45 protein-coding genes (1 of these 45 cut by a window edge) are annotated in these 44,883 nt (G+C 44.7%); 25 read left to right on the forward strand and 20 right to left on the reverse strand.

Features of this window, described 5'->3' with window-relative positions; translation table 11 throughout:
- Positions 1-251: the 3' portion of a DUF1080 domain-containing protein gene (locus AAC033_RS00500; RefSeq protein WP_339734218.1), read on the forward strand. Its footprint begins 541 nt before the window's first position; only the last 251 of its 792 coding nucleotides appear in the window; its start codon lies beyond the left edge, outside the window; it ends in the stop codon at positions 249-251.
- 61 nt (positions 252-312) lie between these two features.
- Here AAC033_RS00500 and AAC033_RS00505 read toward each other — a convergent pair whose 3' ends face one another.
- A complete protein-coding gene (locus AAC033_RS00505; protein WP_339734220.1) occupies positions 313-2,058 on the reverse strand; it encodes a DEAD/DEAH box helicase in 1,746 nt (581 codons plus the stop codon).
- 269 nt (positions 2,059-2,327) lie between these two features.
- Here AAC033_RS00505 and AAC033_RS00510 point away from each other — a divergent pair, with 269 nt between their 5' ends.
- From AAC033_RS00510 to AAC033_RS00530, 5 genes are all read left to right on the forward strand, one after another.
- Positions 2,328-2,741, forward strand: coding sequence for a hypothetical protein (locus AAC033_RS00510; RefSeq protein WP_339734222.1), 414 nt, complete (start codon positions 2,328-2,330; stop codon positions 2,739-2,741).
- 35 nt (positions 2,742-2,776) lie between these two features.
- On the forward strand, positions 2,777-3,025 hold the full coding sequence (locus AAC033_RS00515; RefSeq protein WP_339734224.1) for a hypothetical protein: 249 nt from the start codon (positions 2,777-2,779) through the stop codon (positions 3,023-3,025).
- Positions 3,026-3,040: 15 nt separating this feature from the next.
- On the forward strand, positions 3,041-3,427 hold the full coding sequence (locus tag AAC033_RS00520) for a DUF202 domain-containing protein (protein WP_339734226.1): 387 nt from the start codon (positions 3,041-3,043) through the stop codon (positions 3,425-3,427).
- A gap of 97 nt (positions 3,428-3,524) precedes the next feature.
- Positions 3,525-4,382 carry a DUF4861 family protein gene (locus AAC033_RS00525; protein WP_339734228.1) on the forward strand — a complete coding sequence of 286 codons (858 nt, stop codon included), beginning with the start codon at positions 3,525-3,527 and terminating at the stop codon, positions 4,380-4,382.
- A gap of 65 nt (positions 4,383-4,447) precedes the next feature.
- On the forward strand, positions 4,448-5,164 hold the full coding sequence (locus AAC033_RS00530; RefSeq protein ID WP_339734230.1) for a type 1 glutamine amidotransferase: 717 nt from the start codon (positions 4,448-4,450) through the stop codon (positions 5,162-5,164).
- 42 nt (positions 5,165-5,206) lie between these two features.
- Here AAC033_RS00530 and sucD read toward each other — a convergent pair whose 3' ends face one another.
- The gene (sucD, locus tag AAC033_RS00535) at positions 5,207-6,088 is read right to left on the reverse strand and encodes a succinate--CoA ligase subunit alpha (RefSeq protein WP_339734232.1); all 882 of its coding nucleotides are present in this window, start codon (positions 6,086-6,088) and stop codon (positions 5,207-5,209) included.
- 12 nt (positions 6,089-6,100) lie between these two features.
- The gene (gene sucC, locus AAC033_RS00540; protein ID WP_339734234.1) at positions 6,101-7,243 is read right to left on the reverse strand and encodes an ADP-forming succinate--CoA ligase subunit beta; all 1,143 of its coding nucleotides are present in this window, start codon (positions 7,241-7,243) and stop codon (positions 6,101-6,103) included.
- 417 nt (positions 7,244-7,660) lie between these two features.
- Between sucC and AAC033_RS00545 the strand changes: the two genes are divergently transcribed.
- Together AAC033_RS00545 and AAC033_RS00550 are read left to right on the forward strand one after the other, a co-directional pair.
- On the forward strand, positions 7,661-8,281 hold the full coding sequence (locus AAC033_RS00545) for an SIS domain-containing protein (protein ID WP_339734236.1): 621 nt from the start codon (positions 7,661-7,663) through the stop codon (positions 8,279-8,281).
- 3 nt (positions 8,282-8,284) lie between these two features.
- Positions 8,285-8,827 (forward strand): isochorismatase family protein, encoded by a 543-nt coding sequence (locus tag AAC033_RS00550; RefSeq protein ID WP_339734238.1) that lies wholly within the window; start codon positions 8,285-8,287, stop codon positions 8,825-8,827.
- 94 nt (positions 8,828-8,921) lie between these two features.
- Here the strand turns inward: AAC033_RS00550 and serS are convergent, their stop codons facing one another.
- From serS to rplU, 3 genes are all read right to left on the reverse strand, one after another.
- On the reverse strand, positions 8,922-10,196 hold the full coding sequence (serS, locus tag AAC033_RS00555) for a serine--tRNA ligase (RefSeq protein ID WP_339734240.1): 1,275 nt from the start codon (positions 10,194-10,196) through the stop codon (positions 8,922-8,924).
- Between the two features lie 99 nt (positions 10,197-10,295).
- Entirely contained in the window at positions 10,296-10,565 is a 270-nt protein-coding gene (gene rpmA / locus AAC033_RS00560) for a 50S ribosomal protein L27 (protein WP_339734242.1), read from the reverse strand.
- Positions 10,566-10,583: 18 nt separating this feature from the next.
- Positions 10,584-10,895, reverse strand: coding sequence for a 50S ribosomal protein L21 (gene rplU / locus AAC033_RS00565; RefSeq protein ID WP_339734244.1), 312 nt, complete (start codon positions 10,893-10,895; stop codon positions 10,584-10,586).
- A gap of 266 nt (positions 10,896-11,161) precedes the next feature.
- Between rplU and AAC033_RS00570 the strand changes: the two genes are divergently transcribed.
- From AAC033_RS00570 to AAC033_RS00590, 5 genes are all read left to right on the forward strand, one after another.
- Positions 11,162-11,746, forward strand: coding sequence for a bifunctional nuclease family protein (locus AAC033_RS00570; protein WP_339734246.1), 585 nt, complete (start codon positions 11,162-11,164; stop codon positions 11,744-11,746).
- Between the two features lie 14 nt (positions 11,747-11,760).
- Positions 11,761-13,218, forward strand: a complete 1,458-nt coding sequence (locus AAC033_RS00575) for a nucleoside transporter C-terminal domain-containing protein (protein ID WP_339734248.1) — start codon at positions 11,761-11,763, stop codon at positions 13,216-13,218.
- Between the two features lie 234 nt (positions 13,219-13,452).
- Positions 13,453-14,448, forward strand: coding sequence for a substrate-binding domain-containing protein (locus tag AAC033_RS00580; RefSeq protein WP_339734250.1), 996 nt, complete (start codon positions 13,453-13,455; stop codon positions 14,446-14,448).
- Positions 14,449-14,615: 167 nt separating this feature from the next.
- Complete coding sequence (locus tag AAC033_RS00585; RefSeq protein ID WP_339734252.1) at positions 14,616-15,410, forward strand: thymidylate synthase; 795 nt, start codon at positions 14,616-14,618, stop codon at positions 15,408-15,410.
- Positions 15,411-15,469: 59 nt separating this feature from the next.
- Positions 15,470-15,976 (forward strand): dihydrofolate reductase, encoded by a 507-nt coding sequence (locus AAC033_RS00590; protein WP_339734254.1) that lies wholly within the window; start codon positions 15,470-15,472, stop codon positions 15,974-15,976.
- A gap of 140 nt (positions 15,977-16,116) precedes the next feature.
- Here AAC033_RS00590 and AAC033_RS00595 read toward each other — a convergent pair whose 3' ends face one another.
- Positions 16,117-16,782 carry an inorganic pyrophosphatase gene (locus AAC033_RS00595; protein ID WP_339734256.1) on the reverse strand — a complete coding sequence of 222 codons (666 nt, stop codon included), beginning with the start codon at positions 16,780-16,782 and terminating at the stop codon, positions 16,117-16,119.
- Positions 16,783-16,924: 142 nt separating this feature from the next.
- Positions 16,925-18,421, reverse strand: coding sequence for an aldo/keto reductase (locus AAC033_RS00600; protein WP_339734258.1), 1,497 nt, complete (start codon positions 18,419-18,421; stop codon positions 16,925-16,927).
- Positions 18,422-18,686: 265 nt separating this feature from the next.
- Between AAC033_RS00600 and AAC033_RS00605 the strand changes: the two genes are divergently transcribed.
- Positions 18,687-19,352, forward strand: a complete 666-nt coding sequence (locus tag AAC033_RS00605) for a hypothetical protein (RefSeq protein ID WP_339734260.1) — start codon at positions 18,687-18,689, stop codon at positions 19,350-19,352.
- A gap of 6 nt (positions 19,353-19,358) precedes the next feature.
- On the opposite strand, the gene AAC033_RS00610 is transcribed toward AAC033_RS00605, so the two are convergent.
- Positions 19,359-19,715 carry a hypothetical protein gene (locus AAC033_RS00610; RefSeq protein WP_339734262.1) on the reverse strand — a complete coding sequence of 119 codons (357 nt, stop codon included), beginning with the start codon at positions 19,713-19,715 and terminating at the stop codon, positions 19,359-19,361.
- Between the two features lie 163 nt (positions 19,716-19,878).
- Entirely contained in the window at positions 19,879-20,028 is a 150-nt protein-coding gene (locus tag AAC033_RS00615; protein WP_339734264.1) for an ATP-binding protein, read from the reverse strand.
- 124 nt (positions 20,029-20,152) lie between these two features.
- Between AAC033_RS00615 and AAC033_RS00620 the strand changes: the two genes are divergently transcribed.
- The 7 genes from AAC033_RS00620 to AAC033_RS00650 all read left to right on the forward strand — a co-directional run bounded on the left by AAC033_RS00620 (position 20,153) and on the right by AAC033_RS00650 (position 26,062).
- Positions 20,153-20,950: an ion transporter gene (locus AAC033_RS00620; RefSeq protein WP_339734266.1), complete on the forward strand. Its 798-nt coding sequence runs from the start codon at positions 20,153-20,155 to the stop codon at positions 20,948-20,950.
- A gap of 111 nt (positions 20,951-21,061) precedes the next feature.
- Positions 21,062-21,358, forward strand: coding sequence for a hypothetical protein (locus AAC033_RS00625; protein ID WP_339734268.1), 297 nt, complete (start codon positions 21,062-21,064; stop codon positions 21,356-21,358).
- 9 nt (positions 21,359-21,367) lie between these two features.
- Positions 21,368-23,215 carry a DNA mismatch repair endonuclease MutL gene (gene mutL, locus AAC033_RS00630; protein WP_339734270.1) on the forward strand — a complete coding sequence of 616 codons (1,848 nt, stop codon included), beginning with the start codon at positions 21,368-21,370 and terminating at the stop codon, positions 23,213-23,215.
- Positions 23,216-23,297: 82 nt separating this feature from the next.
- Positions 23,298-24,038: a rhomboid family intramembrane serine protease gene (locus tag AAC033_RS00635; protein WP_339734272.1), complete on the forward strand. Its 741-nt coding sequence runs from the start codon at positions 23,298-23,300 to the stop codon at positions 24,036-24,038.
- Between the two features lie 9 nt (positions 24,039-24,047).
- A complete protein-coding gene (locus AAC033_RS00640; RefSeq protein WP_339734274.1) occupies positions 24,048-24,920 on the forward strand; it encodes a rhomboid family intramembrane serine protease in 873 nt (290 codons plus the stop codon).
- A gap of 8 nt (positions 24,921-24,928) precedes the next feature.
- Positions 24,929-25,345 carry an alternative ribosome rescue aminoacyl-tRNA hydrolase ArfB gene (gene arfB / locus AAC033_RS00645; protein ID WP_339734276.1) on the forward strand — a complete coding sequence of 139 codons (417 nt, stop codon included), beginning with the start codon at positions 24,929-24,931 and terminating at the stop codon, positions 25,343-25,345.
- Positions 25,346-25,396: 51 nt separating this feature from the next.
- Positions 25,397-26,062 (forward strand): YiiX/YebB-like N1pC/P60 family cysteine hydrolase, encoded by a 666-nt coding sequence (locus AAC033_RS00650; protein ID WP_339734278.1) that lies wholly within the window; start codon positions 25,397-25,399, stop codon positions 26,060-26,062.
- Between the two features lie 79 nt (positions 26,063-26,141).
- Here AAC033_RS00650 and AAC033_RS00655 read toward each other — a convergent pair whose 3' ends face one another.
- Both AAC033_RS00655 and rlmH read right to left on the reverse strand, forming a co-directional pair.
- Entirely contained in the window at positions 26,142-29,804 is a 3,663-nt protein-coding gene (locus AAC033_RS00655; protein ID WP_339734280.1) for an ATP-binding protein, read from the reverse strand.
- A gap of 18 nt (positions 29,805-29,822) precedes the next feature.
- On the reverse strand, positions 29,823-30,296 hold the full coding sequence (rlmH, locus tag AAC033_RS00660) for a 23S rRNA (pseudouridine(1915)-N(3))-methyltransferase RlmH (protein WP_339734282.1): 474 nt from the start codon (positions 30,294-30,296) through the stop codon (positions 29,823-29,825).
- Positions 30,297-30,541: 245 nt separating this feature from the next.
- Here rlmH and AAC033_RS00665 point away from each other — a divergent pair, with 245 nt between their 5' ends.
- The 4 genes from AAC033_RS00665 to AAC033_RS00680 all read left to right on the forward strand — a co-directional run bounded on the left by AAC033_RS00665 (position 30,542) and on the right by AAC033_RS00680 (position 34,451).
- Complete coding sequence (locus tag AAC033_RS00665; RefSeq protein WP_339734284.1) at positions 30,542-30,934, forward strand: DUF4783 domain-containing protein; 393 nt, start codon at positions 30,542-30,544, stop codon at positions 30,932-30,934.
- Positions 30,935-30,939: 5 nt separating this feature from the next.
- The gene (locus tag AAC033_RS00670; RefSeq protein WP_339734286.1) at positions 30,940-31,869 is read left to right on the forward strand and encodes a YihY/virulence factor BrkB family protein; all 930 of its coding nucleotides are present in this window, start codon (positions 30,940-30,942) and stop codon (positions 31,867-31,869) included.
- Between the two features lie 97 nt (positions 31,870-31,966).
- Positions 31,967-32,734, forward strand: a complete 768-nt coding sequence (locus AAC033_RS00675; RefSeq protein ID WP_339734288.1) for a TIGR00266 family protein — start codon at positions 31,967-31,969, stop codon at positions 32,732-32,734.
- Positions 32,735-32,753: 19 nt separating this feature from the next.
- Positions 32,754-34,451, forward strand: coding sequence for a PNGase F N-terminal domain-containing protein (locus AAC033_RS00680; protein ID WP_339734290.1), 1,698 nt, complete (start codon positions 32,754-32,756; stop codon positions 34,449-34,451).
- 180 nt (positions 34,452-34,631) lie between these two features.
- Here the strand turns inward: AAC033_RS00680 and der are convergent, their stop codons facing one another.
- From der to AAC033_RS00720, 8 genes are all read right to left on the reverse strand, one after another.
- Positions 34,632-35,939: a ribosome biogenesis GTPase Der gene (der, locus tag AAC033_RS00685; RefSeq protein ID WP_339734292.1), complete on the reverse strand. Its 1,308-nt coding sequence runs from the start codon at positions 35,937-35,939 to the stop codon at positions 34,632-34,634.
- A 107-nt stretch (positions 35,940-36,046) separates the two neighbouring features.
- Positions 36,047-36,931 (reverse strand): GTPase Era, encoded by an 885-nt coding sequence (gene era / locus AAC033_RS00690; RefSeq protein WP_339734294.1) that lies wholly within the window; start codon positions 36,929-36,931, stop codon positions 36,047-36,049.
- A 304-nt stretch (positions 36,932-37,235) separates the two neighbouring features.
- Complete coding sequence (locus AAC033_RS00695; protein WP_339734296.1) at positions 37,236-39,671, reverse strand: DUF5686 family protein; 2,436 nt, start codon at positions 39,669-39,671, stop codon at positions 37,236-37,238.
- Entirely contained in the window at positions 39,658-40,341 is a 684-nt protein-coding gene (locus AAC033_RS00700) for a hypothetical protein (protein WP_339734298.1), read from the reverse strand. Before AAC033_RS00700 ends, AAC033_RS00695 begins: the two co-directional genes overlap by 14 nt.
- A gap of 10 nt (positions 40,342-40,351) precedes the next feature.
- A complete protein-coding gene (locus AAC033_RS00705; RefSeq protein WP_339734300.1) occupies positions 40,352-40,834 on the reverse strand; it encodes a sigma-70 family RNA polymerase sigma factor in 483 nt (160 codons plus the stop codon).
- A gap of 38 nt (positions 40,835-40,872) precedes the next feature.
- Positions 40,873-41,691, reverse strand: a complete 819-nt coding sequence (locus AAC033_RS00710) for a pseudouridine synthase (protein ID WP_339734301.1) — start codon at positions 41,689-41,691, stop codon at positions 40,873-40,875.
- Positions 41,692-42,213: 522 nt separating this feature from the next.
- The gene (locus AAC033_RS00715) at positions 42,214-42,969 is read right to left on the reverse strand and encodes a carboxypeptidase-like regulatory domain-containing protein (protein WP_339734303.1); all 756 of its coding nucleotides are present in this window, start codon (positions 42,967-42,969) and stop codon (positions 42,214-42,216) included.
- A 400-nt stretch (positions 42,970-43,369) separates the two neighbouring features.
- A complete protein-coding gene (locus tag AAC033_RS00720) occupies positions 43,370-44,599 on the reverse strand; it encodes an LL-diaminopimelate aminotransferase (RefSeq protein WP_339734305.1) in 1,230 nt (409 codons plus the stop codon).
- Between the last annotated feature and the right edge of the window lie 284 nt (positions 44,600-44,883).

Below are 44,883 nucleotides of genomic sequence, written 5' to 3' on the forward strand. Positions count from 1 at the left end.
CCCGCAAAAGCTCCAACCAGGAAAAAGCGCTTGGCGAATGGAACATCGTCGACCTCTATTGTGTGGGACAAAAAGCCATTCATGTGATTAATGGCGTGAAAGTGATGGAATGCCTGAACACTGGGATGCTGGTTGATGGACAGGTTCAACCCCTCAGCAAAGGAAAAATTCAAATCCAATCGGAAGGATCTGAATTGTTGATTCGCAAAGCCGAACTCACCCCAATCAAAACACTTCCTGAGAATTATTAATCCCCGCTAACCATGCCTAATGAAAAAGCGGTGTGAACTTGAATTTCACACCGCTTTTGTTTTATCTTTTGGTCCGCTTGCGTTTAGCTCGCGGCTGATCCATTTGGCTCTTTTTCTTTTTTATCTTCGGAACCGAAACGTGTTCCTCACCGGTTACCCGGTCAACCTCCAGCGAATGCCCATCAAGCGAAGAGCTGTTCATGGATTGAATCAATTCTTTCTCAAAGCGACTGTCAATTTCAAAAAAGGAGAATTTACGCTGAATATCAATCTTGCCGATTTCAACATTCTTCCGTTTTGAATGCTCATTAATCAAGCCTAAAAGTCGCGAAGCATTCAAGTTTTGCTTTTTACCTGCATTAATAAACAAACGGCTAAAACTCATACCGTCATTTCCATAATCGTTTCCTCGATCTCCTCGATCTCCCCGATCACTGCCTCTGCCGCCGCGTTGCTTATCGTAGGTTTTCCGTTCCTGTCCGCGTACATTCAAGTCGGGGGCATTTTTATAATAGGCTAAAAAACGGTTAAACTCGGCCGATACAAAGCGCTTCAGAATTTCCTCGCTGGTTAGTCCTTCAAATTTCTCCATAATGGCAGGCATGTAGGGATCGATTTTCGAATCGTTGACCTCTACTTGCGCCACTTTATCAACCAAGTGCATCAACTGCACCTCGCAAATTTCTTCTCCACCTGGCACATCTTTGCGCTCAAAACGTTTATTCAGAAGTTTTTCAATATGACGCAGCTTCCCAGTTTCGCGCATGTGCAAAATCGAAACTGAAATCCCGCTTTTTCCGGCTCTCCCAGTCCGTCCACTTCGGTGGATGTATGCTTCCGGGTCATCCGGCAAGCTATAGTTAATTACGTGGCTCAGGCTATTTACATCCAATCCGCGGGCAGCTACATCGGTTGCCACCAACATCTGAAGTTGCCCCGTGCGAAAACGGCCCATCACATAGTCGCGTTGCGATTGCGATAAATCACCGTGCAAGGCATCGGCATTGTAACCATCTTCCATGAGCTTTTCAGCTACATCACGCGTTTCCATACGCGTGCGGCAAAAAACAATCGCATAGCAATTCGGGTAATTGTCAGCAACCCGTTTTAGGGTCGCATATTTGTCTCTGGCCTGAACCACATAATAATGATGCTCCACATTTGCAGCACCCTCATTTTTGCGTCCAACCGAAATTTCTTCGGGCGAATGCAAATATTTGTTGGCCAGGTTGGCTATTTCGCGCGGCATGGTAGCCGAAAACAAAAGGGTCTGTTTAATGGCCGGAGTTTCAGCTAAAATAGCGTCCAGTTCTTCCTTGAAACCCATATTCAGCATTTCGTCCGCTTCATCCAATACCATCCAGCGAATTTGGCTTACATTTAGTACTTTCCGCCTGATCAGGTCATGAACCCGCCCCGGAGTCCCGACAACTACCTGTCCACCACTCCGCAGCTCACGGATTTGCTTGCTAATATCGGCACCACCGTAAACGGCAATATTCTTAAACCCTTTCAGGTTTTTTGAAAACGCATCCAGGTCGCGGCTAATTTGGAGACATAACTCGCGGGTTGGACACAAAATCAGCGACTGAATATCTTTTTTACTCACATCACAGTTATGCAAAATCGGTAACCCGAAAGCCGCTGTTTTTCCAGTTCCTGTTTGCGCCAGGGCAATCAAGTCGTGTTTGTTATTTAAAAGATGTGGAATTGTTTTCTCCTGAATAGGAGTAGGTTGCTCAAAGCCCATTTCTGAAATGGCGCTAAGCAGTTCGGGTTTGATGCCCGTCTGTTCAAATGTCATCATTGTATTTATTTTTATCGAAGAACAACAAGTTCTCCGTACCCAATAAGCACTGATGACAATAAAATTTACTTTTCAATACACCCCTATGCCACCGATGCAAAAAATTGAGCTGCAAAGATAGATTTATTTTTCACACCTGATGCTTAGCTGTTTCTCATGTAAACTTCGTGTTAAGCCAATGCCCAACAACAGCCATTAAACTACTGAATAACAATGGATCCAATCAATACATTTCGTAACTTGTCATTCGAAAACAAAACTTTCACTCAATGGGATACTCCTACTTGTTTACCTGCCGAAAATGCAACCACAGCCAACAACTGTACGAAGGCTGGCGCTTTATGGAGCATGACCAAACGCCTGAGTCAATCATGAATTCAAACCAAATAAAACTACATTACAAAACCCGGCAAAAGATTAAAGCATTGGCCCAGTCGCACGAACAACTCCAACTAAAAACTGAATATAAAATTTACCGCTGCCATCGATGTCTTCAACTGTCCGATAAGCTGGTTGTTGCCGTTTGGAATGGCGACCATCTGCTTCATCAAACCCAATTTAAATGTGCCAACTGTAACACGCGGCTAAAACACACCAATATTCACCGGGTGAAATTCGCCATCTGCCCCAAGTGCAAAAGCAAGCTGTTTGAAAAATCCAAAGCGTTGATGCTTTGGAATTAAGTTTATATGATTAGTTTTACGCCAAAGTTTTACAGATGACTGTTGTACTCGTTGCCCTCCTTGTTTTTTTTATCAACATTCCCTTTGGTTACCTGCGATCAAAACACAAAAAGTTTAGTCTGATGTGGTGGGTTTACATTCATATTCCGGTCCCCTTCGTTATTATGCTCCGAATTTACAGTGATATTGGCTTCGCTTTTTACACCTATCCCATTTTGGTTGGGGCTTTTTTCGCCGGGCAATTGGTCGGGCGGGTTTACCTTCCGAGCAAATGCGGGAATTAAGCTAAGGGCAATAGAATGACCGATCTTAAAGAAAATACCACAAACGACAAATCCAGGGAATTTCAAGCCAATGAACGGACCTTTTTGGCCTGGATTAGAACCAGTATCGCACTGATGGGATTTGGTTTTGTCATTGCCAAGTTTAATCTTTTTCTCAAACAGCTTTCATTTGTTCTTGAAGCGGAAGATTTCTCAGAAAAACCCCACGGAACAATAGTCGGTATGATCATGGTTGCAATCGGGCTCGTCATGGCTATCTTCGCCTACATTCAGTTTAAAAAGAATGCCAATCAACTTGCTTCCAATGCGTATGCTCCTTCATCCAAATTACCATTGTTGCTTACGCTAATTATTGCCGTCGGCGGAGCTTTTCTGATCGTTTATTTTCTTACCAATCGTTAATTTAAATGACTGCAAATTCGCTATCTGCGAATGCAGCCGCAATTTCATCACCGATATTTTTATCTTTGTTATTCGAATCAATAATCAGCAATACTTTATGAAAGCACTATTCGTCTTATTTTTTGTCGCAATAATTGGACTACAGGTAGCAGCACAAAACAAAACAGCTGTGAGTTTATTCTGGAAAGATAGTCCGGAGCAAGTGAATATCATTGAGTCTGAGACTGGTGATCTGTATCAAAAAGTTGGGCATCACGGGCCGGCAGTAGAAAATGAGTGGCTGGGGTTACGACTTTATTTTGACCACAAAGTAGCCATCGACGTGTACAATAAAACCAAACCTCAGCTCGAACTGGAAGTGGCCAAATGGTATCCAACCCCCGGGCAGCAAGAAGAAGGCTGGGGAGCCGACCAGTATAAGGCCGGCCAAACGGTTGGACTCGGAGGCGTCCGACTGTGGGATGGCGAGCAAGTTGTTTTACTCAATCCGGTAAGTAAAAGGACTGCCCGTGTAAAAAAAGAAGCTAACCAATCGTATATGGAAATGCTTTCAGAAAACGTCCCTTACAAGGGCGACAATATTGATGTGCTTATCCGGGTGACCGTTTACTCCGGAATACGCGAAGCCAAAGTAGAAGCTTTTGCTTTTAGTTCTGAACCCGTTCAGTTTACCACCGGAATTAATTATCATGAGGGAACCTCCACTAAAGAAGGCGATGGATATCTTGCCACCTGGGGCTTGCACCCCGAAGATGTCGCTGCCTTTCAGCTCAACATTGGCGCTGCAATCCTATATGATCCAAATGATTTTACACAAACTCAGAAAACCGACACCGAATACGTATTGATTTCCAAACCAACAAACTACTTGTCGACTTGGATTACCTCGGCTTGCGAAAAAGAAAAGGATTTTGACGACCTGAAAGATTTCGTTGAATACCTCGAAAAATTGTAGCTTTCAAAATCCTGCTTCGTGCATGATTTTTTTCACATACCGCAACCACAAACCCCATAGATTGGATGAGAACACAACGGATTCACTGTCTTCAGCATGTCCCGTTTGAAGGACTGGGCGCGATTAAAAGCTGGATTGAAGATCGGGAACACCATTTGACCTATACTCGCTTTTACGAAGATCACTATCAATTGCCTGATCTCAACCAATTCGATTGGCTAATTGTGCTGGGAGGTCCCATGGGAGTTTACGACGATGAACTGTACCCCTGGCTCAAAGCCGAAAGGAATTTTCTGAAGGAAGCAATTTTCGCTCACAAAACCATTCTTGGAATTTGTTTGGGTTCACAACTTATTGCCAGCGCCCTGGGAGCCAGAATCTTCAGCAACAAAGAAAAGGAAATTGGCTGGTTTGATGTACAACTCACCCAGCAGGGAAAGCAGCATTTCCTTTTTCACGGGGTGCCAGAAACGTTCAAAGTCTTTCATTGGCATGGCGACACCTTCAAGCTACCGGAGAGTGCTACGCACCTGGCTCGATCTGTTGCTTGCGTCCAACAGGCATTCAGCTATTCAGATAAAGTTTTGGGCGTGCAATTTCATTTAGAAATGACCCCCGAATCTTTGCAAGAGATACTGAAAGCTTGCGACAATGAATTGATAAAAGACACCTACGTTCAAACGGAACAAGAAATTCTGTCCAACCAAGATGCCATGACAAACAATAACCAGCTGCTCCTCGCACTGCTCAACAAACTCGAAGAACGCTCGCTAACAAAATAGTGAAAACGAAAAAATCCCGCCTCCAGCGGGATTTTCTTTGTTCTATGCATTGACTTTCGCCAACTTTTCTTTGAGCAATCCTGGAATCTCGGAAGGCTCTTTAGCTACTGGCACATTGGCTTTGGCAAAGGCCTTAATTTTCTCTTCTGCTGTTCCTGAACCGCTGGAAATTATGGCTCCGGCGTGTCCCATTCTTTTCCCGGGAGGGGCTGTCTGCCCGGCAATGAAGGATACCACCGGCTTGGTCATGTGATTGGCAATGTATTCGGCCGCCTGCTCCTCCGCATCACCGCCAATTTCACCAATTAACACCACTGCATCGGTTTCCGGATCGTTTTCATACATTTCAAGTAAATCAATGTAGTACAATCCAGCTACGGGATCACCACCAATACCGACAACAGTGCTCTGCCCCATACCATTCATGGTCAACATATTCACCACTTCGTAAGTCAACGTGCCGCTCCGCGACATCAACCCAACATTTCCCTTCTTGAAAATCATACCTGGCAAAATGCCAACAAGTGCTTCATCGGGTGTAATCAACCCCGGACAGTTTGGCCCAATCAATTTGGTGCCGTTTCGCTTAATAATGGAGGTCACCCGAATCATGTCCTGAATGGGCACACCTTCGGAAATAGCAACTACCAACTCAATTCCGGCGTACGATGCTTCCAAAATGGCATCAGCCGCAAAGGCTGCCGGCACAAAAATGATCGAGGTATTGGCGCCTGTCTTCTTCACGGCTTCAGAAACGGTGTCAAACACCGGAATTCCTTCAACCTCCTGTCCGCCTTTCCCCGGCGAAGTTCCGGCTACGATATTGGTTCCATATGCTTTCATCCGACCGGCATGAAATTGTCCGTCACGCCCTGTAATTCCCTGCACCAGCAGTTTTGTATCTTTATTTACGAGAATACTCATTTTTTTTGATTTTTATGATTCCTGAACTCGACTTAACTCAATCGCTTTTTGAGCGGCTTCGCTCATGGTTTGCACGGTCGGCAATCCCTTCTCCTTCAACAAGGCTAAGCCTTCCTCTGCGTTAGTTCCCGACAAGCGCACCACAATGGGCATATCCGACTTGATGGTATCCAGCGCTTCGATTAAGCCACGGGCCACATCATCGCAACGGGTGATTCCACCAAAAATATTGATCATCACCGCATTCACATTCTTATCCGAAATCAGTATATTCATGGCGTCCACCACCTTTTGAGGATTGGAACTTCCGCCTATATCCAAAAAATTAGCCGGTTCGCCACCATACAGCTTAATCATGTCCATGGTGGCCATTGCCAGCCCCGCGCCATTAACCATGCAACCGATATTTCCATCCAACTTCACATAAGACAAGCCTTTCTCGTGAGCTTCAATCTCTTTGCGTTCATCTTCATCAGCCTCACGCATCGCTTCAATCTCGGGCTGCCGATACAGCGCACTATCGTCAAAGTTCATCTTGCCATCAATCGCCCATATCTTATGATCAGGCGTCAAAACCAACGGATTGATTTCTGCAATGGTTGCATCGGTTTCCACAAAGAGAGTGTACAGCTTTTGCAGAATGTCAGCGGCTTGTCGCGCCAACTTCACATCGCCAAACAGTTGCATTCCAATTTCACGAGCCTGAAAGTCGAGCAAGCCTGTCAGCGGATCGATCGGGAACTTATGTATAAGCTCAGGCGTGTTTTTCGCCACTTCCTCAATCTCCACTCCTCCTTCAGCACTGGCCATCAGAGTAACCGATTTGGTGTTTCTGTCGTTAATCAATCCGACATAAAACTCCTTCTCAATATCGACCGCGTCCGCCAGCAAAATTTTCTCGACTGTTAGCCCTTTAATGTCCATGCCTAAAATTTGGCCGGCTGCATCAATGGCTTCCTGCTTGGTTTTGGCTAATTTTACTCCACCGGCTTTTCCCCGTCCTCCAACGAGCACCTGTGCTTTTACGACGACCATACCGTCTTTCTTTGCCATTGCTTTTTCTACTTCCTCAACCGATTGGCAAAGCACATCGTTCGGTACCGGAAGGCCGTATTTCTTGAAGATTTCCTTGGCTTGATATTCGTGTATCTTCATAAATTATTTATTAAAAAAGGTTAGAAAATTCTAGTTCGGTATAAATGTATCAAAATATCTATAGGTCTGGAAGTATTTCAGACTACGCCCCACCCTATTTTATAACATATGAACAGCCGTTTTAATGAATTGTTTGTCCAAATATTCTATTTTATTGCAATCGATTGCATTTTCAGGACAGTGCCGTCTGATCGGCGTTAGAAAAACAAATATTTTCCTTCTGATTGCGCCTCGATGTGAATTCGCCTAATCTGGTTTATCCGGAAATAAAATCCAGGCTTTCCGCTTAAAAATGCGGACTTCATTGGCTAAAGCTAAAAATAACCGTAATTTTGGCCGCGAATATTTCACTTCAAACGACAATATGAAGTTTACATGATCGCTGAATTTTACCTTTTCAGAATAATTAAATAACCGATGAAAGAAGAAGTTATTCAACTCATTAAACAGGAAGCAGAAGCCGTTGCCAATATTCCTGTAACAGACCAGTACGAAGCAGCCATCCGGGTGATTGAAGAGCGGGTTCACCAGAACAAAGGCAAACTGGTGGCAAGTGGAATGGGCAAGGCGGGACAAATTGCGCTAAATATTGCTACTACTTTTAGCTCAACGGGCACCCCGGCGGTTTTTCTGCACCCGAGCGATGCACAACATGGCGATTTGGGCGTGATTCAGCCCAACGATGTCTTACTGCTGATTTCAAATTCTGGTAAAACCCGTGAAATTCTGGAACTGGTAAACCTGGCTGACAACCTGTACGAAAACCTTCCCATTATTGTGATTACTGGAAACCCAGACAGTGATCTGGCCAAGTTGGCTGATGCCGTTCTGTTTACCGGCAATCCGGATGAGGTTTGCACGCTCGGCCTCACCCCCAGCACTTCTACAACCACGATGACGGTTATTGGCGATGTGTTGGTGGTACTGATGATGAAGAAAATTGGATTTACAAACGAAGACTATGCCAAGCGTCACCACGGTGGCTATTTGGGTGATAAATCACGAACCCAGGCGAGACTGCTTCAAACAAAAAAATAAACCATGCGCATTACCCGAGAAAATACCGTAGGATTGGTGATTGATATGCAGGAACGATTAGTTCCTGCTATGGCCGAAAACGAAACCTTGGTCCATAACTGCAAAATTTTGACCGAAGGATTAAGTACGCTCAACATTCCCTTGTTGGTCACGCAACAATACACCAAAGGTTTAGGTGAAACGATTACCGAAATCGGTTCTCTTATCACCAATTTTAGTCCGATTGAAAAACGAGATTTCAGCTGTTGCGACGAAACATCGGTTCGTGAACAACTAAAAATCAATGGTGCTCAAAACATCATTATTTGCGGAATTGAAAGTCACGTGTGTGTTTTACAAACGGCCATCGACCTGAAAGAAGCGGGATATAGCCCCGTAGTGGTCATGGATTGTGTGTCGTCGCGCTCACTGGACAATGTGGATTTGGCTGCGGAGCGTTTTCGTCACGAAGGGATCATGATGACCTCCTACGAATCTATTTTATTTGAGCTAACCCGCTCGTCGGCAGCCGACGAATTTCGGGCAATTTCGAAGCTGGTTAAATAATTTCCAAGAAAAAAATACAAAAAAGAAGGCCGGGAAAAATCTCTAATTTTTCCCGGCCTTCTTTTTTTCGTTATTAGAATGGCTAGTTTCTTGACTAGTTTATCATGTCAAATCCACAATAAGGCACCAATACTTCAGGCACTTTAATGCCATCGGGGGTTTGATTATTCTCCAGTAAGGCAGCAACAATTCGTGGCAAAGCCAGGGCGCTTCCGTTCAGTGTGTGTGCAATCTGTGGCCTCTTCTGCCCGTCCTCGCGGAAACGCAACTTAAGACGATTAGCCTGGAACGACTCAAAATTCGAAACAGAACTGACTTCGAGCCATTGCTCCTGCCCGGCTGAAAATACTTCAAAATCATACGTCAACGCTGAGGTAAAACTCATGTCGCCACCACACAAACGAAGGATGCGATAGGGTAACCCAAGCTTCTGAACCAAGCCCTCCACATAGGCAACCATCTCATCCAGCACTTCGTAACTTTTATCGGGATGTGCGACCTGTACCACTTCCACTTTGTCAAATTGGTGCAATCGGTTCAGCCCACGCACATCTTTTCCGTACGAACCGGCCTCACGGCGGAAACAAGCACTGTAAGCGGTATTCTTAACGGGCAATTGTTTGGCTTCCAGAATCACATCGCGATACAAATTAGTAACCGGCACTTCAGCGGTTGGAATCAAGTACAAATTATCTTCTGTAACATGGTACATTTGCCCTTCCTTGTCGGGCAACTGACCAGTGCCAAAACCGCTGTCTTCGTTGACCATCAGGGGCGGCTGAATCTCGAGGTAACCCGCCTTTTGGGCTTCATCTAAAAAGAAGTTGATGAGTGCCCGCTGAAACCGTGAACCTTTTCCTTTGTAAACCGGAAATCCGGCGCCAGTCAGTTTTACTCCCAACTCGAAATCAATCAAATCGTATTTATCAGCCAACTCCCAGTGCGGTAATTTATCCGCACCCAAAGCTGGTTGTTCTCCTCCAGTTTTCACCACTTCATTGTCTTGCGGTGTTTTGCCGGCCGAAACCAGGTCGGCTGGCAAGTTGGGAAGCTGTACCTGCAACTCATAAACCTGCTCATCAATTTTAGCAAAATCCTCATCCAGTTGTTTGATGTTCTCCTTCAGTTCCGAAGTTCGTTCTTTTGCCTGATTGGCTTCCGTTTGTTTTCCGTCGCGAAACAGTTGCCCAATCTCGCGCGATAGCTGGTTCATTTCAGCCTTGAACTGATCGGCTTTCACCTGAATTTCATTCTTGGCTTTGTATAAATCACTAATCTGTTCAACGATGGCTGACGCATCAAAATTCTTCTTCTTCAACTTTTCAACAACCAACTCCGGGTTTTCCTGGATAAAACGTAAATTGAGCATTTCTGAACGGGTTTAAATTTTGTCGGGCAAAGTTATAAAATAAAAAATCTCCTGCCTTAGCAAAGACAGGAGATTCTCCTAAACATATCTTAAAATCGTTTAGTTTTCTGCCGCCACAATTGGTTCAACAGAGATATACGATTTGTTGTCTCTTTTCTTTCTGAAAACAACAGTTCCATCAACTAATGCAAATAATGTATGATCTTTTCCCATACCAACATTATTATCAGGATGATGAGAAGTTCCACGCTGGCGAACAATAATGTTTCCAGCTTTGCAAACCTGACCGCCGTAAATTTTCACACCAAGTCGTTTACTTTCCGATTCGCGTCCGTTTTTCGAACTACCGACACCTTTCTTATGAGCCATGGTCTAATGTTTTTAGGGTTATCCAATAATATCTTCAATCTGAATCTGAGTCAAATACTGACGGTGACCATTTTTCTTCTTGTAACCTTTTCTTCTTTTCTTTTTGAAGACAATTACTTTGTCACCTTTCATGTGTTCCAGTACTTTGGCACTCACTTTTACACCTTCTACTTTTGGTGTTCCGACTTTTACACCGGATTCATCTTCAACTAAAAGTACATTTTCAAACTCAACACTTGAACCTGCTTCTTCCTGAAGACGATGAACAAAAATCTTTTTGTCCTTTTCTACTTTAAATTGCTGTCCTGCAATTTCTACAATAGCGTACATGTTGTATCTTTTAAAATTCCCTCCGGCAGGCGGAAACATGGTAGTATTCCTCTTTTTAGAGCCTGCTCGAAAACTTCGGACTGCAAAAGTAGATATTTTTTACTGACAAGCAAAGATTCCTTGATCTTTTTTACTGAGTCTAACTGAATTACAATTGTGATGGGTAATTTCAATTAAATGAGGATTTAAGAAACAGGCTCGAATTTTAATGAAACACTAAAACTATTGTTATATTTGCTTGCAAACATTGCTGATGTTCTATTTTTATGCAGAAAAAAAAGCTAAATATTCTTGGACTCTCAGTTAGTCAAACACAATCAGGAGCTTACGCCTTGGTTTTAGCCGAAGAAAATGGCGACCGTCGAATTCCCATAATCATTGGACCAGTTGAAGCCCAGTCGATTGCCATTCAGCTGGAAGGTTTGAAACCACCACGACCATTAACGCACGATTTATTTAAAAACCTGGCATTTGCTTTCGATATTAACGTTTCAGAAGTCGTTATTTACAAGCTGGAAGAAGGTATCTTTTATTCTGAACTGGTTTGTACGTTGGATGAAGAAGAAGTCCGCATTGACTCGCGAACTTCTGATGCCGTTGCGTTAGCGCTTCGATTTAAATGTCCGATTTACACCAACGAAGATATTCTGGAAAAAGCCGGCATTGTTATGGACACCGAAGGAGAAAATCCGGTTGAATTTGAAGATCGCTCCAGCGAGTCTGGTTCAAGAAGCGAGTTTGAGAGTTATACTGAAAATGAGTTGAAAGAAATGTTGAATGAAGCAGTCAGCAATGAAAATTATGAGCGTGCTTCCAAAATCAGAGATGAGCTAAACCGTCGCAAGAAATAAATATCTGTCGGAAAATGAACAAATTTTTATTCCTCATCCTGGCAACATGCTGTTTGTTGACCACCCTCTCCTTCTCAGCTTATTCAAACACTCAAACAACCAGCAAAGACAACCTTATTGTGCAGGAAGATTCCGGCAGGAACTCGAATATTTTAATTGATCGATCCGCAGAACAGGCTTTTAGCCTCACCACAATTTTTCGCGGATTAATGGGCATGCTGGTGCTGGTTGGCCTCGGCGCATTGCTCTCCAAAGACCGAAGAAATATTCCGTGGAAGACCGTTGGCATCGGATTGATTTTCCAGATTGTGCTCGCACTAGGTGTTCTTTATGTTCCTTTCATACGTGCAGGCTTCGATTTTTTTGGGCAAATTTTCGTCAAAGTACTTGATTTTACCAAGGCAGGCAGCGAGTTTTTGTTTGGCACCCTGGTCGATTTCGATCAGTTTGGAATGATCTTCGCCTTTCAAATTTTGCCAACAATCATTTTCTTTTCGGCACTGACCAGCCTATTATTTTACTGGGGAATTATTCAGAAAATCGTGTGGGCCCTGGCTTGGGTTTTTACAAAACTCATGAAACTCTCTGGGGCTGAAGCGCTTTCAGTAGCTGGAAATATTTTCCTGGGGCAAACCGAATCGCCGCTGATGATCAAAGCTTATCTGCCAAAAATGAACAACTCGGAAATCATGCTGGTGATGACCGGAGGAATGGCGACCTTGGCTGGAGCCGTATTAGCTGCCTACATTGGCATGCTCGGTGGAAACGATCCGTTGCTGCGGCTCGAATTTGCCAAGCACCTGCTAACTGCTTCGGTAATGGCAGCACCCGGCGCGGTTATTTTTTCCAAAATCATGGTGCCCAACCCCGACACCGTAAATAAAGACATTGAAGTTAGCAAAGACCGTATTGGCAGCAACGTGCTTGATGCCATCACCAACGGAACGTCGGAAGGACTCAAGCTGGCGGTAAATGTAGGCGCCATGCTGTTGGCTTTCCTTGCTTTAATTGCCATGCTCAACTTCACCTTTGGCAAAATTGGCGACTGGACCGGATTGAACACACTGATAGCCCAGGGAACAGATGGCCGCTTCAACGAACTATCGCTTCAATTTTTAATGGGGTACTTGTTTGCGCCAATCATGTGGCTCATTGGCGTTGGCCAGCAAGATATTCTTTTGGTTGGACGACTGCTGGGCGAAAAGCTTATTCTGACTGAATTTATTGGGTACATCAGCCTTTCAGAGCTGAAATCAGCCGGACAATTTGCTGAGTACAAATCCGTCATCATGGCTACCTACATCCTTTGTGGATTTGCCAACTTCGCTTCCATTGGGATCCAAATCGGAGGCATTGGAGCGCTGGCCCCAAACAAGCGGGTCACCCTCTCGAAATACGGCATGCCAGCCTTAATCGCCGGCACACTGGCCTCGTTGATGTCGGCCACCATTATTGGGATGATTTTAGGGTAGAATAGAATTACCCTGTTATCTTAAGTTACACACGAGCATCAAAGTCGCTCAAAAACCTCATTTTTAAGTATATAGACCATCATGCGCGATGCCACTCCGTTTGGCCATGAGTATCAAATACCCCCTCCAAATTGCGATTCAAAGGTTACATCCGGCTTCATGTTTTTTAATACCTAACAATCAGTGTTTTATTAACGTAAGACTTGATATAAAAATCATTCAAAACTTTCTGTTATGAAAAACATCAACTTAATATTCGGATTTTTCATGTTGATCTTTCTTGTCTCCGGTTGTAACAACAAGCCCGTAATTGGACTACTGATGGATACAATTGAAAGAGAAAGATGGGCAAAAGACCGGGATCTCTTTGTCGAGAAAGTCGAGGAACTCGGAGGTTCTGTAATCGTTAAAGTTGCTGATTCAGATGCTTCAGTCCAGTTTCAGCAAGCACTCGAATTATTCAATGAAGGTATTGACGCATTGGTGATTATTCCGGTTGACAAAACAGTGGCTGCCGGCATTGTGAAAACAGCCAAAAAAACCCAGATTCCGGTATTGGCCTACGACCGGCTAATTTGGGATTGCGACCTGGATTTCTACATTTCAACAGACAACATTCAAATCGGAGAAAAACAAGCTGAATATCTGGCAAAAGCAAAGCCCGAAGGCAACTACGTGCTTATTGGCGGGCCAACCAAAGATAACAACTCAGTGCAACTCTACCTGGGCTGGATGAATGTCCTGCAGCCATTGATTGATAAAGGTGATATTGAGATCACATCCAACAGTTTTGTGGAAGAATGGGAGCCGGAACAAGGCTACGAGATCGTCAAAAACCTGTTGGAGGCCGGAGAACAAATTGATGCCATTATAGCCGGAAACGATGCATTAGCAAGTGGAGCGATTCAGGCTCTGCACGAATACGATATGGATGGAGAAGTCCTCATTGCCGGACAAGATGCCGACATCAACGCCATTCGAAATATTGTCTTTGGAAACCAAACCATTACGGTATATAAGCCCCTGGAGTCCATGGCTTTTAATGCGGCGGCCGCGGCAGTCAAGCTAGCAAAAGGCAAAGATCCAACAGACAACATGAGCTTCACGGTTAACAACGGACACCGTTTGGTTCCTGCCATCCTGCTGGAAGGACAGGTGGTGAATAAACAAAACGTAAGAATGACCGTCATTTCTGAAGGTTTTGTTGCCGAGCAGGAAGTATTTGAATGATATCGTACCGGTCATTTAACGAAAGAGCGTGAGCATTTTTGCTTGCGCTCTTTTTATGTTCGCCCGCCAATTGTTTATAAGTTTGCCTTTCCCTGTTCAACCAAAAAGCTTAACTTCCCCATTTCAAAAATTGACAGGCAGAATACGAACCCCTTGGAGGAACAATCATGAAGCAATATCTTGATTTACTGGATCATGTAACCAAGCATGGTATTAAGAAAGAAGACCGCACCGGCACCGGAACGATCAGCGTATTTGGATACCAAATGCGGTTTAACCTGGAAGAAGGCTTTCCGGTATTGACAACCAAAAAACTTCATCTAAAATCCATCATCCACGAATTACTGTGGTTTTTGGATGGCGACACCAATAACAATACACTGAAAGAAAAAGGCGTTCGGATATGGAATGAATGGGCCGACGAAGATGGCAACCTGGGTCACATTTACGGATACCAGTGGCGCTCGTGGCCAACGCCCGACGGCAAGCACATTGACCAGATTTCGGAAGTGGTGCAGTCCATCAAAAACAATCCCAACTCGCGCCGGCTAATTGTCAGCGCCTGGAACGTGGGCGAGCTTGACCAAATGAACCTGCCCCCCTGCCACTTGCTGTTTCAGTTTTATGTGGCCGATGGCAAACTGAGCTGCCAGCTCTACCAACGGAGCTGCGATGTGTTTCTGGGAGTGCCTTTCAACGTTGCATCCTATGCTTTATTAACCATGATGATGGCCCAGGTTACGGGTTTACAACCTGGCGAATTTATTTGGACCGGTGGCGATGTGCACATTTACCAGAACCATTTGGATCAGGTAAAACTACAGCTAACCCGTGTCCCGAAGAAACTGCCACAAATGAAAATCAATCCGGATGTTCAGTCGATTTTTGATTTTAAGTTCGAAGATTTTGAATTGACCAACTACGAAGCTCATCCACACATTCCGGGCAAAGTTTCGGTTTAATACATACGAACATTCGGGGTTTCACTTCAAGTGAAGCCTTCAATTAATCAATAGAACCCATGATTCACGAAAATATTTCCATTATAGTAGCCATTGCCCAAAATTTTGCGATTGGCAAAAACAACGATTTACTGTTTCACCTGCCCAACGATTTAAAACACTTCAAGGAAATCACTTCGGGGCATACCATTATTATGGGCCGCAACACCTTGCTGTCGCTACCCAAATGGCCTTTACCCAATCGTCGCCACATTGTGATCAGTGACCAGATAGACGACTGTTTTGACGGATGTGAAGTCGTTTCGTCGATTGAAGAAGCAATTGAAAAAGTAAAAGATGAAGCCGAAGCATTTATCATTGGCGGGGGCATGATTTACCGGCAATTTTATCCGCTGGCCGGAAAACTTTACCTAACCCTTGTACACCAGGATTTCGATGCTGATGTTTACTTCCCTGAAATTAACTACGACGAATGGGAACAGGTTAGCCGGGAAAACTTTCATGATGAGAAAAATGGGTTTGACTATTCCTACATCAATTTGAAGAGAAAATTAACCCAAGTTTAGCCAGCTAGAAAAGTCACACGTAACTTTGAATGAAATCACGTGTGACTCTGGTAAAAGTCACAGTTGACTCTCGATGGTATCACACGTGACTTTTACAAATGGCGAATTTTCCACTAATGGCCGGAAATAAATAGTACCAATTAATACATTAATTTCCCCAAGTTGTCGAAGCGTTTTTGGTAGTCGGAAATGGCGTGCATCATTACTTCGCAGGCTTCATCAGCGCCATAGGTATGGGTAATTTCCGTTTCGTTGTCTTTTCCCGGCATATCCTTGTATGTCAAAAAGTAGTGTTTCAAACGTTCAACCACAATCGGGGGAAGATCCTGAACATCCTTATAGCCTTCATAGACAACATCGTTGTTGAGTATGGCGATGATTTTATCATCAGCCTCATTGCCATCAATCATTCGGAAACCACCAATGGGCCTGACATCAACCAAAATATCACCGTGCGTAATGTCTTTTTCAGTCAGTACACATACATCAATCGGGTCACCGTCGCCCTTGATACCAGTTTTCCCTGTCTTCTGCATGCAGTATTCGCCTACTTCATCGCCACAAAATGTTTGTGGAATAAAACCGTATAAAGCAGGCACCACGTTCGAATACTTTTGAGGACGATCCAGTCGCAAATAACCGCTGTCTTTATCAATTTCGTATTTGACTGTATCGGTTGGAACCACTTCAATAAAAGCGGTTACCTTCTCGGGGGCATCTTTCCCAATGTACACACCGTGCCATGGATGTGATTTATAACGAAGCCCCATGAGCCGGCCAATAGGATCAGACATTTTATCAACCATATGATTTTCTTTATCAGTTTAGAAATTAAAACCTCGAGGAATCCAAAATGTTTCGAGGATTTCACATTTTATGCAAAATTAAAAAAGCCTGTTTGTTATTGAATGATAACAGACAGGCTTTTCGTTTTATTTAACGAATGTTTTATGTTTTTAGAAACTCCGACACGGCCCTTCTTCCAATTCGATCCACCGCGACGACCTGAAATTGATCGTCGGGCTGGCTATCAGAAATGCGAAAGATCATCTTTTCTTTGGTAACCAATGGTTCATGCTCCAACACAGAAACTTTTTGTCCATTCTTCAAAACTTCGTAATGGCTAAGTGGCTCGTCACCTGCAAACGCCATTCGCCAGGAAACTTCCACATCCATTCCTGCCTTTTCGATACTCACATCATTCGGCGCGCTCAACTCATGCCTTTCAATCTGAAAATAATTGGCTTTTCCGTCTTTTGCCTTCAATCCCAAATCCTCAAGCTCACGCCGTTCCAGTTCCGACAATTCATTCGGTCCAATTTGCGCGGCATAAAAGTTCTGAACCAACTGGCATTTCATCGGATCATCATCAATTTGACCAATGCCAATAATCGCAGTATGCACGCCGGGTGTCGTCAACGAATACTCAACCAACGGTCTGCTGGGAATCGCTTTGGTTCCCACCCGCCGGACAACATCAGCCGGAACATTCGACCACTTGGCTTCTTTATCGTACATAGCCCCATCGGCAAATACCTTCATCGCAATCACACCCATATTTTTTGCTTTGGCCAGCGGAATGGCGTTATACTGCATGTTGAACATCCGCCGGTCGTTTACATTGATAGCAATCAGCATGGCATCCAGCAGATCGAAACGATCGCGTTGAATCATCTCCATCATGACCGGGGCGCTGTAGTGGCCTGAAAAGCCAATGTGCTTGACCAGCTTTTCATGCTTGGGATTGAGTCCGGTCAAGTTGGTTCCGTCACGATAATCCCGCAGAGCAACAAAAGCGCCAAACTCCCCATCCGGATCAAGCGGTGTTTCCAAGCCTTTGTATAAAACGTCCACTTCTTCCATGAAATTCAGGTTGTGGGCCAGAATCATATCCACATAGGCGCCTTCGGGATAGTTGCCTTTGCCATCGCCAAACAGTTGCGACAGCGAACGCTTCAAATCTCCAATGGCTCCCATACCATGATCTCCGTTGGTCCAATTGCGAACGGTATCCGAATCTGAAGGGAAATTATTATTCCCCCAACGGATGTGTGTTTTGGTCGTCAGAAAAATCGACTTCCTCAGGTTCTCATCGTAATTTTCGTCTCCTGGAATAAGATTCAACTTGCGGAATGCTTTGCCAAAATTGGTTTGGCTGGGGCCATACAAGTTGGAGGTGTCGTAGTAATTAATCCCCATTTGAAACGCCTTCAAAATAATGGGAACAGGATCAACATCGTCCGGTGTCCATTGGATGGAAGCCTGACCTCCCAAGCCAAGCGTTGTGACTTCAAAATCGATTTTACCAAATTTCCGCTTCATCGGAGTGGGGAGCTTGCCCAAAGCAAAATTATCGAGCGGAAGTAAGGTTGCTCCCGCTGTAGTTGCTGCCGACAAGCGAATAAAATTTCGACGATTTAGTTTGTAAGGTTCATCTTGCTTCATGATTCTTAAATTTTACGACTAAAGGTACGTTGAAAAATTGAATTTGTTTGTCGGGCAACTTTTGTTTGAAAACTAAAACCACACTGAAAGAATCATTGAACAAACCGTCAAGCTGGTCCCGCCGCTAAGCCCAATGACAAGTGGCGCACAGTCTCTTTTTTCCAAAAACATAGGTTCATTTCCCTTCATTTTCATTAAAAATCAACACAATACAACAACACCTGACATTTGGAACTCAAACTGAAATTCATTAGTTTCGCCCCATATGAAATATTTATTGACCCTGCTTTTTGGTTTCTTTTTCATCCAGTCATGGGCCATATTGCCTGATCCCATTCAAATTTTCTACAGCGATTCGTTCAACATTCACCGGGCACAATTGCATGATAACGACTATGAACACCGAGCGCTTGCAGAAAGTTACCAGGAGCAGGCGCAAATTGCTATGAGCTACTACCCTGAGCTGAAAGGAATCGATATTGAATTTGTACGGAAAGACATTAAAACAACCATGGCCGCCCGTCCGGCAATGGATTTCATTTTCAGAAAGAAGGAAAACCGGAAATACAAAATTTTCATCGACACCAGTGTCAAAAACGAAAAAGGCCTGCTTTTGAGCGACGTTCCATTCAATGCGCAAGTAGGCATCATCGGGCATGAATTGGCTCACGTGGTGGATTATGAAGAAAAAAGCGCTGTGGGAGTTGTGTTCACCGGCATCGGCTACCTGTTTCACCCCTACCGGAAAAAGCTGGAACGAAAAGTTGATGAAATCACCATTGCACATGGATTGGGGCACCAAGTCATGGAGTTTTCTTCTTATGTTTTGAATGAATCCAACGTTTCAGAAAAATACAAAAAGTACAAACGCAAAATCTACTACAAACCGAAACAGCTCAATACCTTGATGTCGGGCTATTCGATTTATTGAATTGAATCAATTTCCCCAGTTCTCCCTGTCCAAACTCCGATGTTGAATGGCTTCGGAAATGTGATGCGCTTCAACCTGATCAGTCGCTTCTAGATCGGCAATGGTTCGGGCAACGCGTGAAATCCGGTCGTAAGCCCGGACTGAGAGCCCTAGTTCTTCCATTGCATTTTTCAGCAGAATATTACTGGCATCATCCAGCTCCACGTAGTCGTGAATTTGGCGGGACGACATTTGTGCGTTATAAAAAATACCATCCATTCCCTTGTATCGCTTCGATTGGACTTTGCGGGCACGAATCATCCGTTCGCGGATCACTTCGCTATTTTCCGTCTCCGCCAGCCCCGTTATTTCTTTGAAGGGCAACCGGCACTACTTCCAGATGCATATCAATCCGATTGAGCAGTGGACTCGAAATTTTGCTTAGGTACTTGGGAACCATCCCCCGGAGCGCACACGCATTCTTTGGTTGTGTGATTGTAATAACCTCAGGGGCCGGGATTCATCGAAGCCACCAACATCAGGGAATTCATCCCAAAAAAAGCACTCCATTGTGGACCAGCAAGATTTCGTCCGGCTGTGGATAAGTGCCGCCACCAACACGAGCTACGTCGGTTTCAACACTTATCGTCGCGGCATCAATACCATGAACTGCTGCAGCAAAGGTTTTGATCATCATAGAAGTGGAATTTAAGTCTAACCTCCAGACAAAACATAAATTCAAAACCATTGAGACTGAATTGCAGATTTTCAATCTGTTGTTCATTTTTTCTATCTTTAATCTCGAATCTAATCAAAAAAGTATGCCCCTGAAACAGAAACTTTACGAGATTATTTTTGAAGCCGACACCCCAAAAGGGAAGCTTTTTGACGTTGTCTTGCTGGTCATTATTTTAATCAGCATCCTTTTGGTTTTGCTCGAAAGCGTTCCCTCCATCAATGCCCGGCACCTCGATTTGCTAAGAATTCTGGAATGGGTGATTACAGGCATTTTCACCGTAGAATACGTTGTTCGGATTTTCGTCGTCAAACGTCCGTTCCGATATGTGACCAGCTTCTACGGAATCATCGATTTTCTAGCCGTTGTGCCCACTTATCTGAGCCTGATTTTCATAGGCAGTCAAAGCTTGGCGGTGATTCGTGCCATCCGGTTGTTGCGGATCTTCCGGATTTTCAAACTGAACCGTTACACCATGGCCGGAAAAAATCTCAGCCTGGCCATGAAAGCCAGCCGCGAAAAGATATTTGTATTCCTTTTCTTCGTAATTAATGTCGTGCTGATCGTTGGCACCCTAATGTACCTGATTGAAGGACCGGAGAATGGATTTACCAGCATTCCAACCGGTATTTACTGGGCCATTGTGACCATGACGACTGTGGGGTATGGCGATATATCACCGCAAACCCCAACCGGACAGCTACTGGCCAGTGTCTTAATGATCGCAGGCTATGCTATTATCGCCGTCCCTACTGGTATTGTGACTGCCGAGATGATCCGTTCAACAGACCACCCAAACACCCAGGTTTGCCCACATTGTCTGCACGACAAGCATGAGAGCGACGCCTTGTTTTGTAAAAAGTGTGGAGAGAAACTGAATTAACCGGTTATCGCATTTGTGGCTTGAATTTGCATCGCATATCTTTTTGCCTTCGCTCTTTCATCGTCTGGCTTGATTTTTGTAATTTTGCAAGTCAATCAATAATTTAAAATCATGATCGGTAATTTTTTTCACTTACCCAACCACCGTCGTTTCAGCATTCCTTTCCGCTATTACGATCCGGAAAAAGAGGAAATGCAAAACCGTGAGGACCGGATTAAAAAAGAGTTGGGTATTCATGAAAAAAAGGCATTTGACAAAAACTACCGACCCAATATTCGGGGGCAGTTTCGTCAGGCCATGGGCAATTCGTCTAAAACAGCCTCGGATGCCAGACGCCGTTCCAACACCCGGTTGATTACGCTGATTGTTGTTTTATCGATTGCTGCTTACCTGTTTTTAAAATTTTAAAACTCTTCTGTGTCAGATATCATTCAACTACTTCCTGATTCGGTTGCCAACCAAATTGCTGCAGGAGAAGTTATTCAACGACCTGCATCCGTTGTCAAAGAATTGGTCGAAAATGCCATTGATGCCGGAGCATCACATATCAAAATAAATTTGAAAGATGCCGGGCGAACACTCATCCAGGTGAGCGACAATGGCTGCGGCATGTCGGACACCGATGCACGCATGGCCTTTGAACGGCACGCCACGTCGAAAATCAAGGCTGCCAGAGACTTGTTTGCCATTCGCACCATGGGTTTTCGTGGCGAAGCACTGGCATCCATCGCTGCCATTGCTGATGTGGAACTGCACACCAAGCAACATGATCAGGAAATTGGCACCATGATCCACATTAGCGGGTCAAACGTGCTGAAGCAGGAAGCTACCAGCTGTGCCGACGGCACCAATTTTCTGGTTAAAAATCTATTCTTCAACGTTCCTGCCCGGCGTAAGTTTTTGAAATCGAATGCCGCCGAATTAAAACACATCATCAACGAAATCCAGCGCGTGGCTCTGGCGAATCCGGATATTGCCTTTTCATTGATTCACAACCAACAAACGGTTTATGAACTGGGACAGGACAACATTCGCAAGCGGATTTTCGCCCTGTTTGGAAAGAACAGCACACAAAATCTGATTCCGGTAAATACCGATACCAGTCTGGTGAAAATAAGCGGCTACATTGGGCAACCCAAGCATGCCCGAAAAACATTTGGCGAACAATTTTTTTTCGTCAACAAGCGGTTCATGCGGCACCCGTTTTTCCACAAGGCAGTGATGCAGGCTTATGAAAAGATTTTACCGCCCGATAGCATTCCCTCCTACTTTTTGTTTTTCGAAGTGAATCCAGAGAATATCGACATCAACATTCACCCCACAAAAACAGAAATCAAGTTTGAAAATGAATCGGCCATCTGGCAGATGATAAAAGCTACCGTTCGCGAATCGCTGGGGAAACACAATGTAGTTCCCTCCATTGATTTTGACCAGGCGGGCAGCCTTGACATTCCGGTAGCACCCAAAAATACGGGTGACATTCGCCCGCCACAAATCAAGATCGATCCCACTTATAACCCGTTTGATTCGGAGAAGAAACAATCCGGGAGCAGCTCTTATCCTTCATCGCTAAAGAATCAATCTCAAACCCAGTACTGGGAAAAACTGTACCAGGATTTTGAAAAAGACCAACCATCTGACGAGTCTGAGGTTTCGCAATTGGAAGAAACATCGGGGGAAATTCGGCACGAAGAACCATTCTCCGGAAAAACCTTCATCCAGTTTAAAAACAAATACATCCTCACTCCGGTAAAATCGGGACTGATGGTGATTGATCAAAAGCGGGCCCACGAACGCATTCTCTTTGAAAACTTCATGGCTGTCATCGAAAGCAACGAAACGGTCAGCCAGCAACAGTTGTTTCCGCACACCTTCGATTTGAATGCGGCCGATGCTGAGTTGCTACGCTCGGTTTTGGACGATTTGAAAGCGCTGGGTTTCGACATTCGTGATTTTGGCAACAACAGTTTCATCATCAATGGCACCCCGGGTATGCTGGACAATTCGTCGCCCTTATCCGTTATCGAAACCCTGCTGGAGGACATGAAAAGCTCAGCCTCAGACCTGAAGGAGAAAGCGCGCGAAAAAGTGGCTGCTTCGCTTGCCCGGGCTTCGGCTATTTCGTATGGCTACAACTTGAAGCAGGAGGAAATCAATCAATTGATTGACCAGTTATTTGCCTGCTCAACACCAAACTTTTCGCCCACGGGCAAGCAAGTGTTAACAATTGTTCCTATTGCGCATTTCGAAAAACTTTTGAAGTGACAAATTGTCTATAGAATTGTTTACTTTGTATTGAAAACAACTTTTGGCGTGGCTCTTGCAGCCAGCATCTAAATTTTCAACTATGCAGAATTTCAGACCCAACTTAAGCTCAATACCTCCGGTTGTCAAAAACCTGATCATTATTAACGTGCTGATGCTTTTAGCGACTTACATCATGAGCATGCAAGGCATTGAGCTAAGCCGGATTCTTGGCCTTCATTACATTGCGTCGCCAAAATTCGAGCCCTACCAGATTGTTTCGCACATGTTTATGCACGGCGGCTTTACGCATCTTCTGTTCAACATGTTTGCCCTGTGGATGTTTGGCCGGATTTTGGAAAGTGTTTGGGGCCCGCGGCGGTTCTTTATTTATTACTTTGCCACCGGTTTGGGAGCTGCAGTCTTACACACTTTTGTCAATTGGATCGAATACCAGTCGGTTACATCACAAATGTCGCCCGAGCAAATTGATTTAGTTTTGCAGAATGGTGCCAATATTTGGATGCAGGGAAAAAACTACACCGACCCTTTAATGGGTAAATTGAACCTCTTACTGAATGTGCCGACTGTAGGAGCTTCCGGCGCAGTATTCGGCGTTTTACTGGGCTTCGGAATGTTGTTCCCCAATACGCAGTTGATGTTACTGTTTCCACCTATCCCCATCAAAGCCAAATATTTTGTGATTGGCTACGGGTTGATCGAATTGTATCTTGGCTTGTCGCGTCCAGGAAGCAATGTTGCCCACTTTGCCCACTTGGGAGGGATGCTTTTTGGGTATCTGCTCATTCGTTACTGGAACAAAAATACGCGAAACTTCTACTAATCTGTGACTATGAGTATTATCGACGAAATAAAGGAGTCATTCAAAAAGGGATCGGTACTTACCCGTTTGATCTATATCAATTTGGGGGTATTCCTTTTTATCCGCGTCCTCAACGTTTTCTTTTTTTTACTGAACAAGGATTTCTCGCTGGTGAACTGGCTTGCTCTTCCAGCCGACATCAACCAACTGGCCTACAAACCATGGACGTTGATCACCTACATGTTTCTGCATTTTGACTTTCTGCATATCCTTTTTAATATCCTTTGGCTGTACTGGCTTGGCAAAATATTTCTGTTCTACTTCAACTCTAAACAGTTGGTGGGTATCTACATTTTGGGTGGCATAGCCGGCGGAATCTTTTTCCTCGCGGCGTATAATTTGTTCCCGGCATTTACTGAAATGGTTGTTTTTTCGAGGCTGCTGGGAGCTTCCGCATCGGTTATTGCCATCGTTATAGCAGTGGCTATGTGGGCGCCAAATCACACCATTAACCTGTTGTTCATAGGACCGATTCGAATGAAATACATTGCCTTGGTCTCACTGGCCATGTATGTAATTGGCATTGCTTCGTCGAATGCAGGCGGAAACCTGGCACACTTAGGTGGCGCGTTCATGGGGATGCTCTTTGTGTTGCAATACCGGAAGAACAATGACCTCACCAAAGGCGTATCGAGTATTTTGACTAAAGGAGAAAAACTTTTTAAGCCCAAACAAAAGATCAAGGTGACTTATAAAGGAACAACAGTTGACGATGTTGAGTATAACCGTCAACGAAACCTGAAACAAGAAGAAATTAACCGCGTGCTGGAGAAAATCAGCAAATCGGGCTATGACTCACTAACTAAGGAAGAAAAAGAACTGCTTTTCAAAATGGGCAAATAAATTAGGTTATGACCGAGAATGCTGTCCATATTCCTGATTTAAGCAGCGAATTTTCGTTTCGTACTTCACGTAGCAGTGGTCCGGGAGGTCAGCATGTCAACAAAGTAGATTCGCGCGTGGAGCTGCGTTTCAATATTGAAAACTCACAATTGCTCACTGATCAGCAAAAAGAAATTCTTCAGGAAAAGCTGACCAATAAACTAACTACCGAAGGTGACTTGATCGTTGTGAGTCAAAAAGAACGTTCGCAACTACGCAACAAGGAGATTACAATTGAAAAGCTTTATGCGCTTCTTGCAAAAGCCCTTCGACCGGTCAAAAAACGAAGAGCAACCAGGCCTACACGTACATCGGTCGAAAAGCGCATCACCTCCAAAAAACAAACCGGAGAAAAGAAGAAATGGCGAGGAAAAATTGATTTGTAAAAAGCGATTGATGCGATCTCGAGAAACCGTATCATTTAAATAGACAAGCTCATGAAACTCCTATTAATCACTCTATTACTACTGAATGTCAGCATGAGAACTCAAGCCCAGCATATAAGTCCACACCAACTTAAAACAGGCGATCTGCTGTTTCGGGAAACCGCGTCAAGTAACTTATCGCAAGCCATTGACCAGGTTACTCAAACCGACAAGCAAACCCACTTCTCGCATGTTGGGCTGGCAGTAGTTGAAAACGATTCGGTTTATGTATTGCACGCCAGCCCTATTGGCGGCACCTGCCAGGTTTCGTTAACCGAATTCTCTCAGCCTGACGGAGATTCGGCACTGGTTTCAATTTACCGTTTGCAGACCCGATATCAAGCCACGATTCCCAACGCTATTGCGCAAGCCAAGCGTTTACTGGGAAAACCTTACAATTTCAGCTATGTGCTGTCCGACACCAGTCATTATTGCTCCGAGTTCATTTACCTGGCTTTTGCACACGACTCAATTTTTACATTGAATCCCATGACTTTTAAAAATCCTGAAAGCGGTGAATTTGATTCCACCTGGGTAAGACACTACGAAAAGCTAACGATGGAAATCCCGGAAGGCCTTCCCGGCTGCAACCCCAACGGCATGGCAGCCTCAGACAAACTAAAACACCTGGGAATTTTACAGCTAGCCTCACTCACTGAATTGCAGGAAAGCAGGTGAAGATCAGACTAACCGCATCTTTGCACACAACCTACGAATTCCTGAATAGAACTTTCAAAGCGCAAGAACAGCCAGCAAGTCAACGATTGTCTTCATACAAGGGAAGTTCGACATAGAATGTGGAACCTTTATCCATCTCCGTTTCAAACCAGATGTTACCACGTGCATTTTCAATAATTTTTTTTACAATAGCCAGGCCAAGTCCCATTCCACTGCTTTTGGTTGTAAAGTTGGGCTGAAACATCTGCTGTCGAATGTCCTCCGGGATACCCGTGCCATTATCCCGAACAGAAATCACAGCCCTATCATCTTTCTTTGTCAGAACAACCCTCACTTTTCCACTTCGCTTAGGCGGAATTGACTGGATAGCATTTTTTATCAGGTTAACCATTGCACGCGAGACCTGTTCCTGGTCAGCATAAACCAGCAATTCTTCCTGTTCTTCCAGCTCCACTGACAAGTCAATGTAGGTGCTTGATTCGAACAGCTCGGTTACTTTGGTCAGCTGCTTTGCCAAATTGAAAACCTCGTTTCGAGCTTTTGGAATTTTGGCAAAGTTGGAAAACTCTGTTGCAATATCCGACAAAGTATCAATCTGCTCAATCAACGTTCGGGTCACCCGGTTAAAATACTCATCAAAGTGGGCTCCCTTCTCATTTTTAGCTCGTTGCAAGTATTGAATATTGAGTTTCATCGGAGTCAGCGGATTTTTGATCTCGTGAGCCACTTGTTTGGCCATTTCGCGCCATGCCAGTTCCCGTTCTGTTCGGGCCAGCAACTCGGCACTCTCGGCCAACTCTTCCACCTTACGATTGTATTCCTTAATCAAGGCGCCAATCTCATCATCACGCTGGTAACTAATTTGCTCGTTCTTTTTCACCAGTTGAATTCCCTTCAATTTTTCACGCACCATGCTCAACGGGCGTGTAATTTGATTGGCGAGCAAAACAGCGACAAGCACGCTGGCCAAAAACAGCAGCACATATAAATTGATGAAAGCGACAATGAAGGTCGAGATTTCCTGCTTCAGCTCATCACCCCGCGTAAAATAAGGCAGGTTGATAAAACCCAGGTAATCGCCCATGTCATTAATAATCGGCTCATAAACAGACAGATAAGATAAATCACCAATCCGTTCAGGTTGCGAGTAGCTTACCTGGTAGTTTTCAATCAGCTCGTAATACGCTTCCGCATTCATCCGGTTCGAAATAATGCCACGCAAATACAGCTCGGGACGCGACGAAGCGATCAACTCGCCATTCACCCCAAAAATATTGATATCCGTACGAAAGACAATCGACAACTTGTTCAACTCACGCCACAGCCAATCAACCAAATCGGGCGACAACTCATGCACGTCGTTCAGGTTCATCCCGATCTCTTCGCTGATCGACTTCATTTTCTCGTTCAAATCATCCTGATGCCGGTTCTCATATTCCTGAATATTGTAATAAATTGTACCACCAGCCACAACAAATAGTGACGCCAGCACCACCGTGATGATTGCCGCTTGTATTTTGAATTTCAAATCATAGAGTTTCGCCTTCTTTCGAAAAGATGAATTGCCACCAAAAACAACAAGCAGGATAAACAAAAAGTAGAAAACAAAAAGGTACGGAAAGGAAATCAGGTAGTCCATCACCTCAAATGTCTCACCGCTAACGATAATAAAATTACCCTTTCCCAGATCGTGAATCAAATGATCGTAACCATCCCACCTGGCAAGAACAAACTCCGAACTGTCAGTCTGGACATCATACGAGTCGATGTAGTAATTATACTGGTAATCACCACTCAGTGTCACCAGCTCGTGATTAAAATACTTGGCATACGAAAAATGGCGATAGCGATGCGGTTTGGCCATCGACCGGTCCAGCAGCAGTTCGGGAAAACCGGCTCCTTCGGGAAGCAGTCGTGAATTAAGCTCAAAAAACACCGATGTCCCAAGTGAATCGGCCGTCAAGGGGTAAAAGATCCTGCCCATGTAAGAAATCCGCCCGTTCAGGTTATCCATAAAGTAGAAGTTGGTTCCCGGAATCCGGGTTCCTGAGGTCTCAATCATCTCCTCAAAAAACGGAAAGCAGGGAACCCACTGGTTTTCCGGCTCAACCAACAAACTATCGGAACCACTGCACAAAATAATATCCAGCTCGTATTTCCGAAAATAGCCTCCAAAATACTGTCGCTCCAGGTAACTCTCCAACTCTTGGTAAGTGGTTGATAACAAATAAGGAATCACAGAATCGACGCTCAGCTCCTGCTGAATATCCGTCAGAAAAATCTCGGCAGCCGGATCATGTTCCGAATTGAGCGTAACAGTCATCAACTTCTGGCTTTCTATAGTACGCTGCTGGTTGAAGTATTGAATATTAATCAACGTAAAAAAAGCAAAAAGCGATACAAAATAGATGATATACGAAATGGAATGCTTTTTTAAGTGCGTATTTTCGAGTGCAAAAATCGAAAAATTGGTCAGTAAAAACAGGCAAATCATATACAGATAACTGTTTTTATAATGAACCGCCAAGCCAACAAATACGGCTATCAATAAAAGATGCCCCCAGAGAAAGCGCTTTTTTGAAAGATAACGCATGCTGGATTCTACAATTTTTAGGTTGATTAGAAAAGCGGAGAAAAAGAGCAAGGCAATAATGATAAATCCAACCACACTATACTGATCCACATCGTCAATCCGGTTCAATTGAAAGGAGATACTGCTATTCTGAATAAGGTTTCCAATCAGATAGTTGGCGAACAGATAAATGAATAAACTAAACAGGTAGGCTGAAAAAATCTCCTTCCGGTTTTGCCCCTTCGAATAGGAAAATTCCTGGACAAAATTCATGCTCCAAAAAAAGAACAGAACGGCCAACACGAGTAAATCACCCAAGGAAGGAAGCCAAAACGAATAGGCGTAAAGCGAGGGACCAAACAACTCGAAAGCATAGCCCAAACGGGGTATCCGGAACAAAATATGAATCCAGTAAAACCCAAAAAGTGACAACCCCAGGATGATGACCCGCATTAAAAAATCTTCGTGCCGGAAATGCAGAACCATTTTCCGTATAAAAACCAACAGGAATATAAAAGCCAACACAAATAGGGCAGCCGGAAGCAAGAGCTGGGCATTGGTACATTTTATTTTTCCGGCCGGAAGTACCGAGAACAAATAATTACCCACTTCATCTCGCACCGGAAGATTATAGGCTGATTTTTCACGTTGAATAACGAAATTTTCGGGCAAAACAAAAGGCTCAGCAAACTCATTCCTGATGTATTGATTCTCGATGCTGTAAACGTCCTTGATATGAATTAAACCAATCACGTTCAGCGTATCCACCTGCCGATTGATGCCCAGGTAGGTACCGTTGGGTAATGCCAGCAGCTCCTGTGTTGCCATTTTGCTCGAAAACCGGCTGGTAAAAGCAAAGTGATTGTGTGACCAATAAATGATCTCATTGCCCTTCAACACCACAAACCCAAGTCCCTGATCGGGGTACAACGAAGAATAAGGAAAAAATTCAGCCTGAAAATTCCCGTCAAAGTCAGCACTGGTCATGATTCGTTCGATCTCGTCCAGTTGGTCGCCTAACACTTGTTTTTGTTCGTGCAGTTGCCGTTCAAACCGATCAATTAACTTCACTTCCGGATGATGATGCAGAACATGATGCTCAATGAAAAATGCAAAGACAAAAAAAGCAAGTGAGAGAATAAGGAAACTGTATTTTTTAATGTTTTCCATAAGCCGGCTTAAGATCAATTATTCGTGATGGTATGGTTCGCCCTTCAAAATGGTTAATGCCCGGTATAATTGCTCACTGAAGACAAGCCGGACCAACTGGTGCGAAAAGGTCATTTTTGATAAACTCACTTTTCCGGCAGCCTTCTGGTATACTGCCTCCGAAAATCCGTAAGGCCCTCCAATAACAAAAACCAGGGTCTTCAGTCCACCAAGCATCTTCTTCTCCAAAAATCGTGCAAATTCTGTCGATCGAAATGTTTGTCCCTGCTCATCCAGGAGAATCAACTCATCACCGGCTTTAATCTGGCCCAAGATCAATTCGCCTTCCTTTTCCTTCTGCTGCTCTTCCGATAACTTTCGGGTGTTTTTTAGATCCGGAATAACCTGATATTCAAAAGGAAGATAATGCGGAATCCGCTTGTGATAATTTTCAATCCCATCGCTTAAATAACGCTCATCTGTTTTTCCGATCACAACCAATTTAATCTTCACTATACGCGGTTTAGGACAGCGGGAGCTGCCTGTTTCTATTATTTGTCAAACTTAAAAGCACAAGTTAAATATCAACATTCTAACTGAAAAGAAGTATCTTTTGGCCGTATAAAAAATCGTTCACTTACTGATCAGCCATTGTCGTCCTAAAATTGCTAACTTTACAAAGTTATACTTCCGGTTCTATACTTGCAGTATTTTGGTACAGTTTATGCATAGGGACAGGGCGTTTAAATAAACAGAAAATGAAAAATCAATGGATTAAAACCGTAATTCCGGCTTTTGTATTTTTCTTTGCCGGAATCATGAGCTTTGCACAGGTTCCGGATGAAGTGATCCTGAGCCTGAAAACCGGCGATGCATCCACGCTGTCCAACCATTTCAATGAAAACATTGAGTTGGTAGTTTTGGACAAAGACGATGTTTACAGCAAAGAACAGGCCAAGCAAATTGTCGCCTCGTTTTTTTCGAACAATTCGCCACAGCGTTTTGCCATTATTCACCAGGGAGGAAAAGAAGGTGCGCGATATGCTATTGGCAACCTAACAACATCGACCGGTGTTTTCAGAGTTTATTTTTTATTGAAGGAAAAAGGTCAAAAAGCCTACATTCATCAGTTACGAATTGAAAAACAATAAGCTGAATGGTCGTCAGCAACCGAAGCCATAAGATTAAGCGTTTCTTTCTCAAACTTTTAATCCGGGCCAGAAAAGTCAGCTTCCCCGGCTTCAATGAAATTGCCCTTTACGATGTCGGCGTTTTCTTTTACCGCAGCATTGTCCAGGGCTCCATTACCACGCGGGCATCGGCCATTGCTTTCAGCTTTTTTCTGGCGCTTTTCCCAGCCATCATCTTCTTATTTACTCTGATTCCTTACATCCCAATCAAGAATTTTCAGGTGGAATTATTCCTGCTGATACAGGAATTACTACCTCCTTACGCTTTTACAACCGTGGAAAAAACGATTCAGGACATCCTGACCCGCCAACGGGGCGATTTACTGTCACTTGGTTTTTTTATGGCTTTAATTTTTTCGACCAACGGTCTGGCCAGTATGATGAGTGCTTTTGATGCTTCGCTGCACTCGTTTAAACGCCGAAGTTGGCTCAGTCAAAGGCTTGTAGCCACCATGCTGCTTTTCATCTTGTCAATTCTAATCACTTTGGCCATAACCTTGATAACTGGTGGCCAATTTGCGATCGACTATATGGACAGAGAGGGACTTTTAAACGATACCTTCACCTACTATCTGCTGACTATCGGAAAATGGGTGATCACCATTGCCCTGTTTTTCTTTGCCTTTGCCTTTTTATACTATTTCGCTCCGGCAAAAAAAACACGCTGGCGCTTTATCTCTCCCGGCGGAACTTTGGCGACCATCCTCGGTCTTATCACGATGGTTGGATTTAGCTACTACATTACCAATTTTGGACAATACAACAAACTTTACGGTTCGATCGGAACCTTGTTGGTCGTTCTGCTGCTTTTTTACCTGATGTCGCTAATCCTGCTCATTGGCTTCGAACTGAATGCCAGTATCAACGAAGCGCACCAGCGAGCCCAGGACGATTAGTTTACCCCGAAAAACCATCATTTCATCGAAAAGCTGCTCGTGCTTTGACTTCAATTCGTAAATTTGAGTTTTAAATTAACTCAAAAATTCACTCCCTATGCAATCACATGAAATAGATTACAAAATTATTGGACACGACGTTCAGTTGGTTGAAGTTGAATTAGATCCGGGTGAAGCGGTTATTGCCGAAGCTGGTGCCATGATTTACATGGAAGACGGCATTAGTTTCGAAGCCAAGCTGGGTGATGGTTCCAACCCGCGCGCCGGATTTTTTGACAAGGTATTATCAGCCGGATCACGTATCATTACGGGCGAATCACTTTTCCTTACACACTTTGCCAACCAGGGCTGGGGCAAAAAGCACGTGGCTTTTTCGGCTCCTTATCCAGGCTCCATCATTCCCTTGGATTTAGCCATGATGGGAGGCCGGATCATCGTTCAAAAAGACGCTTTTTTGTGTGCCGCACTCGGCACAAAGATCGCCATCACCTTTAACAAACGCCTGGGTGCCGGCTTTTTTGGTGGCGAAGGATTTATTATGCAAGAATTGCGCGGCGATGGGAAGGCCTTTATTCATGCGGGCGGAACGGTGATTGAACGACAATTGAACAACGAAGTTTTGCGGGTTGATACGGGCTGCATTGTCGCCTACGAACCCAGCATCGATTTTAGTGTGGAGCAATCGGGAGGCTTACGCTCGATGGTGTTTGGCGGCGAAGGAATTTTCCTTGCTACTTTGCGGGGTACCGGCAAAGTTTGGTTACAGTCCATGCCAATCCGCAAATTGATTGCCGAACTATCGCCACGCGGCGGAAACCAGCGAAAAGAATCAGGCGGATTTTTAAACCAGTTTTTGCAAGATTAACAGGCAACATCCCACTCCAATGAAACAACTGATTACCCTTAGCTTTCTGCTTCTATTCATTTTTTCGGCTCCGGCCTATGCCCAAAAATCGAAAGAAAAGTCTGGATTTAAAGTGAGCTATGCTGCCGTTCATAACGGGACAGAATTGCCCGGGCGCGGCTTGACTTTAGTCTACTTCGATGAGGTTGCCTATCTTTCTGAACCGGGAGATCAAATTCGAAATTTCATTGACTACAGAAACAGCCAAACCGTGACCATTTTAAATTACGAGAATGAGCTTTTTAAAACGCTCACCTCGTTCGATTTGCTTCCGCAGCCAAAACCCGGCGACAAAACCGAAACCATTTTGGGATACGACTGCCAGCACGCGAAACTTTCGTCGTTTTCGAACTCCATTGAAGTCTGGTACTCGGATAAAACCGGAGCCAAAGGTTCGCCCTACCAGGCGTATTTGCCCGACACAAAGTCGCTGGTTTTAAAAGTGACCATCAACGGAAGCCGCACGCTGCTCGCCAAATCGGTTGAAAAACTAGACAAGGATTCGGTTCCTGGCTATCCGTTTAATCAGGCTAAAGAAGTTTCAGCAAGCGAGCTGGAGGAGCTGAAAATCAAATCACGCTACACGATCCTTTCCGTTTTTGAGAACGAGATCATCAATTTTGAGAACCTGCAGGATACATACGAAGGACAAGAATTGGAATCGAACCGGACTTACCGCTTTTCTAAAGGCAGCGTGATCTTGAAAAGGATTACGCTGCCCGAAAGTTGGCTAAAGGGCGGACAGGTATTTGCCAAACTCAGTTGTTGGTCCAATGGCGATGCCTACGACCGAACCGGCTCCGTTTTTGCACTGCCCACGGCTAGTGATAAAAAATCCATGCTCGATGCGCTTCAAAATGGGCTGGATCAATTGCCGGTTTTCATCGACAACGAAGGAGGGCAATACCAAGGGATTACCAGCACACGAAACTACGACAGCCCGATTGAGCTCATGCGCTTTTTCACTTCGTTTGGGGTAGGCCATTTTAATAAACTCCGCGAAATCAATAATTACCCGTGGGAACACGAGGCTACTTACAAGCAGGATATAACTTCGCTTATTCCTAACGATCAGGATGAGATCTGGGTGGGCGTTTTTATCGGCAACTATGATCAGGGCGGACACAAAGTCAGCTTGGAGCTCAACTTTTACCCCTCGTTTGGCGACCGGGAAGAGCCGGTTCATTACATTCAACCGCTGTTCTACACCGTGAATATCATGGAAATGTCGGGGCAGAATTACGGCCGCTTATTCAGAAACGATACCTTGTCGCTGGAGTTTGAAGTGCCTGCAAACGTAGAAAACCTGCAACTGCTTTACACCTCAACCGGGCATGGCGGCTGGGGTGGTGGCGATGAGTTCAACCCAAAACTCAACGAAATTTTCATTGACGGTGAACCCTTTTACAAAGTAGTTCCGTGGCGAACCGATTGTGCCACTTACCGCCTGTACAATCCGGCATCGGGTAACTTCGGCAATGGCATGTCGTCGAGCGACCTAAGCCGGTCGAACTGGTGCCCGGCTACGCTCACTCCGCCGTATGTTATTCCGCTGAAAAACCTTAGCCCCGGCAAACATTCACTCAAGGTGGCGATTGATCAGGGTGCCGATGAAGGCAACAGCTTCAGCCACTGGAGCATTTCGGGTGTTTTAAGCGGCGAATATGCAAACGAATAACCCACCGGCCCGGCACTAAAAGAGCCTGTTCAGCTATCCAAGCCGGGTGGTGAAAATCAATCAATCTCGGGTTAAAGCTTGCGCACGTGTGCAAATTTATGTCGACACGTGCGCAAGTCTTCTTCATGTTTTTGCTCAGGTATGAACGATTAGCGAAACAGATGAAGCCGTTACGAAAACCTATTTCTTTCTGAAAAAGATCTGCAGCGGAACACCCGAAAAGTTAAAATTCTCCCGAATCTGGTTTTCGATGTAACGCCGGTAAGGCTCTTTCACGTACTGTGGCAAGTTGGCAAACAGGGCAAACGATGGAGTTGGACTTGGCAACTGGGTCACATATTTTATCTTGATGTACTTTCCTTTGATCGATGGCGGCGGATAACGTTCGATGGCTTCAAGCAACACCTCGTTGAGCTTGGAAGTTTTCAGCTTTTGCTGGCGGTTTTCGTACACTTCCACAGCTGCTTCGAGCGCTTTAAAAATCCGCTGCTTGGTTAATGCCGACATAAAAACGATTGGAACATCAACAAAAGGAGCAATCCGTTCGTGGATTTGCTCCGTAAATTTTTTCACCGAAGCATTGTCTTTTTCAATCAAATCCCACTTATTCACCAAAATGACCACGCCTTTCTTGTTGCGTATCATTAGGTTGAAAATATTTACGTCCTGACTCTCGACCCCACGTTCGGCATCAATCAGCAACATACAAACATCGGAATCTTCGATGGAGCGAACCGAGCGCAACACCGAGTAAAATTCCAGGTCTTCATGCACTTTGGCTTTTTTACGCAAGCCTGCCGTGTCAACCAGATAAAAATCATGCCCATATTTGGTGTAACGGGTATTAATGGCATCGCGGGTTGTACCGGCTATTTCGGTCACAATGTTCCGTTCAACACCTGTCAATGCATTGATAAAAGACGATTTTCCAACATTCGGACGGCCAACTACGGCAAACTTTGGAATCCCTGTCTCAACTTCGACTTCTTCATTTTTAACGAAATTGGCCACTACTGCATCCAATAATTCACCTGTTCCGCTGCCAGTCATCGCCGAAATACAATACAGCTCACCAAGGCCTAGTCCATAAAACTCATGCGAATCCATGATCCGCTGGTGGTTGTCCACTTTGTTAACAGCTAAAAAAACCGGCTTTTTGGCACGGCGCAAAATACTGGCAACCGCCTGATCCAAATCCGTGATCCCTCCTTCAACATCTACGGCGAAGATTATCACATCGGCCTCATCAATGGCCAGATGCACTTGCTTACGAATCTCTTCTTCAAAAATATCTTCCGAATTCATGACGTAGCCTCCCGTATCAATCACCGAAAAATCTTTTCCGTTCCAGGTCGATTTCCCATAATTCCGATCACGGGTCACGCCCGAAATCTCGTCAACAATCGCTTTCCGGCTTTCCACCAAACGATTAAATAGTGTTGACTTGCCCACATTGGGTCTTCCTACAATTGCGACTATATTGCTCATTTCTAATTAAATTCCAAATTTAAAATTCCAAATTCCATCCAACAGCTGGCTGACACGTTTCAAGGTGCAGAGGACAAGCTCACACGCCCTATGCCACTCGCTCCAGGCTATTGAAAGTCGTATCCAAAGTTCCCCAGCATCCGGTCTTTATCACGCCAGTCCTTGGACACTTTTACATACAACTGCAAAAATATCTTCTTTTGAAAAAATTCTTCCATGTCCTTGCGGGCCATGGTGCCCACCTTTTTTAGAGCCGCTCCCTGGTGCCCGATGATGATTCCCTTCTGGCTGTCGCGTGCTACATTAATAACACAACGCAGGCGCAAAATCTTGTCTTCCTCCTTAAACTCCTCCACTTCCACTTCAACCGAGTAGGGAACTTCTTTCTGGTAATACAACAAAATTTTCTCGCGAATGATTTCCGAAACAAAAAAACGATCATTCCGATCAGTCAATTCATCCTTTGGGAAATATGGTGGAGCTTCGGGCAGCAATTCAAGAATGCGGTCGAATATTGGCCCGATATTAAATCGTTCGGTCGCCGAAATGGCAAACACATCGGCAGCCGGCAACAGGTTTTTCCAATATTCGTATAACTTCATCACATCGCCTTGGTTCGAAAGATCGATTTTATTAATCAACACGATAACCGGCGCATTCGACTTCCTGATTTTCGCCAGGTATTCTTCATTTTTGTCTGGTTTTTCAACCACATCGGTGACGTACAAAATCACATCAGCATCAATCAAGGCTGTGTTTACATACTTCATCATCGATTCCTGAAGCTTGTAATTGGGTTTCAGAATACCTGGTGTGTCGGAATAGACTATCTGAAAATCTTCTCCGCTCACAATCCCTTTAATGCGGTGGCGAGTGGTTTGCATCTTTTTAGTAATGATTGACAAACGCTCGCCCACCAGGGAATTCATGATGGTTGATTTCCCGACGTTCGGGTTTCCTATGATATTTACAAATCCTGATTTATGTGCCATTTATTTAAAAATGAAGTGTTTAAAAACGGCGCAAAGATAAACAATTAATTGAAGAAAGCTCATGTGACAGCAACACATCGACGCATTTAAAATCTGAAAAGATTGCCCCTTACTTGCCTATTTATCCTATTGTGGCTGTCAATCGTTGCCATTCATGGTCGTTTTATTGTCATTGATCGTTTCAAAACAGCCTAACGACAATTGAATAACTTCTTAATAACACGAGGTCATCTTACGGATATTGATAAAACCTGAAATTAGCGACACGAACCCAGTGACTTTAACGGAACGTGCATCTTAACGCTTAAATCGCCAGATCGAGTGTAATTTTCAGAGCCAGGTTGTCTTGAAACGAATCCAAATGATAAGGCCCAAACCGATAAAAAGCTCCGGCTCCCAATTCGAACAAGCCGACCCGAAGGAGTTTGGCAGCCAACAATCCCGCTTCGTAATATCCCTTCGAAATGGATGGATATTGAAGGGCAAAACCAGCCTGTTGGTCGTAGGAAGAAGAGCCAACTCCGGCGTTGAAGGCCAACAGAATATCAGGACGAACCTCCTTATATCTGAAAAGCAAGGAACCAAAATTGTGACGAAAAAACAGAGCCAGCATTTCATCGGTCACAAACTCATTCACGCGCATGGTAGCAAACGAAGTTTTGTTGTCAAGCGAAAGCAGGCGAGGACGCGACGATGGCGGACTGGCCAGCAAGTTCACCACTCCACCCGACTCACGAAAAGCACCGAGCATCACCAACTCCGTTTCACCCAAATTCCGGATTCGATACGAATCAGACAGCTTGAACTCAATGGCTTGGTATGGCCGGTCGGAGCGATCTCTCAAAGCCCGTTCGTAGTTAAAATGCAGCACCGGATAGTTGCTACCCAGAGAATAAATCTCGCCACGCCGACGAAACAAACGCTCCTTGAAAGTCAGGCGAAACTGCACGCCAAGCAACTGGTAATCTACAGGCTGGCTCGCCTGTCCCGCAACAACAAACGAGGGGTCCTGGAGACGATAATCCTTCCAATAGGCTTTAGTTAAAAGCGAAGGAAACAGTCGCCCCACTACACCCGCCTGCCACATTTCGTGATAAGTAAAATTTGTACGATACCAGGAATCCAATTGCCTGGATATAAATGGCTGTTTTTGTTCCAGAAACTCCATTGCGCCGTCCTCGCGGACATCGTTTTCATAGTGAAAAAACAGACTGGCATTGCTTTTTTGATGAAGTTTTAACCGGACATCGCCTCCGTATTTATCTTTTTTGTCCCGCAAACCATACCGCCAAAAAGCTCCCAGGCTCAACCACCTGCTGAATTTGGGATTGGTTTCCAGGGCCAATCCAAGTTGCAAACCTTCCAACTTATTCAAGCCAATCATCCGGTCCAGAACAAGGTCCACTTTCCCAACGGGCAAGCGGTAATCAGCCAACGATTCGACGATAAACATCTTGGCATCGAAGCGATTTTGCTGGCCAAGACTGTCAATGAGTTGGTAAACCAATGAATCGTTAGGAGATAATGACACCGACCGCAGGGTATCCCAAGCCGTTTCGGGATGGGTTGCCAAAGGATCAACATTTAGTTGCGGCCCCTGAAACTGCTGCCGGTCGATTGACAAATTAACTTCCCGGTTGCTCAGGTAAGTTTTCCCCAGCGCTTTCAGGTTAACGGAACTTGCCGGAAAACCGCTGCCCGGAAGATTTAGTCCCCTTACCGTGATCTCGGAGTTTAATGCTTTGGGAAACCAATAGCCCGAGCGCAGCTTATCGTACGCCTGCTCAACCGACAACTGAAGGCGATCGTTCGATGCATCAGCAGCGCTCACCCGAAGTGATTCGATGGCATATCCATCGGAGCTAATTTTCAAAATGCCTTTCAGTCCTTGAAAGTTTTTGTTTTTCCGGGGCTGAAACCGAATCACAAATAAACTGTCATCGGTCGAAGTTTGCAGGGTTTCTTCCAGCATAAACAAATAACGGGTCCACGAATTAGGCGAAACCGGACTTAAAAAACGCTTTTCAAAAAGCCTCACATAATCCTGATAAAACGTAAAGGACTGCAATTGGGTGGCCAGCAGAAAAAAGGACGGATCTTCCAATCCTGAAACACGGCTGGCAATAACCACTTCTTTCTCTTTTTGCGGCTTCTGATAAATCTTATTACTCACTGATTCCATGAGAAACAAGTCTTGCTGTTCCAACAACTTCTTTAGTATCAAATTGGCTGAGTCGGGCTTTTCATACAGCGACGCCGCAAACTCCTTACGTGAAGTATCATCCAAGGAAAAAGTGAGCTTGTTATATGACTGGTAACGGTATGAATCCAAATTTTCGGGCCGGTGCCTGTCGCGGTTGGCTACAACCCGCTGCATAATAACATCCGCCGGATTTTCGCCGGGAAACACCTCGACTTCGCAAAGCTGAACTGGTGATGGCGACAAACTAATCTGGTCGCCATCCTGCAGATCGGATATAGCCATCTGTTGTTTTGAATAACCAATGTACGATAACCAAATGGTGTCAGCCGATTCGCGGTTCAAACTAAAAAAACCATCTATATTGGTGCTGGTCCCCAGGTTTTGCCCGTCAAACAACACATTGACAAAGGGCAGTGGCCGCAAACTATTGGCGTCGACAACACGCAAGCTTAGCGTTTGTCCAGCTAGTTGAAATGAAGCCGTGAACAACAATAAAAAGATGACAGATTTTACTCTTGCGGCCTTAATCAATTTCATCCAGCTCCTTCAATGTTTCTTTTAATTTGGAGATGTAATTGCCATATAGTTTCCTGAACCCCCAGCGGAAAAAAACAAAAAGAGCAGCAATAAAAACCAGGAATATGACCATGCCCAGGATAATTGTCTTAATCATTTCGGGTGCACTGCTCACATCAGTCAGTGTTGCTCCCAGTTCGTGTGCTTTCAAGTCCACTCCGCTGTATAGGCCGGTAACAAAACTGATACCCATGATGAGCAAAAGAATGCCAAGTGCCAAATAAAACAGTTTCCGATAGACATACAAAATCCGGACAATGGCCCGAAGCACCTTTGCCAGGTCGTTGCTTTGCGAATAATCTTTGGTAGCGGTGCGATAACCCAGCCAGAAATACACAAATGAGCCGGCAATAAACAGAACGCCGAGGCCTTCCATCCACTGAATCCAGCCGGGTGCAGGCTCATAGCCGCCCACCATGCGAGGGGTAAAAAGAAACACATCCAGAACAAACAGCAGGCTAAGCGCGATGAGTACCGCAAAGCCGATTTTGATATTGCGATCAATTCGCTCAATCAAGTTCCTGGTCCGCTTTTTCAGCAAGTCATAAATCGCTTCCTCTCCCAACTGGTGCTTGTTGGCATCGTCGGACGAAAACTTATTCCAGGCCGATTTTAAATCTTTCAGTTCCATTCCTCCCAGTTCAGATGTTCATGTATTTCTTCAGTTTTTTCTTGATCCGGTTCATCTTAACGCGTACATAATTTTGACTAATCCCCGTGATCTCAGCAATTTCTTCGTATTTCTTGTTTTCAAGATACAACAGAACAATGGATTTTTCAATTCCACTGAGATTCGCTATTGCCTTGTACAATAGCTTGATTTGCTCTTCGGTTTCGTGATCGTATTCCTCAACAGCCAGTTGGAAATTTTCAACATCGATTCCACTTTTGTCTGGCTGTCGTTTGTTTTTTTTGAAACTTGTAATGGCTGTATTTAAGGCCACCCGGTACATCCAGGTCGAGAATTTAGATTCGCTCCGAAAAGAAGGAAAAGATTTCCACAACTGTGCCAGGATTTCCTGAAACAAGTCGCGACGGTCTTCTTCGGAATCACAATAGATGGAACACACCTTGTGAATGATCCCTTGATTTTGTGATATGATTTGAACAAATTCCTTTTCCAAAGCGATGGTATTAGTCTTGACTTTCTAGAGAAATTACACTAAGTCATTTTTAAAAAGCCGACTTCTTTTTCGGAGAGAAAACGCCATTTGCCACGGGGGAGGTTTTTCTTGGTCAGCCCGGCAAACACAACGCGGTCGAGTTTGATGACCCGATAGCCCAAGTGGGCAAAAATGCGGCGCACAATGCGGTTTTTTCCCGAATGAATTTCAATTCCCACCTGCCGTTTATCTTCGTCCACAACATAGCTGATGGCATCGGCGGCAATCATCCCGTCTTCCAGCTCAATTCCTTTTTTTACCTGTTCCAAGTCAGCCGGAGCAAATTCTTTATCTAAAAATACGTGGTAAATTTTTTTCTTTTCGTAGCTGGGGTGAGTCAGCTTTTTGGTCATCTCGCCATCGTTGGTAAACAGCAACAAGCCGGTGGTATCTTTATCGAGTCGGCCAACTGGGTAAATGCGTTCGGGGCAGGCGTTCTGCACCAGGGTAATCACTGTTTTTTCCGCATGCGGGTCATCCATCGTCGTGACAAAACCCTTTGGCTTATTCAACAGCACATACACCTTCTTCTCGGCACTGATCACTTTCCCCTTATAAACCACTTCATCTTTCGAAGTCACTTTATAACCCAGACTGGTAACAACTTCACCATTGATTGTTATTTCTCCTTTTTCAATGAGCTGATCGGCTTCACGACGCGAACAAATGCCGGCGTTCGCAATAAATTTATTCAGCCGAATCTCACGATCAGACTTCTTTAAGAGGCTTACCTTTTTATTTTCCGGAGCTGCCTGCTCTTCGTCTGCTTTCTTTGGCAGCTTATTATCGCGTCCTTCAAACTTAAATTTCTTTGTCATAACCAGTTTTAAAATTGGCGTAAAGTTCGGAAAAAGAATTTAGATTGGCACATGACAAGCCAAGATTGCCAAATTAACTCGTTTGGCTTCTTCAACTCTTCAATGCCTGCCCCTCTCTGTCCCTTTTCAAGCTACCTTCCAGATACAAATATGGCGGGTTACGCTTCAGGTGAAATCATCTCTGGCAAGCCTATAAAAACTAGACAACAATGGGTTCAAATTGAATGCCCCTCCCGATTTTTGATCGGGACAGGCTGGTTGAAGTGAAACGGAACCCGGGGTTCAGTAGTACGTAGATGGACAAGGCGCAATCACAAGGTATTTGAATGCCCCCAGCCAACATGCGCCGCATAACAAAACGTTTGCTTATTCTCAATGCTTCTTTGTCCTCATGCCGGACGAGCACATTTCCGTTGGATTATATCTTCTGGTTCTTATAAAAAAGTCCAGTTCAAGTGAGGATTAAAACGATAAAGTATAGCCTTGAAAAAGGCCAGGGTGATGATTTTGATTTCTTGTCACCTACTCCATTTCCTGCTGATACAATTCAAACTGCTCCAAAATGGCTTCGCGAACTTGGTAATTATTGTTTACCTCGTTCAGGATACCTTTTGAATTGAAGTAAATCATAAACGAATCCGCTTCCTCCTCATTCAGACCAGTGAGCTCCATCACAATTTCTTTGCTGTAGTATTGCGACAGGTATTCCCATCGCTTTTCAGAAATGATAGCGCTCCGCACTTCGCGCTTCTGTCGTTCCTTGCGGCTGATATGGTATTGCAAAAACGAAGCTGGTGAAAACACGGCCGCATACCAGGGCGGCTTTGTATTGAAGGCATCGCCGCGCAGTTCCGGATCAATATCCACGGGCTTTCCCGTTGATATTCCTTCCATACTGATGGCATTGGATCTTCCTTTCACTTCCACCTCGCCAATGGCAAATCGAATGGGCCGCAACCAGATGGTAAACAAACTGTCGGGATGATGCTTTGGCGGGACGTGCACATATTCTTTCATGAATCCCATCGCCGAAACTGCAAGACTATCCACATTGAGCATTTCCATCGAAAATCGCCCTTGCGAGTTGGTCGTTGTTCCGGCATGGTTGCGCATGTTAACCACGTGCACATAGGGAACAGGCAAACCATCGTCCTGATTCAAAACCTGCCCATTGAGGTGAATCAGAATCGGATCAATACCGATCAGATCCTGCGCCACCAGCGGACCTCCGCCCACAAGGGCAAAGAACAAGGTGAATATGAAAATCATTTTCTTCATGCCGGTGACAAATTTAATCTTTTAAGGCTGATAATTAACGAAAACAGCCAATGCTGAAGCGCTTTTAACAATATTTATGTCTTTGATTCAACAAGTAAGGCCATGTGCCTGTTTAAAAGGGCCTACTGCAAGTCCGGAAATAGCGGGATGATTAGGCCATGTTCTGTCCCCCCCGGATGAATCGGGTGTTAGTGATAGGGCTCTTCATCTTTGTTCCGCGAACTGCGCCTGCTACACCATTCAGAAACCCTGTCCTTCTGGGCATGCCAGTTGCAACAAACCAACATGGGCTTTAGCCCAAACTCTTCGTAAATCCATCCTTCGCCACCACCAGACCCAAAAAATGAAGCCCGGAACAAGTCATTGGTCCGGGCTTCGTTAATCTCGTTTTACTTCTCGCTTAACTCAGGTTCTTAATCCTGGTCATGGCTTCCAATACGCTGTCGCGATCAGCAAAGGCTGAAAAGCGGAAGTAACCTTCGCCGGCAGGGCCAAAACCCGACCCGGGGGTTCCCACCACATTGGCTTCGTTCAAGACTTTGTCGAAAAAATCCCACGAACTCATGCCACCTTTGGTTTTCACCCACACATAAGGTGCATTCACTCCGCCATAAACCGTGTAGCCAATTTCATTCAGGCTTTCGCGCATAATCCGCGCGTTTTCCATGTAATAGGCAATCACTTCCTTCACTTCTTTTTGGCCTTCGGCCGTGTAAACCGCAGCCGCGGCTTTTTGAACCGGGTACGAAACACCATTGAATTTGGTTGAATGTCGACGCAACCACAATTTTTTCACCGAGTGGGCATTGCCTTGGCTATCGTAAGCTTTCAGCTCCTCCGGAATGACCGTGAAAGCACAGCGTGTTCCGGTGAATCCGGCAGTTTTTGAAAAGCTGCGGAATTCAATCGCCACTTCTTTGGCTCCTTCAATTTCGTAAATCGAACGTGGAATGGAATCATCAGTAATAAAAGCTTCGTAGGCCGCATCAAATAAGATGATGCTTTTATTTTCGCGGGCGTAGTTCACCCATTTGGTCAACTCTTCCTTGCTGGCTACCGTTCCGGTTGGGTTGTTGGGGTAACACAGGAAAATCAGGTCGGGGCGCTCGGTTGGCAAATCGGGCGTAAAGCCATTCTCGTCGGTGCAAGGCATGTAAATCACCCCTTCGTAATAACCATTCGGCTGGCAAGCTCCAGTTTTGCCCGACATCACGGTCGTATCGGCATAAACCGGGTAAACCGGGTCGCAAATCGCGATTTTGTTCGACGATCCAAAAATCTCCTGGATGTTTCCGGTGTCGCACTTCGACCCGTCGGAAACAATAATATCACCAGCCGGAATGTCAATTCCGTTAGCTTGATACGCATTTTCTGCAATAGCCTTGCGCAGGAACTCGTAGCCCTGTTCCGGGCCGTATCCCTTAAACGATTCGGGCTTTCCCTGTTCGTCAACACCCTCGTGAAAGGCTTTTAACACGGTAGGAACCAAGGGGCGGGTGACATCACCAATTCCCATCTTAATAATTTTCTTGTCGGGATTGGCTGCTGCAAACTCGCTGACACGCCGTCCAATTTCGGGAAACAAATAGCCCGCTTGCAATTTCAGATAATGCTCATTAATCAATGCCATATCAATTCTTTGTTTTTAGTGATTATTTTCTGTGGATCTGTTCAAATTCAGGCTCACAAAGGTATAAAATCGCAGGGGTTCTGCCTAAATGCTCGCAGAATTTTAATTTTTCAGGCCTTAAAAAACTGTTCTTTCAGCAGTGAGGGCTTTATGTTGGAATCTTGCTGGATGGTAGTCAGGGCTTCACTTGGAGTGAAACCCTGACTTAAATTGTATCCGAATAATCTTCGGGAAGTATATTTCCTCATTGCGCAACAGCCTTGCAAAATCTAGATTGTTGATAT

This window comes from uncultured Sunxiuqinia sp., from assembly GCF_963974515.1.
GTDB lineage: Bacteria > Bacteroidota > Bacteroidia > Bacteroidales > Prolixibacteraceae > Sunxiuqinia.

Bases quoted from the DNA above. Each gene is read 5' to 3' on its own strand.
- arfB (WP_339734276.1), top strand. From the start codon at position 24,929: ATGACCGAGAATGCTGTCCATATTCCTGATTTAAGCAGCGAATTTTCG.
- AAC033_RS00520 (WP_339734226.1), top strand. From the start codon at position 3,041: ATGACCGATCTTAAAGAAAATACCACAAACGACAAATCCAGGGAATTT.
- AAC033_RS00595 (WP_339734256.1), bottom strand. From the start codon at position 16,782: ATGGTTGATAAAATGTCTGATCCTATTGGCCGGCTCATGGGGCTTCGT.
- rplU (WP_339734244.1), bottom strand. From the start codon at position 10,895: ATGTACGCTATTGTAGAAATTGCAGGACAGCAATTTAAAGTAGAAAAG.
- AAC033_RS00700 (WP_339734298.1), bottom strand. From the start codon at position 40,341: ATGGAACTGAAAGATTTAAAATCGGCCTGGAATAAGTTTTCGTCCGAC.
- der (WP_339734292.1), bottom strand. From the start codon at position 35,939: ATGAGCAATATAGTCGCAATTGTAGGAAGACCCAATGTGGGCAAGTCA.
- AAC033_RS00510 (WP_339734222.1), top strand. From the start codon at position 2,328: ATGGGATACTCCTACTTGTTTACCTGCCGAAAATGCAACCACAGCCAA.
- AAC033_RS00505 (WP_339734220.1), bottom strand. From the start codon at position 2,058: ATGATGACATTTGAACAGACGGGCATCAAACCCGAACTGCTTAGCGCC.
- serS (WP_339734240.1), bottom strand. From the start codon at position 10,196: ATGCTCAATTTACGTTTTATCCAGGAAAACCCGGAGTTGGTTGTTGAA.
- AAC033_RS00515 (WP_339734224.1), top strand. From the start codon at position 2,777: ATGACTGTTGTACTCGTTGCCCTCCTTGTTTTTTTTATCAACATTCCC.
- AAC033_RS00715 (WP_339734303.1), bottom strand. From the start codon at position 42,969: ATGAAGAAAATGATTTTCATATTCACCTTGTTCTTTGCCCTTGTGGGC.
- AAC033_RS00550 (WP_339734238.1), top strand. From the start codon at position 8,285: ATGCGCATTACCCGAGAAAATACCGTAGGATTGGTGATTGATATGCAG.
- era (WP_339734294.1), bottom strand. From the start codon at position 36,931: ATGGCACATAAATCAGGATTTGTAAATATCATAGGAAACCCGAACGTC.
- AAC033_RS00615 (WP_339734264.1), bottom strand. From the start codon at position 20,028: ATGATGATCAAAACCTTTGCTGCAGCAGTTCATGGTATTGATGCCGCG.
- AAC033_RS00710 (WP_339734301.1), bottom strand. From the start codon at position 41,691: ATGACAAAGAAATTTAAGTTTGAAGGACGCGATAATAAGCTGCCAAAG.
- AAC033_RS00585 (WP_339734252.1), top strand. From the start codon at position 14,616: ATGAAGCAATATCTTGATTTACTGGATCATGTAACCAAGCATGGTATT.
- AAC033_RS00665 (WP_339734284.1), top strand. From the start codon at position 30,542: ATGAAAAATCAATGGATTAAAACCGTAATTCCGGCTTTTGTATTTTTC.
- AAC033_RS00680 (WP_339734290.1), top strand. From the start codon at position 32,754: ATGAAACAACTGATTACCCTTAGCTTTCTGCTTCTATTCATTTTTTCG.
- AAC033_RS00640 (WP_339734274.1), top strand. From the start codon at position 24,048: ATGAGTATTATCGACGAAATAAAGGAGTCATTCAAAAAGGGATCGGTA.
- rpmA (WP_339734242.1), bottom strand. From the start codon at position 10,565: ATGGCTCATAAGAAAGGTGTCGGTAGTTCGAAAAACGGACGCGAATCG.
- AAC033_RS00570 (WP_339734246.1), top strand. From the start codon at position 11,162: ATGCAGAAAAAAAAGCTAAATATTCTTGGACTCTCAGTTAGTCAAACA.
- AAC033_RS00530 (WP_339734230.1), top strand. From the start codon at position 4,448: ATGAGAACACAACGGATTCACTGTCTTCAGCATGTCCCGTTTGAAGGA.
- AAC033_RS00655 (WP_339734280.1), bottom strand. From the start codon at position 29,804: ATGGAAAACATTAAAAAATACAGTTTCCTTATTCTCTCACTTGCTTTT.
- sucC (WP_339734234.1), bottom strand. From the start codon at position 7,243: ATGAAGATACACGAATATCAAGCCAAGGAAATCTTCAAGAAATACGGC.
- AAC033_RS00675 (WP_339734288.1), top strand. From the start codon at position 31,967: ATGCAATCACATGAAATAGATTACAAAATTATTGGACACGACGTTCAG.
- AAC033_RS00720 (WP_339734305.1), bottom strand. From the start codon at position 44,599: ATGGCATTGATTAATGAGCATTATCTGAAATTGCAAGCGGGCTATTTG.
- AAC033_RS00650 (WP_339734278.1), top strand. From the start codon at position 25,397: ATGAAACTCCTATTAATCACTCTATTACTACTGAATGTCAGCATGAGA.
- AAC033_RS00605 (WP_339734260.1), top strand. From the start codon at position 18,687: ATGAAATATTTATTGACCCTGCTTTTTGGTTTCTTTTTCATCCAGTCA.
- sucD (WP_339734232.1), bottom strand. From the start codon at position 6,088: ATGAGTATTCTCGTAAATAAAGATACAAAACTGCTGGTGCAGGGAATT.
- AAC033_RS00620 (WP_339734266.1), top strand. From the start codon at position 20,153: ATGCCCCTGAAACAGAAACTTTACGAGATTATTTTTGAAGCCGACACC.
- AAC033_RS00600 (WP_339734258.1), bottom strand. From the start codon at position 18,421: ATGAAGCAAGATGAACCTTACAAACTAAATCGTCGAAATTTTATTCGC.
- AAC033_RS00670 (WP_339734286.1), top strand. From the start codon at position 30,940: ATGGTCGTCAGCAACCGAAGCCATAAGATTAAGCGTTTCTTTCTCAAA.
- AAC033_RS00635 (WP_339734272.1), top strand. From the start codon at position 23,298: ATGCAGAATTTCAGACCCAACTTAAGCTCAATACCTCCGGTTGTCAAA.
- AAC033_RS00545 (WP_339734236.1), top strand. From the start codon at position 7,661: ATGAAAGAAGAAGTTATTCAACTCATTAAACAGGAAGCAGAAGCCGTT.
- AAC033_RS00525 (WP_339734228.1), top strand. From the start codon at position 3,525: ATGAAAGCACTATTCGTCTTATTTTTTGTCGCAATAATTGGACTACAG.
- AAC033_RS00575 (WP_339734248.1), top strand. From the start codon at position 11,761: ATGAACAAATTTTTATTCCTCATCCTGGCAACATGCTGTTTGTTGACC.
- AAC033_RS00580 (WP_339734250.1), top strand. From the start codon at position 13,453: ATGAAAAACATCAACTTAATATTCGGATTTTTCATGTTGATCTTTCTT.
- AAC033_RS00625 (WP_339734268.1), top strand. From the start codon at position 21,062: ATGATCGGTAATTTTTTTCACTTACCCAACCACCGTCGTTTCAGCATT.
- AAC033_RS00695 (WP_339734296.1), bottom strand. From the start codon at position 39,671: ATGAAATTGATTAAGGCCGCAAGAGTAAAATCTGTCATCTTTTTATTG.
- AAC033_RS00590 (WP_339734254.1), top strand. From the start codon at position 15,470: ATGATTCACGAAAATATTTCCATTATAGTAGCCATTGCCCAAAATTTT.